Annotated in this window: 52 protein-coding genes and 1 tRNA gene (2 of these 53 cut by a window edge); 29 read left to right on the top strand and 24 right to left on the bottom strand. The window is 58.0% G+C overall.

Features of this window, described 5'->3' with window-relative positions; genetic code table 11:
- Positions 1–698, bottom strand: partial view of a tripartite tricarboxylate transporter substrate binding protein gene (locus LKR43_RS09520; RefSeq protein ID WP_227683884.1) — the 5' portion only. It extends 241 nt beyond the left edge of the window; 698 of the gene's 939 nt are visible here — the first part of the coding sequence; the start codon lies at positions 696–698; the stop codon falls past the left edge of the window.
- 176 nt (positions 699–874) lie between these two features.
- Between LKR43_RS09520 and LKR43_RS09525 the strand changes: the two genes are divergently transcribed.
- On the top strand, positions 875–1,618 hold the full coding sequence (locus LKR43_RS09525) for an IclR family transcriptional regulator (protein ID WP_227683818.1): 744 nt from the start codon (positions 875–877) through the stop codon (positions 1,616–1,618).
- 39 nt (positions 1,619–1,657) lie between these two features.
- On the opposite strand, the gene LKR43_RS09530 is transcribed toward LKR43_RS09525, so the two are convergent.
- The 3 genes from LKR43_RS09530 to LKR43_RS09540 form a co-directional block, all read right to left on the bottom strand.
- Complete coding sequence (locus LKR43_RS09530) at positions 1,658–2,515, bottom strand: mechanosensitive ion channel family protein (RefSeq protein WP_227683819.1); 858 nt, start codon at positions 2,513–2,515, stop codon at positions 1,658–1,660.
- A gap of 248 nt (positions 2,516–2,763) precedes the next feature.
- The gene (locus LKR43_RS09535) at positions 2,764–2,910 is read right to left on the bottom strand and encodes a lmo0937 family membrane protein (protein ID WP_227683820.1); all 147 of its coding nucleotides are present in this window, start codon (positions 2,908–2,910) and stop codon (positions 2,764–2,766) included.
- A gap of 45 nt (positions 2,911–2,955) precedes the next feature.
- Positions 2,956–3,171, bottom strand: a complete 216-nt coding sequence (locus tag LKR43_RS09540; RefSeq protein WP_227683821.1) for a glycine zipper 2TM domain-containing protein — start codon at positions 3,169–3,171, stop codon at positions 2,956–2,958.
- Positions 3,172–3,321: 150 nt separating this feature from the next.
- Between LKR43_RS09540 and LKR43_RS09545 the strand changes: the two genes are divergently transcribed.
- The 3 genes from LKR43_RS09545 (at position 3,322) to LKR43_RS09555 (ending at position 5,642) form a co-directional block, all read left to right on the top strand.
- Positions 3,322–3,822, top strand: a complete 501-nt coding sequence (locus LKR43_RS09545) for a PRC-barrel domain-containing protein (RefSeq protein ID WP_227683822.1) — start codon at positions 3,322–3,324, stop codon at positions 3,820–3,822.
- Positions 3,823–3,907: 85 nt separating this feature from the next.
- A complete protein-coding gene (locus LKR43_RS09550; RefSeq protein ID WP_227683823.1) occupies positions 3,908–4,900 on the top strand; it encodes an LLM class flavin-dependent oxidoreductase in 993 nt (330 codons plus the stop codon).
- Complete coding sequence (locus tag LKR43_RS09555; RefSeq protein WP_227683824.1) at positions 4,893–5,642, top strand: YggS family pyridoxal phosphate-dependent enzyme; 750 nt, start codon at positions 4,893–4,895, stop codon at positions 5,640–5,642. Before LKR43_RS09550 ends, LKR43_RS09555 begins: the two co-directional genes overlap by 8 nt.
- Here the strand turns inward: LKR43_RS09555 and nudC are convergent.
- The 3 genes from nudC to LKR43_RS09570 all read right to left on the bottom strand — a co-directional run bounded on the left by nudC (position 5,639) and on the right by LKR43_RS09570 (position 8,661).
- Positions 5,639–6,400 (bottom strand): NAD(+) diphosphatase, encoded by a 762-nt coding sequence (gene nudC, locus LKR43_RS09560; protein WP_227683825.1) that lies wholly within the window; start codon positions 6,398–6,400, stop codon positions 5,639–5,641. The genes LKR43_RS09555 and nudC overlap by 4 nt on opposite strands.
- 73 nt (positions 6,401–6,473) lie before the next feature.
- Positions 6,474–7,766 (bottom strand): glycosyltransferase, encoded by a 1,293-nt coding sequence (locus tag LKR43_RS09565; protein ID WP_227683826.1) that lies wholly within the window; start codon positions 7,764–7,766, stop codon positions 6,474–6,476.
- Between the two features lie 43 nt (positions 7,767–7,809).
- Entirely contained in the window at positions 7,810–8,661 is an 852-nt protein-coding gene (locus LKR43_RS09570; protein WP_227683827.1) for an alpha/beta fold hydrolase, read from the bottom strand.
- 256 nt (positions 8,662–8,917) lie between these two features.
- On the opposite strand from LKR43_RS09570, the gene LKR43_RS16305 reads away from it, so the two are divergent.
- The 5 genes from LKR43_RS16305 (at position 8,918) to cysG (ending at position 17,271) form a co-directional block, all read left to right on the top strand.
- Complete coding sequence (locus LKR43_RS16305) at positions 8,918–9,160, top strand: type II toxin-antitoxin system HigB family toxin (protein WP_227683828.1); 243 nt, start codon at positions 8,918–8,920, stop codon at positions 9,158–9,160.
- A gap of 412 nt (positions 9,161–9,572) precedes the next feature.
- A complete protein-coding gene (gene mutS / locus LKR43_RS09580; protein WP_255676020.1) occupies positions 9,573–12,161 on the top strand; it encodes a DNA mismatch repair protein MutS in 2,589 nt (862 codons plus the stop codon).
- A gap of 126 nt (positions 12,162–12,287) precedes the next feature.
- Complete coding sequence (locus LKR43_RS09585) at positions 12,288–14,087, top strand: assimilatory sulfite reductase (NADPH) flavoprotein subunit (protein WP_227683830.1); 1,800 nt, start codon at positions 12,288–12,290, stop codon at positions 14,085–14,087.
- An 11-nt stretch (positions 14,088–14,098) separates the two neighbouring features.
- Positions 14,099–15,799 (top strand): assimilatory sulfite reductase (NADPH) hemoprotein subunit, encoded by a 1,701-nt coding sequence (gene cysI / locus LKR43_RS09590; RefSeq protein ID WP_227683831.1) that lies wholly within the window; start codon positions 14,099–14,101, stop codon positions 15,797–15,799.
- Between the two features lie 74 nt (positions 15,800–15,873).
- Positions 15,874–17,271, top strand: a complete 1,398-nt coding sequence (gene cysG / locus LKR43_RS09595) for a siroheme synthase CysG (protein ID WP_227683832.1) — start codon at positions 15,874–15,876, stop codon at positions 17,269–17,271.
- Positions 17,272–17,278: 7 nt separating this feature from the next.
- On the opposite strand, the gene bamC is transcribed toward cysG, so the two are convergent.
- The 4 genes from bamC to LKR43_RS09615 all read right to left on the bottom strand — a co-directional run bounded on the left by bamC (position 17,279) and on the right by LKR43_RS09615 (position 20,759).
- A complete protein-coding gene (gene bamC / locus LKR43_RS09600) occupies positions 17,279–18,415 on the bottom strand; it encodes an outer membrane protein assembly factor BamC (RefSeq protein ID WP_227683833.1) in 1,137 nt (378 codons plus the stop codon).
- Between the two features lie 10 nt (positions 18,416–18,425).
- On the bottom strand, positions 18,426–19,331 hold the full coding sequence (dapA, locus tag LKR43_RS09605; RefSeq protein WP_227683834.1) for a 4-hydroxy-tetrahydrodipicolinate synthase: 906 nt from the start codon (positions 19,329–19,331) through the stop codon (positions 18,426–18,428).
- A 76-nt stretch (positions 19,332–19,407) separates the two neighbouring features.
- Positions 19,408–20,058: a site-2 protease family protein gene (locus LKR43_RS09610; RefSeq protein WP_227683835.1), complete on the bottom strand. Its 651-nt coding sequence runs from the start codon at positions 20,056–20,058 to the stop codon at positions 19,408–19,410.
- A 74-nt stretch (positions 20,059–20,132) separates the two neighbouring features.
- Positions 20,133–20,759: an L-threonylcarbamoyladenylate synthase gene (locus LKR43_RS09615; RefSeq protein ID WP_227683836.1), complete on the bottom strand. Its 627-nt coding sequence runs from the start codon at positions 20,757–20,759 to the stop codon at positions 20,133–20,135.
- A 130-nt stretch (positions 20,760–20,889) separates the two neighbouring features.
- Here LKR43_RS09615 and LKR43_RS09620 point away from each other — a divergent pair, with 130 nt between their 5' ends.
- From LKR43_RS09620 to cls, 4 genes are all read left to right on the top strand, one after another.
- Positions 20,890–21,741: a neutral zinc metallopeptidase gene (locus LKR43_RS09620; protein WP_227683837.1), complete on the top strand. Its 852-nt coding sequence runs from the start codon at positions 20,890–20,892 to the stop codon at positions 21,739–21,741.
- A 197-nt stretch (positions 21,742–21,938) separates the two neighbouring features.
- Positions 21,939–22,014 (top strand) — tRNA-His (locus LKR43_RS09625).
- 150 nt (positions 22,015–22,164) lie between these two features.
- A complete protein-coding gene (locus tag LKR43_RS09630; protein WP_227683838.1) occupies positions 22,165–22,401 on the top strand; it encodes a hypothetical protein in 237 nt (78 codons plus the stop codon).
- Between the two features lie 143 nt (positions 22,402–22,544).
- A complete protein-coding gene (cls, locus tag LKR43_RS09635; protein WP_227683839.1) occupies positions 22,545–24,002 on the top strand; it encodes a cardiolipin synthase in 1,458 nt (485 codons plus the stop codon).
- 9 nt (positions 24,003–24,011) lie between these two features.
- Here the strand turns inward: cls and LKR43_RS09640 are convergent, their stop codons facing one another.
- The 6 genes from LKR43_RS09640 to LKR43_RS09665 all read right to left on the bottom strand — a co-directional run bounded on the left by LKR43_RS09640 (position 24,012) and on the right by LKR43_RS09665 (position 30,601).
- Positions 24,012–25,328, bottom strand: coding sequence for a TRAP transporter large permease (locus LKR43_RS09640; protein ID WP_227683840.1), 1,317 nt, complete (start codon positions 25,326–25,328; stop codon positions 24,012–24,014).
- A complete protein-coding gene (locus tag LKR43_RS09645) occupies positions 25,325–25,813 on the bottom strand; it encodes a TRAP transporter small permease subunit (RefSeq protein WP_227683841.1) in 489 nt (162 codons plus the stop codon). Before LKR43_RS09645 ends, LKR43_RS09640 begins: the two co-directional genes overlap by 4 nt.
- A gap of 80 nt (positions 25,814–25,893) precedes the next feature.
- Positions 25,894–26,886, bottom strand: coding sequence for a TRAP transporter substrate-binding protein DctP (dctP, locus tag LKR43_RS09650; protein ID WP_227683842.1), 993 nt, complete (start codon positions 26,884–26,886; stop codon positions 25,894–25,896).
- A gap of 111 nt (positions 26,887–26,997) precedes the next feature.
- A complete protein-coding gene (locus tag LKR43_RS09655; RefSeq protein ID WP_227683843.1) occupies positions 26,998–28,530 on the bottom strand; it encodes a malonyl-CoA synthase in 1,533 nt (510 codons plus the stop codon).
- Positions 28,531–28,541: 11 nt separating this feature from the next.
- Positions 28,542–29,837, bottom strand: coding sequence for a malonyl-CoA decarboxylase domain-containing protein (locus tag LKR43_RS09660; protein ID WP_227683844.1), 1,296 nt, complete (start codon positions 29,835–29,837; stop codon positions 28,542–28,544).
- A 2-nt stretch (positions 29,838–29,839) separates the two neighbouring features.
- The gene (locus LKR43_RS09665; protein ID WP_370632087.1) at positions 29,840–30,601 is read right to left on the bottom strand and encodes a GntR family transcriptional regulator; all 762 of its coding nucleotides are present in this window, start codon (positions 30,599–30,601) and stop codon (positions 29,840–29,842) included.
- 148 nt (positions 30,602–30,749) lie between these two features.
- On the opposite strand from LKR43_RS09665, the gene LKR43_RS09670 reads away from it, so the two are divergent.
- Positions 30,750–31,964, top strand: coding sequence for a PLP-dependent aspartate aminotransferase family protein (locus LKR43_RS09670; protein WP_227683845.1), 1,215 nt, complete (start codon positions 30,750–30,752; stop codon positions 31,962–31,964).
- Here the strand turns inward: LKR43_RS09670 and LKR43_RS09675 are convergent.
- On the bottom strand, positions 31,949–32,989 hold the full coding sequence (locus tag LKR43_RS09675; protein ID WP_227683846.1) for an acyltransferase: 1,041 nt from the start codon (positions 32,987–32,989) through the stop codon (positions 31,949–31,951). The genes LKR43_RS09670 and LKR43_RS09675 overlap by 16 nt on opposite strands.
- Positions 32,990–33,199: 210 nt before the next feature.
- On the opposite strand from LKR43_RS09675, the gene LKR43_RS09680 reads away from it, so the two are divergent.
- The 12 genes from LKR43_RS09680 (at position 33,200) to LKR43_RS09735 (ending at position 46,526) form a co-directional block, all read left to right on the top strand.
- Complete coding sequence (locus tag LKR43_RS09680) at positions 33,200–33,718, top strand: histidine phosphatase family protein (RefSeq protein ID WP_227683847.1); 519 nt, start codon at positions 33,200–33,202, stop codon at positions 33,716–33,718.
- An 8-nt stretch (positions 33,719–33,726) separates the two neighbouring features.
- Positions 33,727–34,920: an ABC transporter substrate-binding protein gene (locus LKR43_RS09685; RefSeq protein ID WP_227683848.1), complete on the top strand. Its 1,194-nt coding sequence runs from the start codon at positions 33,727–33,729 to the stop codon at positions 34,918–34,920.
- Entirely contained in the window at positions 34,917–36,908 is a 1,992-nt protein-coding gene (locus LKR43_RS09690; protein ID WP_227683849.1) for an ATP-binding protein, read from the top strand. The genes LKR43_RS09685 and LKR43_RS09690 overlap by 4 nt, the downstream gene beginning before the upstream one ends.
- Entirely contained in the window at positions 36,901–38,223 is a 1,323-nt protein-coding gene (locus tag LKR43_RS09695; protein WP_227683850.1) for a sigma-54 dependent transcriptional regulator, read from the top strand. Before LKR43_RS09690 ends, LKR43_RS09695 begins: the two co-directional genes overlap by 8 nt.
- A 167-nt stretch (positions 38,224–38,390) precedes the next feature.
- Positions 38,391–39,716, top strand: a complete 1,326-nt coding sequence (locus tag LKR43_RS09700; protein WP_227683851.1) for an ABC transporter substrate-binding protein — start codon at positions 38,391–38,393, stop codon at positions 39,714–39,716.
- Positions 39,717–39,794: 78 nt separating this feature from the next.
- Positions 39,795–41,534: an ABC transporter permease gene (locus tag LKR43_RS09705; protein ID WP_370632088.1), complete on the top strand. Its 1,740-nt coding sequence runs from the start codon at positions 39,795–39,797 to the stop codon at positions 41,532–41,534.
- A gap of 16 nt (positions 41,535–41,550) precedes the next feature.
- Entirely contained in the window at positions 41,551–42,594 is a 1,044-nt protein-coding gene (locus LKR43_RS09710; RefSeq protein WP_227683852.1) for an ABC transporter ATP-binding protein, read from the top strand.
- 6 nt (positions 42,595–42,600) lie between these two features.
- Positions 42,601–43,134: a histidine phosphatase family protein gene (locus LKR43_RS09715; protein ID WP_227683853.1), complete on the top strand. Its 534-nt coding sequence runs from the start codon at positions 42,601–42,603 to the stop codon at positions 43,132–43,134.
- Positions 43,135–43,249: 115 nt separating this feature from the next.
- Entirely contained in the window at positions 43,250–43,729 is a 480-nt protein-coding gene (locus tag LKR43_RS09720; protein WP_227683854.1) for a carboxymuconolactone decarboxylase family protein, read from the top strand.
- A gap of 45 nt (positions 43,730–43,774) precedes the next feature.
- Entirely contained in the window at positions 43,775–44,767 is a 993-nt protein-coding gene (locus LKR43_RS09725) for a LysR family transcriptional regulator (protein WP_227683855.1), read from the top strand.
- A 174-nt stretch (positions 44,768–44,941) separates the two neighbouring features.
- Positions 44,942–45,367, top strand: a complete 426-nt coding sequence (locus LKR43_RS09730) for a DUF4148 domain-containing protein (protein WP_227683856.1) — start codon at positions 44,942–44,944, stop codon at positions 45,365–45,367.
- 142 nt (positions 45,368–45,509) lie between these two features.
- On the top strand, positions 45,510–46,526 hold the full coding sequence (locus LKR43_RS09735; RefSeq protein WP_227683857.1) for an MBL fold metallo-hydrolase: 1,017 nt from the start codon (positions 45,510–45,512) through the stop codon (positions 46,524–46,526).
- 38 nt (positions 46,527–46,564) lie between these two features.
- Here the strand turns inward: LKR43_RS09735 and LKR43_RS09740 are convergent, their stop codons facing one another.
- Genes LKR43_RS09740 through LKR43_RS09750 form a run of 3 tightly spaced genes read right to left on the bottom strand, consistent with a single transcriptional unit; the run spans position 46,565 to position 52,466 of the window.
- Positions 46,565–48,046, bottom strand: a complete 1,482-nt coding sequence (locus LKR43_RS09740) for an efflux transporter outer membrane subunit (protein WP_227683858.1) — start codon at positions 48,044–48,046, stop codon at positions 46,565–46,567.
- A gap of 4 nt (positions 48,047–48,050) precedes the next feature.
- Positions 48,051–51,230: an efflux RND transporter permease subunit gene (locus LKR43_RS09745; RefSeq protein WP_227683859.1), complete on the bottom strand. Its 3,180-nt coding sequence runs from the start codon at positions 51,228–51,230 to the stop codon at positions 48,051–48,053.
- A 12-nt stretch (positions 51,231–51,242) separates the two neighbouring features.
- Positions 51,243–52,466: an efflux RND transporter periplasmic adaptor subunit gene (locus LKR43_RS09750; protein ID WP_227683860.1), complete on the bottom strand. Its 1,224-nt coding sequence runs from the start codon at positions 52,464–52,466 to the stop codon at positions 51,243–51,245.
- 155 nt (positions 52,467–52,621) lie between these two features.
- Here LKR43_RS09750 and LKR43_RS09755 point away from each other — a divergent pair, with 155 nt between their 5' ends.
- Positions 52,622–53,644: a LysR family transcriptional regulator gene (locus tag LKR43_RS09755; RefSeq protein WP_227683861.1), complete on the top strand. Its 1,023-nt coding sequence runs from the start codon at positions 52,622–52,624 to the stop codon at positions 53,642–53,644.
- 37 nt (positions 53,645–53,681) lie between these two features.
- Here the strand turns inward: LKR43_RS09755 and LKR43_RS09760 are convergent, their stop codons facing one another.
- Genes LKR43_RS09760 through LKR43_RS09770 form a run of 3 tightly spaced genes read right to left on the bottom strand, consistent with a single transcriptional unit; the run spans position 53,682 to position 56,066 of the window.
- Positions 53,682–54,647, bottom strand: a complete 966-nt coding sequence (locus LKR43_RS09760; protein WP_227683862.1) for a tripartite tricarboxylate transporter substrate binding protein — start codon at positions 54,645–54,647, stop codon at positions 53,682–53,684.
- A 30-nt stretch (positions 54,648–54,677) separates the two neighbouring features.
- A complete protein-coding gene (locus LKR43_RS09765; protein WP_227683863.1) occupies positions 54,678–55,337 on the bottom strand; it encodes an RraA family protein in 660 nt (219 codons plus the stop codon).
- A 12-nt stretch (positions 55,338–55,349) separates the two neighbouring features.
- On the bottom strand, positions 55,350–56,066 hold the full coding sequence (locus tag LKR43_RS09770) for a PIG-L deacetylase family protein (protein WP_227683864.1): 717 nt from the start codon (positions 56,064–56,066) through the stop codon (positions 55,350–55,352).
- A gap of 119 nt (positions 56,067–56,185) precedes the next feature.
- Between LKR43_RS09770 and LKR43_RS09775 the strand changes: the two genes are divergently transcribed.
- Together LKR43_RS09775 and LKR43_RS09780 are read left to right on the top strand one after the other, a co-directional pair.
- Complete coding sequence (locus LKR43_RS09775; protein ID WP_227683865.1) at positions 56,186–56,896, top strand: IclR family transcriptional regulator; 711 nt, start codon at positions 56,186–56,188, stop codon at positions 56,894–56,896.
- Between the two features lie 60 nt (positions 56,897–56,956).
- Positions 56,957–57,340 carry the 5' portion of a rhodanese-like domain-containing protein gene (locus tag LKR43_RS09780; protein ID WP_227683866.1) on the top strand. The gene runs 18 nt beyond the window's last position, so 384 of the gene's 402 nt are visible here — the first part of the coding sequence; its start codon is at positions 56,957–56,959; its stop codon lies off the right edge, out of view.

A 57,340-nucleotide genomic window follows, 5' to 3' on the forward strand; every position in this document is an offset into this window, starting at 1 on the left:
GGGAAACCGGATTCCTGCATGGTGGGCAGGTCTGGCGCAGTCTTGGAGCGGTCGGCAGTGGTGACGGCCAGCGCACGCAGGCTGCCGGACTCGACATGAGGCCATGCGGACGGCATATTGTCGAACATGTAGTCTACCTGGCCGCCGATCAGGTCGGCCATGGCCGGCGCACTACCCTTGTAGGGAATATGAACCGCATCAATACCGGCCGACTGTTTGAACAGTTCCCCGGCCATGTGGATGGACGTACCACTACCGGAGGAAGCAAAATTCAGCTTGCCCGGGTTGGCCTTGGCGTAGTCGACCAGCTCCTTGACGCTCTTGACAGGTACCTTGGGATTCACGACCAGTACGTTTGGCACTCGGACTGCCAGTGCAACGGGTGTGAAGTCCTCAATAAGGTTGAAGCGAAGGTTCTTGTACAGGGTTTGATTGATGGCACTGGTGACGGCGACCATGTACAGGGTGTAGCCGTCGGGGTCGGAGCGCGCGACCAGCTCGGACGCAATATTGCTGCCCGCGCCTGGCCGATTGTCGACCACAACGGACTGGCCCAGGGCATCACTCATTTCCTTGGAAACAATTCGCGCCACGGTGTCGGTGGTTCCGCCGGCAGAGAAACCAACCACCATCTTGATGGGACGATCAGGGTAGGCCGCCGAAGCAGTCGCGGAATAACCCACTACGCCGGCCAGCATCAAGCTGCCGGCCAATACTTTTGCGCCTGTTTTTAGTTTGGATTGAATTGACACTGTGTCCTCCTGGTATCGTCCATTACGTGGACAGTTATATAATTGAGACTTCAATTTTCTGACAATATTTATTTTTTTCCAACCTGAATGTACATCTAGTGGACACATCAGTAAACGGAACCATGGCAACCGGCCCCCGCACACTACGGCGGGGCCTGCAGGTACTGCGAACCTTGCGTGATAACCCTGACAACGGTTTGAGCGTAAGCGAGCTCGCACGCCTGACCGGGTTACAACGCCCCACCATATACCGTTTGCTGGCTGCCCTGATCGAAGAAGGGTTCGTGCACAACCCGGGAAATTCCAAGCGATTTTCAGCCAATCAGTCAGCCGAAGCCACTATTCTTGGGCAAGATCCCCGCATCAAGCTCGCCCTGCCGGTCATGCAGAGTCTGGCGACACAAACGGGCGACGCTGTGTTTCTGGTTGTACGAGACGGCAATGAGTCACTCAGCCTCTGGCGGGAAATCGGCCCCTATCCGGTGCAAATACTCGCCACTTTCGCCGGCAAACGCCAGCCACTGGGGGTCGGTTCGGGCGGAATGGCCTTGCTGGCTAAATTGCCCGATGCCGAGATCGACGAAATTATCGCAAGCAACAGCACGCAGATAGAACAATATGGCGGCATGAGCCAACGCGAATTGCGACGCCTGGTAGAAAACACCCGCACACGTGGCTATTCGGTGGTTGGCAACTATGCAGTGCGAGGCGCACTGGGAGTCGGCTGCGCCCTGTGCGACAAAAAGCAAAACCCCTATCTGGCCATCAGTGTCACGGCCATCACCGACCGTATGCCGGCCACCCGCCAGCGCCAGATTGCAGGCCTGATACAAGACGGCCTGAATACGCTGGCTGGCAACGTTTGAATCTGGCAAGCCAGCCGGCTTGCCATACAGGTTCAGCCCTTACGGCTCGACAACACCACCATGCTCGAGCGCTTCCGTCATTGATTTGGCCTGAACCTCGCGCACCGGTATCGGCATGCTCAAGCCGGCTCTGCCCAATACCTGCAAGGCATTTCGATAAAGATCGAATCGCAGATCCCAATAGTTTTCGGTGGACGCCCACACCCGCATATTCACGGTAGTCGCGCTTTCGCTGTAGCCGATGACCATGACTTGTGGCGCCGGGTCAGACAGTACATGCTGATGATGTTGCACCAGACTGCTCAGCTCGCGCAGGGCCAGTTCAAGATCATCGCCGTAGCGGACAGACACCTCGACATCAAGGCGGCGGGTAGCATTGCGGCTGTAATTGATAATGGGATTGCCCCACACCAGGCTGTTGGGCAAGGTAAGGTGAATACCATCAATCTGGATGAGGCGTGTAAGGAACAGGCCCACTTCGGCCACGGTACCATCGCCTTTGCCCACTACTGATATGTATTCTCCGGCACGCAACGGACGCAGGGCCAGCAACATGATGCCGGCGGCGATATTTTGCAATGTGCCCTGCAAGGCCAGGCCAACCGCCAGGCCGGCGGCGCCCAGCACGGCAATGATGCTGGCGGTCTGCACGCCAAATCGCGCCAGCACCGCAACAATGACAAAAATCCGGATGGCCCAGACCGTAACGGTATAGACCATGGGAACGATGGTGGGATCAATCTTTGGCGATCGGGCTGCGAGCTTTTGCACACTGCGGCCTGCAAAAGAGGAGGCCGCCCAGCCCAGCACCAGAATAAGCAGCGTCAACCCAATGTTAAGCGCCAGATACCGGACGTCCGGCATCAGCACTATTAGCTCTTTTAACGATTCCATCATGCTATTTCCACTTGAAAGGATGAACAAAAGACGCATCCCTGCAGTAGAAATGCCCGCGGCTGGCGGGCATTAACTTATCCACGGAAATTGTGGATAAATCCAGGGACAACTATCTGACTAAATAAATTATACGGAGAATAACAACGACTTAGGCCGCCGGAGCTGAAAATGTCCACTCATCAGCCCTGGGCCGACAAGTGGACATTTCCTGTACGACGATTGTCGCAGTCAGTGATCAGAGACTGCCCTTATGGTGAACGACCGGAAATAACGCGCACCAGTATGAGCACGATCGCCACGACAATAAGAATGTGAATGAAGCCCCCTATGGTGTAGGACGAGACCAGGCCCAGGAGCCACAAAACCAACAGAATGACTGCAATGGTATATAGCATATAGGTGTACCCCCTTCTTTTAGTAAATATGCTGGTGTTCAGACATTACTTGCTTGCTTCGTGGCCAATCACGCCACCGACAGCAGCGCCGCCCAGAGTGCCCAGGGTGCTTCCTCCGGTCAGCACAGCACCGCCTACGGCACCAACGCCGGCCCCGATAGCTGTGTTTTGTCCTTGCTTGGACATCCCGCTACAAGCTCCCAGGCTAAGCAGGACACTCAGCACGATGGAAGCGCTCGCAATTCTTTTCGTCTTAGTCATCTCAGTACCTCTTTCAATGGTTCAACAAAATAAAGCCGATATTTCCTCGTTGCACTAGCAAGTACCGTACCCGGCCGGGGAAGCTTGGTTGGCGGGCACAGGACTTGCTCCATCTTAATCGACCTTTTTGTCAACAACCAGGAGAAACGTATGAGAAAGATTCTTGCAGTAGCAATTTGTTCGCTTCCCCTTTCCATGGCCTCCGTCGTTCATGCACAATCAACGGCACCCAGCACAGGCACGGCACCGGACACTACCGCACCTGCTCCTGCACCTAGTCCAGCGCCGGCGCCAGGCGCTGACACCATGGGCGGCGCTACCACATCCGGCGCTGGTGCAGCAGGTGGCGGCGCCATGGCACAGGAAGAAAAAGTCGAAACCATTACGGGCCTAAGCGTCAAGGACAAGATCATCGGTAATACCGTCGTTAACGAAGCCGATGAAAAGATCGGTAACATCAGTGACGTCGTCCTTGCAACAGACGGGAAGGTTGCTCACGTAATCGTTGGTGCCGGCGGCTTTCTGGGCCTGGGCGAACGTGACGTCGCCATTCCCTACGACGAAATTACACAGAATGGCGACAAGTGGGTACTGGCAGGCTACACCAAGGATCAACTGAAAGCCTTGCCCAAGGTTGAAGTAGCAGAATAATACCGGCTCATGGCGTAGCCATGAAATGTAGCGGTATATTGGGGCGGCACTTGATTTATCGGGTGCCGCCCCTTATATATAAGCAATGACTCCATTTTCCATACTCGACCTTTCCCCGATTACTGAAGGCAGCACTGCAGCAGAATCGTTCCGCAACACGCTTGACATTGCCCAGCACGGAGAAAAGTGGGGCTACAAGCGCTACTGGATGGCCGAGCATCACGGCATGCCCGGCATTGCCAGCGCGGCAACTTCCGTCCTGATCGGGCACGTGGCAGCCGGCACCTCGAGTATTCGGGTTGGTGCGGGCGGCATCATGCTGCCCAACCACTCCCCCCTGGTCATTGCCGAACAATTCGGCACCCTGGAATCCTTACACCCGGGACGCATAGATCTGGGCCTGGGCCGAGCGCCGGGGTCGGACCAGACCACCGCACGCGCCTTGCGCCGCAACCTGGCATCAGATGCCAACGAGTTTCCGCGCGACGTGCTCGAACTAATGGATTACTTGTCCGACGACCCCAGGCAACCCGTACAAGCCGTGCCAGGCCGGGGCCTGAATGTTCCCATCTGGATACTGGGGTCCAGTCTTTTTGGCGCCCAACTGGCCGCCGCCCTTGGCCTGCCCTATGCCTTTGCCTCGCATTTTGCCCCACAGCAAATGATGCAGGCCATCCAGCTGTACCGCAGCACGTTCAAACCATCGGTTCACCTGGACAAGCCCTATGTCATGCTGGGATTCAACGTTTTTGCCGCCGACACTGACGACGAGGCACGGCTTCTGGCAACATCGTGGCAGCAGTCTTTTGTAAATCTGCGCAGCGGCCGCCCGTCTCGTTTGCCCCCACCCGTGCCCAACTATATCGAACAGCTAGGACCGGCAGCACAAGATTTGCTGGACCATGTTCTTTCGTGCTCGGCCATTGGTGCACCAGATACCGTCGCCGGCCAGCTCAAGGCGTTCATCGACAAAACCGGCGCAGACGAGCTGATGATCACATCGAATATGTTTGACCACACGGCACGCCTGCGTTCTTACGAAATCACCGCCAACATTGCGAGCGCAAACCATGTCTGACCAGAGCATCATTGCCACAAACCTGGCAAACGTGCGGGAGCGTATCCGCAACGCTGCACTGAAGGCCGGGCGCCCGGCAGATGCTGTCACGCTGCTGCCCGTCAGCAAAACTTTCGGCGAAGACGCCATACGTGCTGCTGTCCAGGCCGGCCAGCGTCGCTTCGGGGAAAACAAGGCACAGGAAATCCGCAGCAAATATGAACCGCTGGCCGACTGCGGCATAGACTGGGTCATGATAGGCCACTTGCAAACCAACAAAGCCAAGGACGTGGCCCGCATGGCCTCCGAAATCCAGTCACTGGACCGCATGGACCTGGCAGTTGCATTAGATCGACGCCTGCAACAGGAAGGCCGTGCCATCGACGCGCTGGTGCAGATAAAGACCTCTACCGAACCCAGCAAATACGGATTGCCGCCGGAGGAACTACCGGGTTTCCTGCGTCAGGTGGCACGCGACATGCCGACCTTGCGCATACGCGGCCTGATGACTTTGGCCATCAATGTCGCCGATCAAGCCGCCGTGCGCGCCTGCTTTCGCACACTGCGCGAGTTACGCGACCAGATGCGCGAGGAAGCGATAGAGGGCATAGAAATGGACCGCCTGTCCATGGGCATGAGCGGTGACTTTGAAATTGCCATTGAAGAAGGCTCCTCCGAGGTACGGATAGGTACAGCCATCTTCGGTGGACGCATTTACGGCGACGACTACTACTGGCCCGAGCAGCCCGCCGCACGCTCTTAGAGTTCCGCCGATGGCAAGTTCGCGCGCACCAGTCGACCTGCGATGGATTCCAGCATGGGAATATCGGGTACTTCGTCGCCAGGGCCTACCCAGCGAGCCTCGGCGATTTCGTCTTCCTGTATGGTCAGCTCTCCACCGGCGTATTCGGCCGTGTAGGCAATCATCAGGGAATGCGGGAAAGGCCACGACTGACTGCCGAAATAACGCAAGTCTTTCACCTGCAGACCCACCTCTTCCAGCACCTCACGGTGTATCGCTTCTTCGATGTTTTCTCCGGCCTCGACAAATCCGGCCAGCGCGGTATAGCGTGCCGTTGCGTAGGTAGCATGGCGCGCCAGCAGAATCTGGTCGCCTCGCTTGATCAGCACCATCATGGCCGGTGAAATTCGCGGGTAGGCAGAAAAGCCACAAGCCGGACAATGAAAGCAAAGCTCTTTTTTGGACTTCTGCATGGGTGTCGCGCAAACGCCGCAATAGCGATGGGTACGCACCCACTCGGATACCTGGAACGCGCGACTCGCCAAAGCACCATGTTCACCCAGCTCGGCCAGCACAGCCCGCAACTTGCGAAAGGCAAAACCGGGAGGCGCCTGGATATCGTGGGCGATATGGCAGGTTCGGTGGTTTGCGACATCGGACACCCACAAGGGCTCCAGCACTTCGGCACCAGCCCCAACCAGGGCACATTCTTCACCCGAGGGGAAGTCAATACCAGATTCACGCAATAGGATTTCGTTGCCGCGAAAAATAAAATTCACAATGTCTCCGTGCTTTTGGACGCGCTGGCATCATACGCCAGATCCTGCTGATACACCTGCCAAGCAAGCCCGTTCAAGCACCTGGCCGCCTGCCTGGTGCTTCAAGCGGTTGCGGTTCGGCCATAACAGCCTCTCCGATGGCGCGTGCGACGTTACCCAGTATTTTCCCTTCCTGTTCGATGCGCCGCTTGGCTGTTTGCCAGATACTGTCATTGATGGACTTCACACCCGGCTGCTCCAGCGCTTGCATACAATAAAGATCCAGCATGCTGGCTGTCGCACGCTCCCGGCTGAACAAGGCTGCAGTCCGACTGGCCGCCAGCTGCAAGCGCCGCCTCCGGGCATCGTCAAGATCGTGCACCCACTGCAATGCCTCGGCAAACCGACGAGGTGGCGCATCAGTATCCAGCAGCCAGCCATTAAAACCACTGCGCACCATTTCCCGCGTCCCGAAGGCATCCAGCGCGACGACCGGGACCCCGGCCGCCATAGCCTCTGCAAGTACCAGGCCCTGCGTTTCCGAATGAGAGGAAAATGCGAAAGCATCCATCGCCGCATACATACCTGCAAGACTATCGCCTTTGACGGCACCTGGCAGATGCACGCGATGGGCAAGACCGTGTGCGGCAAAGGCGCGAGCAATTGATTCCTTCATTGGTCCGTCTCCGGCGACCAGAAAGTGCGCCCGCTTCTCGGACTGCAGGAAATCGATGATGGCATCGGTCAGGTAGTCCAGATTCTTCTCTATCGCCAACCGGCCTACATGACCGACCACGAAAGCATCGGCGGGAATACCAAGACTCGAGCGAAGGCCATTGCCGTCCCCCCCAGAAAATGACCGGGGATCAATTCCGGTAGGTATTGTCTTTACCGGCGCTGTTACACCATGCTCAGTCAGAAAGTCGGCCATGCTCTGGCTTGGAGCAACCACCGCATCGCACAGATCGCAATAGCCAAGCGCCAGGCTCAGCACAAGACGCTGCAGCAACGGCGCATCCTGGGCAACATAATGACCATACAGTTCATAGCGTGTATGGCAGGTATATACAATGGGCAGATCAAACCTGGCCGATACCCGCAAAGCCGTATCACCCAACAGGAAGGGATGATGGGAGTGCACGAGATCCGGCGAGAAGTCATCCAGGGTTTCGCTGAGAGAAACGGTCAACGGTATCGGAACGGAAAAGTCACTGCCCCGGAAATTCTGAACAGCAGGAATACGCAGCACACCGTCGTCGGGCCTGCAACCGGGAAATTCCGGCGCCACCACCAGCACGCGGTGGCCCGCGCCGCGCAGACTGTCGGTAAGCCATGCAACGCTATTGGCAACCCCGCCCACATGCGGCCGGTACGTATTGGTAAACATCACGATATTCATGACCGGCCTTGTGCCCTTTTTGCTTCGGGAATCAGTTGCTTAGAAAATGCTCCACGGCTTGTGCAAGAGCATCTGGCTGGTCAAGATGAACCATATGACCACAGCGATCAATCTTAAACCGCTTCAGGCACTTTAGCTTGCTCAGGCGGGCTTCCAGATCCTGCAGATCCCGGCCGTTCTTAGATAGATTTTGTGCCGCCTCATCACCCTCTATCAACAAGACCGGAGCCGCAATATTTTCCCAGGCAGCCTGAATCTCATCGCATCGGTACAGAACAGGGTTCACACGCTTGTGTGCGGCATCGGCAATAACATGCCAGCGGCCATCATCCTTGCGTTCCGTCCACTGCTGCGCCAGCCAGAAAGCGAAACCTTCTTCCATATGCGAACTACGCCTGATCAGCTTTTCGACCACCTCTTGCAGGCTTGCAAACGACCGCATTGACACCGGTTCCTTCAACTGCGCCAACCAGTGCGCCAGCCGGGCCGGTGCCTCGGACGGCTGCGTGCGTGCCAGCCCGAATCCTTCGACATTGATCAAACGACGTACGCGTTCCGGGCATGTGCCCGCATAAACCATCGCAATATTGCCGCCCATGCTGTGGCCTAGCAGGTCGATGGGAACATCGGGTGAAAGATAGTCGATCACGGCATCCAGATCGGCGTAATAGTCGTAAAACCAGTAACCATCGGTTTGATCCGCTGTGCTGCTTCTTCCGAAGCCCCGCCAATCCAGCGCGATGATATCCCGTTCCGCCGCCAGCCGATCGACGCAGCGCTGAAAAGACGCGCCCACGTCCATCCAGCCATGGAGGAGAAGGAGCGGCGGCGCACTGATGGCTGCGTGCTTTTGCGGACTCCAGCGCCGAAGGCTATACGACACGTTTCCCCTTATTTTTATTTGCTGTGTGGTGCTTGTTCTGTGGGGGGAATAGGAAGGGGTGTGGTTGGTCATGATGGCGTAAAAACCTATTCTTCAGGCTGGGGATGGGGTTAGCATACCAACAGAACGGAGGATCCAATGTATTAACTCACTAAAAGTTAAACAAAACGTTCAGGCAAATGCCAACACGAGGCCAAAGACGCAATAAGAATGTGCACGATCTGGCACAAGAGCAAGGAGAAGAATTTTCTCCCCCTTGAGCACGCCAGACCAAGACCCGAGGGACGACCGCCCGCGTGCATGCGATGGTTCATCCCCGCTAGCGCGGGGAACACGTGGTCTGCCGAGAAATCAGCACACCATCAGTAGAGTCGGCTATGCCATTTTCAGCGTAAGCGGCAATAAGTACCGTATCATTGCCGATGTAGTCTTTCGATCACAAACAGCTTTTATCAAGAATGTTTTCACTCATAAGGAGTACGGCTCATGGAAGCCGTAATCCCTGACCTCGACGAAGTGGCCCGCAGCCGTGCACGAGTACGAGGCCAACCACCATGCAGTCCCGGCGTCATCTCCGCGAGATGTGCTGCGGTTTCTGATGGACCAGCACGCACTGACGCAATCCGATTTACCTGAAGTGGGTGGTCAAAGCGTGGTTTCTGGAATCCTGGCCGGACATAGAGCGTTAAATATCCGCCAGATTGCTGCCTTGGTCGAACGCTTCCACGTCAGTGCCGATGCTTTTATAGCGCATCGAAACACAAAATAGTCGATACTGCGACGCTAGTTCCCGCCCGGTACAATGAGTCAATGCCGCTGCGCGAAAGCGGCAGCCCTCGCACAACTACACTCATCGTAATTACGCCGCTCTATCCTTGATGACGCAAGCCGATCTCTCCAAACACACCCCCATGATGCAACAATACCTGCGCCTTAAGGCCGAGGCCGGGTCGCATCTGTTGTTCTACCGCATGGGTGACTTCTATGAAATGTTCTACGAAGATGCCGTGCGCGGCGCGCGTCTGCTGAACCTCACACTGGCCAAACGGGGCACGTCCAACGGGGCGCCCATCCCCATGGCCGGCGTGCCGTTTCACGCCATGGAAGGCTATCTGGCCCGTCTGGTTGCCTTGGGCGAGTCCATTGCGATTTGCGAACAGGTGGGTGATCCGGCCACAAGCAAGGGGCCGGTGGAACGCAAGATCGTGCGCATCGTCACGCCTGGCACCCTGACTGACGAAGCCCTGCTGCCGGCCAAGGCCGATCGCATGATTGCGGCGGTGTACACGGCACGCGCCAATCGCTCGGAACGCAGCGGCTTGGCCTGGATGAATCTGGCCAGCGGCGAGTTTTGGGTGACCGAATGCACCCCTGATATGCTGGAAACCGAGCTGCATCGTATCGAGCCGGCAGAGCTGCTTTGCGCGGAGAACCTGCACCGTAATCCCGACAGTGGCATGGCACTGACTGCGCTGCCCGACTGGCACTTTGAAACGGATGGCGCGCGCGATGTGTTGCTGCGGCATTTTGCCGTGGATACGCTGGCCGGTTTCGGGCTGGCCGAGCTGCCGGTGGCCACTTGTGCGGCGGGCGCCTTGCTGCGCTATGTAAGTCGTACGCAGACGCAATCGCTGTCGCATATTCAGACCATACGTGCGGATCAGGCGGGCCAGTATGTTGTGCTGGATCCGGTCACACGCAAGAATCTGGAGCTGACGGAAACCATCAGCGGTGAAGCAAGCCCTACGCTGTTCTCGACCCTGGATCATTGCCAGACCCCCATGGGCAGCCGCTTGTTACGCCGCTGGTTGCACCATCCCTTGCGCGATAATGCACCGGTGCTGGCACGTCAGCAGGTGATCGCTGCCTTTCTGTCTGCGCCGACCGAGGGCGATACACTGGATACGCAAACGCCACTGGATACTTTGCGCCAGATGCTGGACCGCTATCCGGATCTGGAACGCATTGCCACGCGCATTGCCTTGCGTTCTGTACGCCCCCGCGAGCTGGCCAGCCTGCGTGAAGCGTTGGGCTTGCTGCCCGACATTGCCCGGCATCTGCAGCAGGCGTTTGCCCGGCAGCCTACGCTGGATGCCTATATTCATAACCTGAGTCTGGATCCTGGCATCAGCCAGTTGCTGCAGCAATCCATTGATCCGGAACCTGCTTTATTGATACGCGAAGGCGGTGTGATTGCCGCCGGCTACGACAGTGAGCTCGACGAGTTGCGTCGTCTGGCGAGCGACAGCGGCGAGTTCCTGGTTGAACTGGAAGCACGCGAACGCGAGCGCACCGGTATTCCTACCCTGCGGGTAGAGTTCAACCGGGTTCACGGCTTTTATATCGAGGTATCGCGCGGCCAGGTCGATAAGGTTCCGGCCGAGTATCGGCGCCGGCAAACGCTGAAGAATGCGGAGCGCTATATCACGCCTGAGCTGAAGACCTGGGAAGACAAGGTGTTGTCGGCCAAGGATCGCAGCCTTAGTCGCGAGAAGTGGCTGTTTGAAAACCTGCTGGAACAGCTGGCAGACTGTGCCGGCGCGCTGTCGCAGTGCGCGACTGCCCTGGCGGAAATCGATGCGCTGGCAGCCCTGGCCGAACATGCCCTGGCCAATGACTGGACGGCGCCGGAATTGGCTGAAGGCACCGAAATCACGATCGAAGCCGGGCGCCATCCCGTGGTTGAACATAGCATAGAGCGCTTCACCCCCAATGACTGCGAACTGGGCCCGCAGCGGCGCATGCTGCTTATCACCGGCCCCAATATGGGTGGTAAATCAACCTATATGCGGCAGATCGCACTGATTGCGCTGCTGGCCCGCGTCGGCAGTTTCGTGCCGGCACGCTCGGCGCGCATAGGGCTGATTGATCGCATATTCACTCGCATCGGTGCAGCCGATGACCTGGCTGGCGGGCGTTCGACCTTCATGATGGAAATGACCGAGGCCGCCTCGATCTTGTCGGCCAGCACACCGCAAAGCCTGGTTCTGATGGATGAAATAGGCCGCGGCACGTCTACTTATGATGGCCTGGCCCTTGCCTGGTCTATCGCCCATCGCTTGCTGACACATAATCAGGCGCTGACTTTATTTGCCACGCATTATTTCGAAATAACGCGTTTGCCGGCCGAAGTAGTGGGTGCCGCCAACGTGCACCTGGCAGCGGCCGAATCCTCGTCAGGCATTGTGTTCCTGCACGAGGTGCAGGCCGGTCCGGCCAGTCGCAGCTACGGTATTCAGGTGGCGCAGCGGGCAGGTATTCCTGCCGCGGTTATCCGGCACGCCAGTCGGGAACTGTCCCGTCTGGAGGCGCAAGGCAACCCCACACCGCAGCTGGATCTTTTCTCGGCAGCAGTCGATGCTGAAGCGCAATCATCTGCAACGGATAGCGACGAAGCCGCAAGTGCGCTGTATGCCGCACTGGAGCAGATAGATCCCGACCAGCTCACGCCGCGCGAAGCACTGGACCTGATATATCGCCTGCGTAATGAGCATCTTTAGCAATGGCAGCGTTATATATGCGCAGCGATATAAGTACATAAGCGATATAGAAATAATAATCTAGTCGTTCGTGCGGGTGCTCAAGCTACATAGAATGGTCATAAGTTTATTGATCAAGAGCACACTATGCTGGCACCTTCTTATCTGCCTGAGTCCAAACAACTGCTGGCCACCGAGCTGGTTGACGGGCTGGAATCCAATGCCTTGAGTTGGCTGTCGGGCTATTTTGCGGGCGTGGCCCAAGGCCGCCAATTGAGTGCACGGCCTGCTGTTGACAGCCCGCCCGCCCTCACCGCAGTTGCAGCCACCACGCAACAACTCACCATACTGTATGGCAGCCAGACCGGCAATGCCAAGCGTGTGGCAGAGTCGCTGGCTGAGCAGGCCCAAGGCCAGGGGCTGGCTGTGCGCCTGGTCCGGGCCGACCGCTACACCACACGCGAACTCAAGGATGAGCGTCTGCTGTATGTAGTGATCAGCACCCAGGGCGATGGCGACCCGCCTGACGATTCCCTGTCATTTGTGGAATTCCTGAAGGGGCGGCGTGCGCCCAAGCTGCCCGAATTGAAATATGCGGTGCTGGGGCTGGGTGACTCCAGCTATCCCATGTTCTGCGGAATAGCCCAGCGTATTGACGCTCGCCTGCAGGAACTGGGTGCAACGCGTGTACACGAAACCGGCATGGCTGACCTGGATATTGAAACCATTGCCCTACCCTGGCAGGAAGCGGCCGTACTCGAGGCCCGCAAGGCGCTCAAGCAAGCCGACACAGCCATTGCCAGCGTCACCACGCTGCATCCGAAAACCGCCATCGCCACGCGCGATAAGCCGGTGCTGGCAGAGCTGCTGCTGAATCAGCCGATCACCGGTCGTGGCAGTGATAAGGATATTCGCCATCTGGAGATTTCCCTGGAAGGCAGCGGGCTGAGCTATCAACCTGGTGACGCGCTTGGCGTATGGCCTGTCCAGTCGCCGGCGCTGGTCAATCAGGTACTGGACATCCTGAACCTGTCTCCGGACGAAACACTGACCATCGGCAGCGCCACACACAGCGTCCAGGAATGGCTGGGCCGCCATCGCGAGCTGACGCAGCTGACCAAACCATTCCTGGTTGCACATGCGGCACTGGCCAGGAATGACGAGCTGAACGCCTTGCTCGAGCCTGCCGCAGTGAACGAGCTTCGCACGTTAATGGACACACGGCAACTGGTCGACATTCTGAAAGCCTACCCCGCCAGCTGGACGGCGCAGGGCCTGATCGAAGCCTTGCGTCCGCTTACACCGCGCATGTATTCCATTGCCTCCAGCCAGGCTGTGGTGGAAGAGGAAGTTCATTTGACGCTGGCCAACGTGGCTTACGAATATGAAGGCGAAGCGCGCTGGGGAGTCGCCTCGCATTTCCTGGCATCGCTGACAGAAGGCGAACAGCTGCCGGTTTTCATTGAAGAGAATCAGCGCTTTCGCCTGCCTGCCGATGAGTCGCTCGATGTAATCATGATCGGACCAGGCACCGGTGTCGCCCCCTTCCGCGCCTTTGTGCAGGAACGTAGCACCCAGAATGCCGCCGGACGCAACTGGCTGTTCTTTGGCAATCCCCGTTTCTCGTCGGATTTCCTGTACCAGACAGAGTGGCAGCAAGCCCTTGCCGACGGCGACCTGCATCGTCTGGACCTGGCCTTCTCACGCGATCAGGAACACAAGATTTATGTACAGGACAGGTTGCGTGAACGGGCCGCTGATCTGTTCAAGTGGATTCAGGGTGGTGCCCACATCTATGTCTGCGGCGATGCCACGCGCATGGCCAAAGACGTACATCAGGCCTTGCTGGATATCGCACAGCAGGAAGGCGGTCTGGACGCTGCCCAAGCCAAGGAATGGCTGGACGAACTGTCTGCCCAGGGGCGCTACGCCCGCGACGTTTATTGATCAGGATAGTCATGAGCAACACCCTTTCACACCTTGAACAAATCAAAGCAGACAGCCGGCACTTGCGCGGCACCATAGAAGAAGGACTGAACGATCCGATTACCGGCGCCATCAGCGACGACGACAACAAGTTGCTGAAATTTCATGGCAGCTATCAGCAGGATGACCGCGACATTCGCGATGAGCGTCGCAAGCAAAAGCTTGAGCCCGCTTACTCCTTCATGATACGGGCACGCCTGCCCGGCGGCGTGGTAACGCCTGCCCAATGGCTGATATTTGACGACATTGCCAGCACGTATGCCGGGCGCGGCCTGCGTATCACCACAAGACAAACCTTCCAGTGGCACGGCGTGATCAAGCACGACCTGAAGCCCACGATGCAGGCCATCCACAACGCGATGGCGACCACCATTGCCGCCTGTGGCGACATCAACCGCCAGGTCGTCAGTTCGGTCAATCCGCAACTGTCGAGCCAGCATCAGCTGGTTCAAGAGTGGACACAAAAGCTGTCCGATCATTTCATTCCCCGCACCCGCGCCTATCATGAGATCTGGCTCGATGGCGAAAAGCTCACCGACGAGCCCGAGGTCGAGCCCATCTACGGCGACACCTATCTGCCGCGCAAGTTCAAGATCGGCATCGCCATTCCGCCCACCAACGACGTTGACGTATTCGCGCAAGACCTGGGGCTGATCGCCATTATTGAAAACGGCGAACTGCAGGGCTTCAACGTAGCCATAGGCGGTGGCATGGGCGCCACGCACGGTGATGACACCACCTACCCAAGACTGGGCAGCCTGATAGGCTTCGTAAAGCCCGAGCAGCTGATTGCCGTTGCTGAAGGCGTGGTGACCTTGCAGCGCGACCACGGCAATCGCAAGGAGCGTCAGCATGCACGCCTGAAGTACACCCTCGATCACCTTGGCCTGGAGTGGTTCAGGGAACAGCTCGAAGCCCGTTCGGGCGTCACCTTGCAGCCTGTGCGCAGCTATCATTTTGACCAGAATGGCGACCGCTACGGCTGGGAAGAAGGCGAAGACGGCCAGTGGCATCTGGGCCTGTATATTGAATCAGGGCGGCTGTGGGACGAGAATGGTCTGCAGCTGCAGACCGGGGTGCGCGAGATTGCCAAAATTCACAAAGGCGAGTTCCGCATGACCTGCAATCAGAACCTGGTGATTTCCAATGTGGATGCTGCAGACCGCGGCAAGATAAACGAGCTGGTCGCCCAATATGGGCTGGATGGTTATAAGAATCAAAGCGGGATACGCCGCCACAGCATCGCCTGTGTGGCCCTGCCCACTTGTGGCCTGGCCATGGCAGAAAGCGAACGCTATTTACCCGAACTGTTGCCCAAGCTGGAAACCTTGCTGGACCGGCACGGCCTGCTCAATGAACCCATACTGCTGCGACTTTCAGGTTGCCCGAATGGCTGTTCACGCCCGTACCTTGGCGAGATCGCGCTGGTGGGTCGTGCACCGGGCCGTTACGATCTGCGCCTGGGCGCCAACTACACCGGAGAAAGACTGAACGTCAGCTATCGCCAGAACGTCGACGAGGCAGAAATACTTGGTACGCTGGGTACGCTGTTCGCCGCCTATGCTCGCGGGCGTCAGCACGACGAAAAGTTTGGTGACTTCCTGGTGCGCAGCGAAGCGATTCCGGCGCCCTCACAAAAACTGATACCTATTGTGCTGGCAGCAGTGGTATAACTTTCCCCCGGCCGGCATTTTTCCGGCCGGGGCGCCTTCGATGGCAAATCAGGCACAAACATCCCTCGACCCCTATGAGATTATTTCCCCTTTTTGCCGACCTGCGTGGCCGGCGCGTTCTGGTTGTAGGCGGTGGCGCAGTCGCCGAGCGCAAAATAAAAAGCCTGCTGGCCTCGGGCGCCCTGGTCACGGTCGGCACGCCGGAAGTTACCGCCACACTGGAACAATTGCAGGCCCAGAACCGTATCCAGAGACTGAACGGACACTTCCATCCCGACTGGCTGGCCGATATCTGGCTGGTTGTTGCCGCTACCGACGACAGGGAGCTGAATCGACGCATTGCGGAACTGGCCGACACACAACGGCTCTTCATCAATGTGGTTGACGACCCTGAACTGTCTTCATTCCAGGTTCCGTCCATCGTCGACCGCTCGCCGCTGACCATAGCCATATCGTCGGCCGGCAGCGCACCGGTCCTGGCCCGCCGGGTTCGCGAGCGCATAGAAACCCTGTTCGACCACACGCTGGGATCTCTGGCGACATTGGCCGCCCGATACCGCCCCGCGATACGGCAGGCCCGCCCCGAGCTACGCCCGCGCCGTGAGTTTTACGACTGGCTGCTGGATGGCCCGGTAGCGGCTGCTTTACGCAGCCAGCAACCGGAACAGGCCGCACGGTTGCTGGAGCAAGCACTGGACCAACCACAAGCCGCCGTCAGCGGTAAAGTGCTGCTGGTCGGTGCGGGCCCTGGAGACCCTGGCCTGCTTGCATTGAAGGCACTGCGCGCCCTGAATGAAGCTGACGTCATTTTGCACGACCGCCTGGTCGACACCGCCATACTGGAACTGGCGCGCCGCGACGCCGAGCAGATTCCGGTGGGGAAAATTCCTGGCGAAGATCACAATGCCACACAAGCCAGAATACACGCGTTGATGCTGGAGCATGCACAACAGGGCCAACTGGTAGTGCGCCTGAAAGGCGGTGACGCATTTGTGTTTGGACGCGGTGGCGAAGAACTTGAATTCCTGCGCGCGCACCAGATACCTTACGAGGTAGTACCAGGCATTACCGCCGCACTGGCCTGCGCAGCTTATGCAGGCATTCCCCTGACCCACCGCGATCACGCTCAATCGGTTCGACTGATCACCGCGCATTGCCGTGAAGACACCATGATCGAAGACTGGCCTGCCCTGGCACAGCCGCACCAGACATTGGCTTTTTACATGGGGGTCAGTCAGCTTGATCGGGTGGCCGCACAGCTGATGGACCACGGCCGGTCAGGCGATACGCCCTTTGCCATTATCGAGAATGGCACACGGCCATCGCAGCGCGTGCTGCATGGCGTGTTGAAGGATATGGGTCAACTGGCCCGCGAGCACCAGATCAAGGCGCCGGCGTTACTGCTGATAGGTGAAGTGACGGCGCTGGGGCCGACACTGGAATGGTTTGGCGCGGGCATTCCTGCCCGCTGAAACCAGCCTATTGCATGTGCGATACCAGCACATTAATAATGCGTTTTGCTGTCTCGGTGTTTTGAACCTGACCGTTCTGGTCAAGTACCGTAACGAGCGAGCTGGAACCTTGGTCGGCTACGTGTATGCGATAAGGAACCGCTTCCGCAGTATTGCGTGTGCCGAACAATCGGCCCATGAAGTTCTGTTGCACGATTTTCTCGCCGGTGTCGCTGTCGAGGTAGCGAATGAAGTAGTCGCCCGACGAGCGGTTACGGTCTTCCAGTGAGAAGCCTGCCGAATCGATTGCAACACCAACGCGACGCCACGCCCGGTCAAACGACTCGGCCAGCGTCAGCGAGGCTTGCCCTTCGACCGACTGTATTACCTGGGGTTGCCCGGCCGTACGCTCGGCTTGGGCGACCATGGCACTTGCGTTGCGCACATCGGTGCCCAGGTAAACCATCAGGCGCGCAAGCATGGCGGCGTTCAGGCCTGGATCTTCCTCGCCCTTGGCCCACTTGAACGTAGAGGCCACATCGCCCGAGCCGGCCGAACCGACTGCCGTTTCAACCATGTGATCGTGACTGATGTAAATCTCGGTCGCGCCATTCACACGTTCCAGACGGGTGCGGAAGCGCTCACGCTCTCCGCTGTCGTACACGGATTCAATGATGGACCCCAGCGCGTTGCGTATCCAGCCTTCGGGAATCTTGGCACGATTCTCGGCCCAGTCGGTTTCCATCAGGCCCGCGCGAGGATCTTGCGAATGGATGGTGAAGCCTTGCTCGCCCCAGAACTCGACAATCTTGGGGTAGACCTCTTCTGCAGGCTGATCAACCACCAGCCAGCGAAGGTCGCCATCACGCTTGACCTGAATACCATCGGTCTGGGGCAGGATTCGTTCGCTGGCGCTGGTATTCTGTTCCTGCTGCTGATTCTGAGCGTACTGACTGAACGTTGTCGTACCTTCAGGGGCGCGATAACGGGCATCACGATTTGCCTGGGTCAGGTCAGGTGGAATGCTGAGCGGGTCTCCGGCAACCGTGCTTTTGTAATCAACGGCCTCTTCGGTGCCCAGTGCCTGGTTCAGGGTAGAGCAACCCGACAGCACCAGCATGCCCAGACCCAGCGTGATGCCGGCGCAACGTTTGTTCATACGCATATTAATCATTTCAGAGTAAGCCTGCTTCTTTCAGCGCAGCACGCACCAAGCCATGGTGCTGCTCGTGCAAGGCGGTTAACGGTAGGCGATAACCCAGCTGGGTAAGGCCCATTTCTGCAACGGCCCACTTGACCGGAATTGGATTGGACTCGATAAACAGCACTTTGTTCAATGTTGCCAGACGTGCATTGAGCTGACGCGCCAGTGCAGCATTACCCTGGATCGCAGCCATACACATTTCGTGCATAAGCCGGGGCGCCACGTTGGCGGTAACCGAGATATTTCCCTGCCCGCCCATAAGCATCAGGGCGATGGCGGTTGCGTCGTCGCCACTGAAGACCTGGAATCCGACGGGCACGTCACGCAGCAACAACGCGAGGCGACCGATATCGCCGGTGGCGTCTTTAATGCCGATGACGCCCGGCACCTGGGCCAGACGCAATATGGTGTCGTTGCTCATGTCGGCAACGGTACGGCCCGGGACGTTATACAGAATGGCCGGCAGATCAACAGCTTCTGCGATGGTCTTGAAGTGCTGATACAGCCCTTCCTGGGTCGGCTTGTTGTAATACGGCACCACCGACAAGCCAGCCTGCGCGCCCACATCTTTGGCATGCTGCGACAGCTCGATGGCTTCGGAAGTGGAATTGCCACCGATGCCCGCTATCACAGGCCGCCTTCCGGCGGAATGCTCGACGGCAATCCGGATGAGCTCGACGTGTTCCTCGACGCTTACGGTAGGGGATTCACCTGAGGTACCCACCACGACCAGCCCATCGGTTCCCTGCTCGATATGCCAGTCGATAAGCTTTCGATAGGCATCAAGGTCGAGGCTGCCATCAGGCAGCATAGGCGTGATTAGGGCTACCAGACTGCCCTGGAAAGTAGGAATCGCAGAATCCGTGCTTGTTGCCATGATGAGAATGATCTCCTAGAACTCACCGTAAACGGGAACTTATCAACCCACAAGTTTACCGGATTAGCGGACGTAATTATAAAAACCAGCCAACAATTAACTGACCAAAAGCCAATATGGGCCCCAGCACGATCCAGAGCACGCCTGTCAGCATTAAAACTATCAGTATCAGCAGACCGTAGGGTTCAATCTTTGAAAACTGCCAGGCCATGCGGCTGGGCAGCAGGCTGAACACAATCCGGCCACCATCCAGCGGCGGCAAAGGCACCAGGTTCAGCGCCATCAGAATCAGATTTACCTGTATGCCGGCTATGGTCATCTGTACCCAGAAATCACCCTGACTGGCGCCGGCCTCAGCCAGCAACCGCAGGCTTAATGCCCAGATGATGGCCATGACCAGATTCGATGCGGGGCCTGCCAGGGCCACCCACAGCATGTCGCGCTTGGGGCGGCGCAGCCTTCCCCAATCAACGGGTACCGGCTTGGCCCAACCAAACAGCAAGCCGCCGCCGCCCATCAGCTTGGTGCTGAACAGCAACACCAGCGGTACGACTATGGTGCCGATCGGGTCGATATGCCGGATGGGATTCAGGCTGATGCGGCCCGCCTGCCAGGCTGTCGGGTCGCCGAACATCCGGGCCACATAGCCATGTGCCGCTTCATGCAAGGTAATGCCAAAGAGTATCGGCAAGGCATAAACCGTTATCGTTTGTATCAACGCATCCATAAATATCCGGGAAGATTGGCCACCCCGGAATGCCGGACCAGCCTGAGAAAAGCGCGCCTGAAGATCAAAAGGTGTTAATCCAGGCCAAGTGCGGACAAATCGCCTTGCCCGCGGCGTATGACTTCCGGAGCCGGGCCCGTCAGGTCAATGACCGTGGTGGGCGCCAGCACACAGGCGCCGCCGTCGATGACTGCAGCAAGATCGTTGGCATATCTGTCGAAGATGGCCTGCCCGTCATTCATGGGCACGTCTTCGTCTTCCGGTATTAGCGTGGTAGACATCAGCGGCGTACCGGCAGCCTCGATGAGCGCCAGGGCCACCCGGTGATCGGGCACCCGTATGCCTATCGTTTTGCGTGAAGGATGAGAAACCCGCCGTGGCACTTCCCGGGTTGCCTCGAGAATGAACGTCCAGGGACCGGGCGTGGCCATTTTCAGGAATCGATACTGCCGGTTATCCACTTTGGCGAAATGACCTATTTCAGCCAGATCGCGGCAAAGCAGGGTCAGGTGGTGGCGTTCGTCCAGCCCGCGCAGTCGGCGCAATGCATCGGCTGCGGGCTTGTCGTCCAGACGTGCGACGACCGCGTAACTGGAATCGGTAGGCACAGCCACCAGGCCGCCCTTGGCCAGGAGCTCGCCGGCTTGCTTGAGCAGGCGAGCCTGAGGATTTTGTGGATGAACGACGAAATATTGGGCCATTTAACGTATCCTAACATTCTTGATGGGTGAGTTTAAGTTCACTTGGCTCCACAGGCAATAAAATCAACTTCTTCCTCATAATACTAAGGGTGCGCGGTTAACTGGAGCAGCCGCGACGCAAGGAGCCCACATGCGACTGAACAACTCTCGCAAAAGCCGCAATATCGAAGACCGCCGCGGCCAACGCATGAACATAGGCGGACGCGGCGGAAAAATTGGTTTGGGCACAATCGTCCTCGCACTTGTCGCCATGTACTTCGGTGTCGATCCCAGCATCGTATTGCAGAACGTCGGCGGCCCCGTGGTTACCGAGACCCGTACGCAGCCACCCGCCGCAACACCCGAAAGCGAATTCGTTTCGAAAGTACTGGCCGATACCGAAGATGCCTGGGCGGGCATTTTTCAGCAGAAGGGCTGGGGCGCCTACCAGGAACCCAGGCTGGTGCTGTTCAATGGCGCCACACCTACTGCTTGCGGTACCGGCCAATCCGCCATGGGGCCATTTTATTGCCCCGCCGACCGTAAGGTGTATCTGGATTTAGGCTTTTTCCAGCAAATGGCACAAGAACTCAACTCGCCCGGAGACTTTGCCCAGGCTTATGTAGTTGCCCACGAAGTGGCACACCATGTCCAGAATTTGCTGGGCGTGATGGAACAGGTAGATCAGTTGCGACGCGGCGCAAGCACTACGGCGGCCAATCAACTTTCGGTACGCGTAGAGTTGCAGGCCGACTGTTTCTCGGGCGTCTGGGCCAACCACTCAGACTCCCAGCGCAACACACTGGAGCCGGGTGATATCGAAGAAGGCCTGAACGCCGCCAGTGCCATTGGCGACGACGCGCTGCAAAAACGCAGCCAGGGCTATGTGGTGCCCGACTCCTTCACCCATGGTACTTCCGCCCAGCGTGTGCGCTGGTTCAAACGCGGTTTCGACAGTGGCGACCCTGCACAGTGCGACACCTTCGGAGCATCCAGCCTGTAGCAGGCTGGCGGCATTTTTCGGTGCCGGCGTGGCATGCCGGGTTGCAGAAATCGGCCTACGCCACCCGTTGCCACATTCGTGCTAGAATCCTGGTCTTCAGTAAGGGCCTGGCCCGCTGAAAACTGCTATACTTGCTGTCCAACATTGGCATGCAGGATTTAGTCAGTGTCATGCGCCGTTCAAATAGCGCATTAGTGGTGACCGTAGCTCAGTTGGTAGAGTCCCGGATTGTGATTCCGGTTGTCGTGGGTTCGAGCCCCATCGGTCACCCCAGAATTCTCTTGCACATCAAGCAAAAACGCCGCTGCCATCAGCGGCGTTTTTTGTATGCGTTCTGTCAGGCCGAAACGCCATAAGCTGGTTCGACCCTAGCGCCCCGGTTTGACCTATGTACATCAAACTTAATACTGGTAATCTCAAGCCATGACCAACACCCTCAACCTCCCTTCCTCACTTCCCGACTGGTCGCAAGCTCCGTCCGGCTGGAACTGGGCTGCCCAGGACGAAGACGGCCGCTGGTTCTGGTACGGGGTACAGCCTTCTCCGGGCATCGGCGGCGGCGTTTGGCGGGCGCCATCCCGGGCGCAAGTGTTCGCCTGGCAAGGCGAGCCTAATCCGCAATGGTACGACTCGCTGCAGCAACGCCCTTCAACCGACTGAATCACTTGCACATACTCTGCCGCTTCCAGCCGGGTGCGATCCTATATACTTGCACTGGCTCGAACGCCGCGCAAATCAGACGCCCTGTACAGCCCAAGGCTGGACATTGATCTCCCCTGTAAGGAATGGCTGGTTTTATGGACATGGCCTATTTGGAATATCTGGCTTCGGAATATTGGCCGCACCTGGCGCTGCTGCTAAGTATTGTGGTGGGGGGCACGGCAGCGGTTCACGCCGCCATGACCAAGAACGACGTGCGTGCCGCCATAGGCTGGGTCGGCATCATCATGATGTCGCCCTTGCTGGGCCCTTTCATTTATCTGATAGCGGGCATCAATCGCATACGCCACGATCACATTTCCGAACAACGCAACAAAAGCCTTAAGCACGACGCCAGCGAGAACGACCTTGCGCTGGCCAATCTCGGCGCCATTGCGCCGCCTCAATTTGAATCACTGCATGTGCTGGGCGATCGTGTCAGCCACTTTCCCTTATGCAACGGCAACAACATTCAGATGCTTCAGGGTGGCGACCAGACCTACCCGGCCATGATCGCGGCCATAGAACAGGCACAGGAATCCATTGCCCTGCAAAGCTATATCTTTGATAACGACAGTGTCGGACGACAGATAGCCGACGCACTGGCGCGAGCCCGCGAGCGTGGCGTCGAGGTGCGTGTACTGATCGATGCCATAGGCTCGAAGTATTCCCGCCCTCCCATTACCCGGCTTTTGCGCAAGAAAGGCATACCGGTTGCCTTGTTCATGACCAATCCCCTGGGCTTCATGCGCATGCCTTATGCAAATCTGCGCAGTCACCGCAAGGTCCTGGTAGTCGACGGCACCGTGGCATTTACAGGCGGCATGAACGTGCGCGAGGAGTTCCTGACATCCATCGCCGGCGCGGAAACCTGCGGTGACACTCATTTCAGGGTTCAAGGCCCTGTGGTCTTGCAGCTGCTGTCAGTATTTGTGCACGACTGGGAATTCACCACCAAAGAGAACCTGCCTTTCAAAAGCTGGTGTGGCAGCACACGGGGTGCACCCATGCCGCAAGTGCCGGCACGGGCCATACGATCCGGCCCCGATCGCTATATTGTCGGCACGCACAATATGCTGCTGGGCGCTTTTGCCGTAGCACAAAAGCACATACGCATACAGTCGCCCTATTTCCTGCCCGACCAGGTCCTGCTTGGCGCGATCAATACCGCTGCCAGGCGCGGCATAACCGTAGACATTGTTATTCCGGGACGCAATAATTTGCGCTTGGTGAACTACGCCATGACGGCACAGCTGGATCAGGTCATACGCAATAAGTGCCGGGTATGGCGCACACGCGGCACTTTCAACCACTCCAAGCTCATCACCATAGACGGCGCCTGGTCATACGTGGGTTCATCGAATATGGATCCGCGCAGTTTGCGTCTGAATTTTGAACTGGATATGGAGGTCTACAGCACCGGGCTCGCCCAGGAAATCGAGACGCTGATAGACAATCAGATTGAAGATGCCGACGCCGTGACACTGGAAGGGCTGGCCGCCATCCCGTTTCGCAAGCGTTTGCGTAACCGGGTCATATGGCTGGCCAGCCCTTACTTATAAGCTGCGGCGCTAGATTGCCGGCCCCATGATCAACTCGGGCAATACAGTCACGATTTCAGGGAACACGCACAGCAGCAGTATGCCCAGCATCATGACCAGCACGTAGGGCAAGGAACCCCATAGAATTTCCCGCGTTGGTACATCTGGCGCGATGGAATTGATCACAAACAGATTCAGGCCCACGGGCGGCGTAATCAGGCCGATTTCCATGTTGATCGTCAGTACGACGGCAAACCAGTACGGATCAAAGCCGGCCTGCGTGATGATGGGGAACAGCAAGGGTGCAGACATCACGATAATGGCCACCGGCGGCAGGAACATGCCCGACACCAGCAGGAAGACGTTGATCAGCCCCATCAATGCCCAGCGATTGATTTCAAGCGCGGCAATGGCGGTGGCCAGAGACTGGGTGATGTACAGCGAGGACAAGGCAAAGGCGAAAAGTTCGGCAGACGCCATGATCATCATGATCATGACACTTTCGCGCATGGCCGATCCAAAAATACCCACGAAAGGCTTGATCTTGAACAGGCGATACACAATGATCACGACCGCCAGGGTCAGAAAAGCGCCCGCACCGGCCGCTTCCGATGGCGTGGCCACCCCGCCGTAAAGCACAAACAGCATGCCGGCAATAATAAGCAACAAGGGCAGTACGCGCGGTAATGTGGCCAGCTTGTCTTTCAAGGTGTAGTGCAACGACGAAGACTGGAAGCGGAAGCCTTTTCTGCGGGCGTCGATCAGGGCCCATGCCATGAACATAAGCGTCAGCATAATGCCTGGCAAGACCCCGGCCAGGAACAAACGGCCGATCGACGTTTGCGTGGATATCCCGTACACGATCATGGTGACCGAGGGCGGTATCAATATGCCCAGGGTACCGCCCGCTGCAATCGAACCGGTGGCGACAGAACTGGGATAGCCACGGTTGAGCATCTCGGGAATACCCATTTTTCCTATGGCAGCGCAGGTCGCGGGGCTGGAGCCGGTCATGCCCGAAAAAATGGCACAAGCACCAATATTCGACAACACCAGGCCGCCCGGCACCTTGTGCAACCAGCGATCCAGCGCCTTGTACAGATCTCCTCCTGCAGGGGTGCCTGCAACGATGGCCCCCATCAGCACAAACATGGGAATCGCCACGTACGCCAGATTGCCAATTCCCGCAAACATGGTCTCGGCAATCACATAGATAACGTCTGGCCCCATGTCAAGAAGCAAGCCGGCAATCGCCGCCAGCCCCAATGCAAAGGCAATCGGCATGCCGGTGGCCAGCATCACACACAGCCCGATAACTAGCGCCAATCCCGCAATTGCTGGGGTCATGATGGCTCTCCGGATAATTTGATGATTTCTGCCAGATACTGCAGCGTAAGCAAGACAAACCCTATCACCATGGGTGTCAGAGGCATCCACAGCGGAACCGCCGCGACGCTGGGCGTTGTCCACCCTCCTTCAAGGGCTTCGAACAGGTGAATGCCCGTGGCAACGGACATGACCATGCAAAACATCATGCCGAGTATGGCACCGACCTTGTCCATGGCCCTGCGGGTACGTGGCTTGACTATCATTTGAATGAAGTCAACGCCTACGTGCCCCTTCGTCAGCAGCACGTAGGGAGCACCGAGAAAAATTGCGGCGGTGGCGCTGAAAACCACGGCCTCGGTCTGCCAGATGGTTGCCGCACGAAATACATAGCGCATCAGTATCATCTGGCAGACCACGACCATTGCGAAGCTGAGCAGAAGGGCAGACAGTACGCCGCAAGCACGCGATAGCGCCTGAACCAGGCTGATGAATCTTAGGGCCATAGAAATCCTTGTTATGAAGACTTGAACCGTCGGGCATGCCCGGGCAGGCTGCGACCTGCCCGGATGCCTTCAGCGGGAGGCTATTTGACAGCCAGCGCCTTGTTCAAGAGCTCGTCGCCACCCTTGACCTTCTCTGAAAAGTTCTTGTAGGACGAAGCCTTGGCCACTTCCATCCAGGCGTTGAAGTCTTCCGGACTCATGCTGACCACCTCGACACCGGCCTTGGTAAAGGTGTCTATCATCTTCTGTTCACCCTTACGCGACTCGGCCGTAAAGTATTCCTCGGCCTTCTTGGCTGCTGCCATGATGGCCTTCTGCTGCTCTGGCTTCAAGCCGTCGTAGACCTTCTTGGACATGATGACGGGCTCGTACATGAACCACAGTGCGTTTTCTCCCGGCGCGGTCAGGCATTTGACCTGCTCGTAGATCCGGTACGAAACAAAGCTGTCATTCGATGTATTGGTGGCATCGAGCACGCCGGTCTGCATGGCCGTATAGATTTCAGACGACGGCATGGAAGAGATTGAGGCACCGGCCGCAGCCAGCATTTGCTCAAATGCCGGACCGGCAGCGCGTATGACCTGGCCCTTTATGGTGTCGGGGCTGGTAATGCAGTGCTCCTTGGATGCAAAACCTCCGGCCAGCCACGCATCTGCAATGACAATGGCTCCCTTGTCCTCGGCGAGGGCCTTGATATCCTTCATGAAATCAGACTGATTGAGCCGCTGGGCGTGGTCATAGTTACGGACAAGCCCGGGCATGAGCGTGGCCGAGAACTGTGGAACGCGGCCCGAGGCGTAATCCAGGGGGAAGGCGGACATATCAAGCTGACCGCGAGTGACTGCACCCCATTGCTCGGTTGCCTTGTACAACGACGCACCGGGGAAGACCTGGATGGTCAGGCCTACATTAGCTGCTGCAACCTCACGCGCGATAATCTGCACCATTTCGTCGCGGGGATCGCCCTGGCCACCCGGAAACTGGTGCGACGCACGCAGTGTAGTTTGCGCGGATGCGGGTGCTGCGGCCGCCATTGCGGCGGCTACAGCTACGATACTGAATAGGCTTTTCATGCTTGTCTCCTGAATTATTGAAGGACTGCTTGCTATATGTGCGAGTTGCCTTGCTGCTTGTACTTCCTTTCCGGACGAAGTTATTAAAGACCTCCTGTTGTCGCCCTGTCGTTACAGCTCTTTGTATTGCTGACGCAATACGTTTTTTTGCACCTTGCCCATGGTGTTGCGTACCAGTTGATCAACAACATGCATACGCTTGGGTACCTTGAAATTGGCTAGTTGTGTTTTCAAGATATTGATCAATGCCTCCGGATCGAGGGTTTGCCCGGCGCGCGGCACCACCACCGCGACGACCGCCTCGCCAAAGTCGGGATGCGGAACGCCTATTACGGCAGACTCATCCACACCCGGCAAGGCATCTATGACCAGTTCGATTTCTTTTGGATATACGTTGTATCCACCAGTAATGATCAGGTCCTTGCTTCGACCCACAATGGTCAGATAATTTTCGGGTACGTTCTTGCCGCCAAAATGCCCGACATCACCAGTGCGAAACCATTTGTCGGCAGTGAACTCTTCGCGCGTCTTTTCAGGCATGCGCCAGTATCCCGAAAAAACGTTGGGGCCCTTTACCTGGACATTGCCGATTTCGCCCGCTGGAACGCTGCCATCGCTGTCGTCGACAACGCGTATCGAAACGCCTGGCAAGGGCTGACCTACTGTGCCACCCAGACGTTCGCCCAACGCGCTGTCGCAAGGGTTGGATGTAAGCATGATGGTCTCGCTCATGCCGTAGCGTTCAAGTATGGTGAAACCGGTACGGGCTTTGAAATCGTCAAATGTTTCTTTGAGCAACGGCGCCGACCCCGATATGAACAAACGCATATTGCGGCAGACTTCACTTGTGAACCGCGCATCGGCAAGCAAACGCACATAGTAGGTAGGCACGCCCATCATTACTGTGCTTTCGGGCAGGTACTTCAGCGCCTGGTCAATGTCGAGCCTGGGCAGCCAGATCATTTTTGCGCCGGCCAGCAAGGCGCCATGCGAAGCAACGAACAAGCCATGCACATGAAAAATCGGCAGCATGTGCAACAAGACGTCGTCGGGGCGCCAGCCCCAGAACTCTTTGAGGACCTGGGCATTGGAAGACAAGTTGCGATGCGACAGCATCGCCCCCTTGCTGCGCCCGGTAGTGCCTGAGGTATAAAGAATGGCTGCCAGGTCGTCGGGCTGGCTGGTTACGGTCTGGTACTGATCGCCTTGACTGGCGGCGGCGACTGCCAGGCTGCCATTGCCATCCTGATCCAGGGTATGAACATGCGCCGTACCCGTTTTTTCTGCCAGTTCGCTTACCCAATCCAGATTCTTGCTGTCACACACGATCATGGCCGGCTCGGCATCGGTCAGGAAATACTCGACCTCGGCAGCCTTGTACGCCGTGTTCAATGGCAGGTAAACCAGGCCGGCACGTATCGTTGCCAGATACAGCATCAGGGCCATGGGCGATTTTTCAACCTGCACCGCGACCCGGGCCCCGGCTGGCAGGTGCAAGGCATGCAGCAGTGAGGCCAGCCGCCCGCTCAGGGCTTCAATGTCGTTCCAGCTATAGGTTTGCTCCGGGGTTTCTATGGCCACCTGCTGGCGATCCTGCGGGAAGCCCGCAGCCAGCAACGCATACAAATTGGCGTTTCCTTCCACCTTCAATCTCCTTATCGCCATCTTAGATTCATGCCTAACCTGGGCTTGCCCGCAGCAAGCTGGGCCAGATTATCGTCAAGCTGATCGAGTTCATACAAATAATTGACCATTACACCGCAGGACTGCTCCATGCCTTTCGCAGAGCAGTCGGCCGCCCAGTTAAGCCGCTCTATGCGCGCCCCGTTCCCCAGATGAAACCGCGCGACGGGATCGAGTGGTTGTCCGTTCTTCATGGTTTTCAGATAATGCACTGCAAGCCGCAAGCCAGTGCGCTGTACCGCATCAGAAACCTGCCCGGCCGCCGCCGACCTGAGCTTGTCCACCCACTTGAGTCCGGCCTCGGGATCGTCCTGGGCCTGCAGCTTGTCGGCTTTGTCGCTTAACAGTTCCTGCATGGCTTTGCCATCTTGCTTGCCCAGCCACTCGGCAAAGCCCGGCATGGGTGACAGCGTTGCAAATGACTTCAGGCGCGGCAACTCGCGCAACAGCTCGTCTATGACTCTTTTAAGCAGGAAGTTGCCGAAACTGATACCGCGCAGGCCAGGCTGCGTATTGGAAATGGAATAAAAAATAGCCCAGCGTGCCTTGCTGGTATCGTCAGGTGGAGCCTGAGGATCAAGCAGTACCTGCACATTTCCCGCCATTTGCGCCGCAAATGCGACCTCGACGAATATCAGGGGCACCCCGCTCATGCGGGGATGGAAAAACGCGTAGCAGCGCCGGTCATCGGCAACCCGGTGTTTCAGTTCTTCCCAGGAACGTATTTCGTGCACAGCCTCGTACTGTATGAGTTTTTCAAGCAACGACGCAGGCGAATCCCAGGTAATGGGTTGCAGTTCCAGCATGCCCACATCGAACCAGCTGCACAGCAGCCCTTCAAGCTCGCGTTCGAGCACGCTCAGCCCGGCCACTTGTTTACGCCATCGCAACATATCGGCGCGCAGTTCTACCAGCAGATCAAGACTTTCGGCCTGCGCATAAAGGCGCCTGAACATGCGTAGCCCCTGATCTTCACGAGGCTCAAGGCCGTTACTGGTTTGTGCCAGGGCAGCGAGCATGGACCGACGCTCCTTGGGGTCCGCTGCCTGATAGCGAGCGCTCCATTGCTTGGCCAGCCGATTGGCAGAAACGTCGGTCATGCGCGCCGAGAACAAGGGCAGCACCTCAAGGGGAGCTGGCACGGCATCGCGATCGAGCCAGCGGCTAAGGCGTGCAATCAGGCCCTGGGCCGCCGTCTCTTCGTGATTGCCCTCGGTTTCCACCACACTGACTGCATTCTCTTGTTTGGGCGTATCGGTAACCTTCATGATCAAACTCCTGAGTCTTGTAGGGCAGATGAAGGCTGCGTACTACCCGTCAGGGCGGCAACATCCTGGGCTGACAACGCATGCAGCGCCTCGAGCTGGCGCATCAGATGTTTGCGTGTCAGCGCCTCGGCGCCGTCCGGGTCACGTGCCTTCAGGGCCGCGAAAATTGCCAGATGTTCTGCACAGGATTCCTGAATGCGGCCTGGATAAGCCAGGCTTTGATGTCGGGACAGACTGAGCAACTTGCGCAGATTATCGACCAGATCCGACAGCCATCGATTGTCGGCCAGCGCCTGTATGGCTTCGTGTATAAGCGCATTGGTCGCATAGTATTGGTCTATGTCGCCGGTCCTGGCACGCGCCTGAAGCTGTTGATGCAAAGGCTCGAGCCGTTCCAGGTCATCGTCAGTGACCTTGCGGGCTGCTTCATATGCACAGCGCCCCTCGAGCATGGCCATAAGTGGAAAGATATCGTCAAGGTCGCGAGGCGCGAGCTGATTGACGAAACAGCCCCGACGGGGCTCCAGGCGCAGCAGGCCTTCGGCCACCAGCACCTTCAGGGCTTCGCGCAGCGGTGTACGGGAAATGCCCAATTCCTGAGTCATGCGCACTTCATCTATCCAGGCACCCGCCTGGAGCTCGCGCGACTCGATCATGGCACGCAGCCGGTCGGCAACTTCCAGATAAAGCACTTGTTGAACAATGCGATTACCCAAGGCACGCCCCTTTGCAATGAGCACTTCAGACCAACTGCCGTTGCTCATAATTCATAATTATGGCGAAATCTGCCCATAAGGCAATAAGCAAATTCCTATTGATAACCCTAGGAAGGTCTAAACTGGTGTCCGGAATAAATCGCATGGGTGCGCGTTCACACGACCCATTTCTTTCACTTTGACAAGGATCCCCGCAATGAAGGACGCCGCAAGCCCGCCTACCCGACCAGCGCCACAAGACTGGCACGCTGAAACCGCCATATTGCATGGCGACGCCTGGCTATCGACCGACGGTGCGGTGTGTCCTCCCATTCATTACAGCGCCACATTCAAGGCTGAAAGCGCGCAAGAGTTTGCCGAAATGGCAACCACCGCGCGTCATCCCGGCTTCTACACGCGCTACGGGAATCCGGTGCACAAACGCGTGGAAGCTATCCTGGCTGAACTGGAAGGGACTGAAACCGCCCTGCTTACCGCGTCGGGCATGGGGGCCATCAGCACGACCATCCTGGCACTGGTCGCGCGCGGCGATCATGTGATCGCCCAGCGCCGCCACTACATGAGCACGTCCAGGCTGTTCGAAGAAATCCTGCCACGCTTCGGGGTGGAATCCACGTTTGTCGACCAGACTGATCTTGACGCCATGGCGGCCGCCATCAAGCCCAATACCCGTCTGATCATGCTGGAAACACCGGTCAACCCGACACTTGCACTGACCGATCTGCAGGCCGTGGCCAGCATGGCACAGCCCAAAGGCATCATTACCATTGCCGACAACACCTTTGCCTCGCCCATTAACCAAAAGCCCCATGACCTGGGCATAGATATTGTCCTGCACAGTGCAACCAAATACTTTGGAGGCCATCACGACGTCACCGCCGGAGCCATCTGCTGCAGCAATGCACACGCCGAAAAAATATGGGACATGCACACTACGCTGGGCTCGGTCTTGTCGCCCATGGACGCCTGGCTGCTGTTGCGCGGCCTGCGCACCCTTTCCTTGCGGATGGAACGTATCAACTCCAATGCCCTGGCCCTGGCACAGTGGCTCGAGCAACAGCCTCAGATAGAGCGCGTGTTTTATCCCGGGCTGGAAAGCCATCCGCAACACGATCTTGCCCTGAAGCAGATGCGCGGCTTTGGCGCCGTCATTGCATTCTCGGTCAAGGGTGGTTTTGATGCGACGAGCCGCTTCGTATCCGGGCTGAAGCTTGCCACGCATGCGGTCAGCCTGGGCGGCGTCGAAACGCTCGCCGTGCATACGGCTGCAATGTGGTCGGGCACCATGACTGAAGCGCAGATGCAAACGGCAGGCATAGAGCCCAACTTTGTGCGCATGTCGGTCGGCGTCGAGCACATAGACGACCTGAAGCAAGACTTGTCGCAGGCCTTGCCTCAGGTCACGAACTGAAAGGGCCTGATACGCCGCAGCACCATAATCATGGCAAGCGACACGGCAAAAACGCAAACAGCGGTAAACGGTATCGCCCACCATGACGATGCCGCCGCATTGGTCAGGCCGGTCGCATTGCCCATGATGCTCAAAACAAAGATATGGATGCAGTAAATGCCCAGGGTGCATGCAGCGACCTTGTTGACGGGCCCCGCGTACTCCCCCGCCTTCGTGCCCAAACCGTACAGAACATTGAAGGCACACACCGACGAAGCCAGCACGAATGGCGAAAGATAATCGTAGAACAAGGTCTGGGGCGTGCCTGTAGCCACCGAATAAGTGTAAGTGGCCGTCATGGTCAAAACACTGAACACCAGGAACAGCACCACGTTGCCAAACCAGTATCTGCGCTTGTCGGGATGTTCGGTATAGGCCTCGTGCACGTAGGCCCCCAGAAATAAATAGCCAACCAGCCCAAAGAAAGAATCGGCACCATAGACCTTCAGCAAATCAGCCTCTATGTGCAGCACCTCCCGCACGGTGGGCCAGGCACACACCACTGCCCAAAATATCAGATAAAGCCGCCTTTCGGACCGCAGCGTGGCATGCCATATTTTCCGCAAAAAGGGCACGAACAAATAGATGCCCACGATTGCGTACAGATACCACAAGTGAAACGTGACCGGCCCGTTCAGCAATTCCTTGATCCAGTCGTACCAGGCGCCATAGCGCTCGCCTTCCCAGGTATTCCAGATCATGTAGAACAGCGACCAGAACAGCAGCGGCGGCAAGATGCGCGCAAAGCGCTTCCTGAAGAAAACGGGCATGGACTCTTGCCTGCCGAGCAGCAGAACGCCGGTGATCATCAGAAAAATCGGCACGCAGCTGCGCGTAAGGGAGTCATAAAAATTGCTGGCCCACCACTGCTCATCAAAAACGGCGAAATTGACGGCCGCTGCGTGCAGCAGCACCACCATAAAGCACGCCCCTACCCTGGCCGTGTCCATGGCTGTGCTGAAGGTACTGTTTCCGGCCTGTGACATGCAGACTCCATGTATTGGAACAGTCCTAGAGTTAGCACGCCTCATCCCGGCGTATGCAATGAGCTTTCTCGACTCTTTGCCAAGTGTTAGCAGATATCGGGTTTTCCCCTGTCAGTTAACAACTCATTGCGCTTCACTACATCCGCGCATTCGTCAGGCAGTCCGTTAGAATGGCTTACCAAATAGAACTCGATGCAAGGAATTAACGATATGCGCCGACTCATGCTGCTGCGCCATGCCAAAGCCGACTGGCCCGATGGCGTAGCCGATCATGAACGCCCCCTGGCCAGACGCGGGCAACGCCAGGGCCCGGAAATGGCCAGATACATGGCATCTGAAGGGCTGATCCCCGACAGTGTCATCGTTTCTACGGCAAAACGTACCCAACAGACCTGGGAGCTGGTGGCAACTGCGCTTCCGTCCGGCATCAGGAAAAGCAACGACGCCCGTATCTACGAAGCCCCAAAAAACAATATATTGAACGTCATTCGCGAAGCGGACGACACTGCACAGGTATTGTTATTGATAGGCCATAACCCCGGCTTCACCGAAGTGGCATACAGCCTGATCAACACCGAATCGCAGTCTCCCGCCCTGGCGCGTCTTGATCGCGGCTACCCCACCTCAGGTCTGGCAGTCATAGATTTCCAGACAGAAAGCTGGGCAGACATCACTGAAGGCAGCGGCCGACTGGAACGATTCGAGACGCCTGCCTCGATCGGCGACTGATCCGCACCATGAGCAGTGTTTTCAGGCCTTTCAGGCTGGCCGCGCTGCTACTGGCGCTGGCTCTGCCCGGGCTGTCGGTGGCCACAGAAGAACTGCGCATCATCACCTCGTATCAGCCCAGCATGATCAACCCCATGCTTGAGGCATTCAAGCAGCACTACCCAGACATACATGTTCGGGTATTGAACAAGAATACCCACGCGGCGGTCGACGAGATGCTGGCCGGCAACGAACGGCGCTTCGACCTGTTCTGGGCCTCTGCTCCGGAAGCGTTTGTGGTGCTCGAACGCGCCGGCCTGCTGACGGATCTGGGCCATGGACCTCATGCCGATTTTGCCTGGTCGGCAGTTGGCTGGACATGGCGCAGCCCTCGTGGAACATCAGCCGGGTTTCCGGTGCCACAGGACTGGAACGACCTGCTGGACCCGGTCTTTGCCCGAAGCATCGCCATGTCGCACCCCATGCGATCGGGCACCATGCATTCACTGCTGGAAACCATACTGCAGGATCGCGGCTGGCTGGCCGGCTGGGCCTGGGTGCTGGAACTGACCGGACAACTGAATACCATTTCGGCGCGCAGCTTTGGCGTGCTGGAAGGCGTTGCCAGCGGTGACTTTGCTGTCGGCCTGACCATAGACTTCCTGGCACTCACGCGCAGCGCCGACGGACTGGTATTCCGTTACGGCCGCCCCGTGATCATGATTCCTGCGCGAATTGCCGCCCTGCGGGGTGGCAATCATCGCAAGGCCGCCCGTGCCTTCATGAATTTTGTGCTGTCCGACGAAGGTCAACGCACCTTGCTGCATCCCGATGTGCGGCGCATTCCTGTCAATCCCGATGTCCGCGCCGAACTGGCCGAATCCCTGAACCCCGAAGTCAGGGCGGCCCTGAGTTTCAGCTGGTCGCGCTACGACCCCGAGTTGGCCGCACGGCGCTACTGGGAGGTCAATCAGATTTTCGAAGCCTTCGTAGCACGCGACTTGCTGCTGCGCCGCGATCTATGGCGGCGGCTGCGGGCTCTGGATCAAGCGCCTGTAGCGGAACGCGCACGGATACGGAGGCTGCTGACCTGGATGCCGCTGACCGAGCATCAGGCCCGTTCCACCGACCAGAACCGTGAGACGCTGGTCGAATGGTCCGAGCGTTCGCACACCATGCTGCGCGATGCAGAGGCCATGATCCGCCGACTGGAGCAGCAATGAGACGCTGGCGAGGTTCGATAAGGGGACAGCTGCTGGCCGCGCTGGTATTGGTCGTGATCATCGCAACGGGTGTCCTGGCCATCGGTATGGGCGTTATGTTACGGGCCGAACACGACTTTCGCACCCTTGCCCAGGATCGCATTCCGGCCGTCGCCCTGGCCGGTGAACTGGCCGAGGCGACCGGCGATCTGGCCGCCCTCGCCATGCAGATGGTTGCTGATCCAGCCATGCCCGCCAAATCGATGCAGGAATCGATAGATAAAGCAGCAACAGGCGTCGAGGCGGTTCTGGCTTCGCCGGTGCTGCAGGCTGTGCCCGAACGCACCGCAACCCGTGCAGCAACCCGTGTCGCCGAGCGTGACCTGCGCCGGGCACTGACCGACTTCAGCCAGATCAGTGCCGAACTGGCCACGCACACCCGGGCCGAAGCCAGGGCGGGTATCGAGCTCCGCTGGATCCATGCCGATGTGCAGGATCAGGTCCAAGGCATACTCAGTGACCTTTCCTTCAATATGGACACGCAACTGGCCGCCCTGGTCAGCGCGACGGATCCGGTCGCGCGCAGCGCCGCCGAAAAGGCGTTGTCACGCGACTGGTTGCTACGCGACCGGATGCAGCAGATCGGATCCGAAGCCGCTACGCTGACAGCGCTGCTGCTGCAGGCACGCTCGACAGACAACGCCGACGCGCTGGAGCAAACGCTGGGCCTTGGCCGCGACACGCTGGACCGCCTGGCGCTAGCCCAGCTGAACCTGCCCTCACGCGTTGACATCAAGCTATTGTCCCAGACGCTGGACAGACTCAAGGCGTTGGCTACAGGCGACGGAAACATCTTTGCACAACAACAGCACAGGCTGGACCTGCACCGCGCAGCCGTCACTGAGTTACACGCAGCGCAGTCGGGCCTGGCCAGAATGCAGGCCGCACTCACTGATCTGGGCAGATCCGAACGTATCGGGGCACAGCGCAGTGCTGACGCCGCAGCCGCAGCAATCGGACGCGGCTCGGTCTGGCTCGCGCTGGTGACGTTGATCGGGGCCATCGCCACAGCGGCGATTCTGGCGATCTTTGTCCATCGCCGCATCTTGCTCAGAATCGAAGCCCTGTCGGCCGATCTGCGCCGCATTGCCAAAGGCGATCTGAGCGATAAGCCGCAGCAAAAGGAACCATCCCCATCACGCGCCGCAGCAGGCGACGAAATCGCCGACATGACTCATGCGGTCGGTGTGTTCCGCGCCTCTGTCCACGAACGTCAATTGGCCATCGAACGTCTGGAGCTGACACAGCGCGATCTTGTACAGGCGGGAAAAATGGCGGCCCTCGGACAGATGTCTGCCGCGATCAGCCATGAAATCAACCAGCCGCTGGCCGCCATTGGACACCGACTGCACAACCTGGGTGCAGCCCATCCTGACACTCGCCCCGCCATTGCCCGAATTGATGCGCTGCTTGAACGCATCAACCGCACGATAGGCCATCTGCGCCGCATTGCCCGGCGCTCGGCCCATCGCAATGGCTGTGTCACGCTGGCGGAACCCATGCAGGCGGCACTGGAGTTGTTGGACCACCGCTTGCGCACCGAAGGAGTGCGCATTGAATGCGACGATCTCACCCGGCTACAGGTTGCCGGCGACGAGATTCTTCTTGAACAAGTCCTGCTCAATATTCTTGGAAATGCGCTGGACGCTATTGCTGCACGCGAGGCACCGTCTGACCCCGGTCTGATATGCATAGAGCTTGGTCAAGGCGATCCGGTCACGCTCGCCATCCGCGATAATGGCGTGGGACTGGGCGGGCAAAGCGGACAGACGCTGACCGATCCTTTTGTCACAACCAAAGAGCCAGGCAAGGGGCTGGGACTCGGCCTTTCAATTGCGTTCAACGTCATGCAGGACATGGGCGGCCATCTGGCAATAGAGCAACAAGAGCAAGGCGGTGCTGTGGTACGACTGCAGCTGAATCGCTGGCAGGAAGATACATATGAGTGACATTGCACAAGTGATGCTGGTCGAAGATGACACCGACCTGCGGCTGGCCACCACAGAAACGCTGGAACTGGCTGGATTCCAGGTACGCAGTTTCGAAACTGCCACCGCTGCCCTGGGCATGCTGCACCCTGATTTTCCAGGTGTAATTTTGTCAGACTTGCGCATGCCTGGCCTGTCCGGTCTTGAATTTCTGGATCGTGCCCAGAAGCTGGCACCACATGTCCCCTTCGTCCTGATCACGGCTCACGGCGATGTTCCAGCTGCCATTCAGGCAATGCGCGCAGGTGCGCATGATTTCCTCGAGAAACCCTGCCCACCGGAGCTGATGCTCGATGTGCTGCGCCGTGCCCAGGCTATGCGCAACCTGCAAATTGAAAACAGCCGTCTGCGTGACCGCCTGGATCGTAACGTCGCCCCCGAAGATCAACTGGTCGGACGTTCACCTGCAATGCAGGATCTGCGCCGCCGCTTGAAAACCCTTGCTGGCCTGCAGGTAGATCTCTTGATCTCCGGCGAAACCGGCACCGGCAAAGAGCTGGTTGCGCAGGTTCTGCATGCCCTGTCTGCGCGGGCCGACCAACCCTTCGTCGCAATCAACTGCGGTGCCCTGAACGCATCCGAGGTAGATCGCGAGCTGTTCGGCACGGGAGACAGTCCGGGCCTGATCGCCCGCGCCGATGGTGGGACGCTGTATCTGGACGAGCTCGAATCCATGCCCGAAGGACTGCAGGTGCGCCTGCTTCGGGTGCTTGATGCACGCGAGATCACTCCGCTGGGCGCCGCGCCGCGCCCTGTTGACCTGCGGATCTTCGGCAGTGTGAAACGCCCACCCGATACACTGCTGGCCGACGGCTTGCTGCGGCCCGACCTGTTTCACCGTTTCCATGCCGTATTGCATTTGCCTCCTTTGCGCGAACGCGGCGATGACGCATCACTGCTGGTCACACACTTTGCCGCCCAGGCCGCTGCCCGCCACGAGCTGCCCAAGGTTCATATCGACGATGCACTGCGCCGCCGGCTTGCGTGGCATGACTGGCCCGGTAATGTGCGCGAAGCACGCAACCTGGCCGAACGCCTGGTCATCGGGATGGATGCGAGCCTGCCCGCCCATGGCGAGAGCACTGTGGCCACGGCCCGCCCCAGCTATGACGCAGCAATGGACGATTTCGAATCACGCCTGCTGCGCGCAGCACTGATGGAAACGGGGGGCCGCAAAGCCGAGGCGGCAAACCTGCTGGGCATTCCGCGCAAACGGCTTTATTTGCGACTGCGCCACCACAACCTTCTGGACAACCCGGAAACGGGTCGGAAATGACCCATTTCATGGGTCATGTTTAACCCATTTTTTCTTTTAAAAACAACAGCTTGAGTGTTTTTTATTATTCGTGCATAGTCTGCACCGTACAGGTGCATTCAGCGTCAGAACGGCTGCAATCCGCCTGACGCCGCATGGAAAGAAAAAATGAATCCCAGGAGGAACAAATGAAGAGAATCTTGACCCTCAGTGCCACTGCTGCCGCACTGGCACTGACGTCTGCCATGGCCTTTGCCGATACGGTAACGGTCGTCACCTCATTCCCGCGCGACTTGACCGATCCGTTCAAGACCGCCTTCGAAGCTGCACATCCCGGCACCACGCTGGAAGTGGTCAGCCGCAACACCAACGCTGCCGTGTCGCACCTGAAAGAAACCCAGAGCGCCAATAGTGTGGACCTGATGTGGGCATCGGCTCCCGACGCTTTCGAAGTACTGAAGGCCGGCGGATTGCTGGCCAAGGTCAATGTGAAATCCGACGGCATTCCTGATGCAATAGGCGGTTACCCCATCAATGATTCCGAAGGCTTCTATTACGGCTTTGCAGCCTCGGGCTACGGCATTATGTACAACACGCGTTACATCAAGGCCAACGACCTGCCCGTCGCCAAGGAATGGGACGATCTGAAGCGCGCCGAATATAACGGTCATGTCGCAATGTCGTCGCCGTCGCGCTCCGGCACCACTCACCTGACGGTGGAAACCCTGTTGCAGGGAGAAGGCTGGGATAAAGGCTGGGCCACCTGGAAATGGATTGCCGGCAACATGAACACCGTGACCGAACGCAGCTTCGGCGTACCCGATGCAGTGAACTCGGGCTCCACGGGCTTTGGTATCGTGATCGACTTCTTTGGTCTGGCATCCAAGGCTTCGGGCTTCCCGGTTGAACTGGTTTATCCAAGCGTGACCGCCATCGTTCCGGCGAATATCGGCGTCATCAAGAACGCACCCAACGAGGCAGGTGCCGTCAAGTTCGTCGAGTTCCTGCTGTCGCCCAAAGGCCAGCAAATATTGCTGAATCCGGCCATCATGCGCCTGCCGGTCAATCCGGCTGCATACGAGAATGCGCCTGAAGGTTTCCCTAACCCTTTCTCCAAGGATTTCGCACCCGGTGCGATCGAGTTCGACGTGGACGTCTCGGGCGCACGCTATAACCTCGTGAACTCCTTGTTCGACGTGCTGATCACCTACCGTCTGGACGATCTGCGCGAAGCCGTCTCGGCAATACAAAAAGCCGAAGCAGCACAAGCCAAAAGTGGCAATGAAAAGGCTGCCTCCCTTATCGCCGAGGCTCGCAAGCTGATCGAAGCCATGCCAATCACGCAAGAACAGGCAGCAGACCCCGCATTCGCACACGTGTTCACCACCTCACGCGCCAAAGCCGCGACCAAGGTCGTCGGTCGCCAGGCCGAGGTTGAACAAGGCTGGGACACCTTTGCCGTAGAAAACTACCGCAAGGCCCGCGATCTGGCCAAGCAAGCAGCAGCGCTGTAACAGGCCTGCTCAGGCCCGCCGGGATCCGCGCCCCTCAGGGGCGCCGGTCCTGGCCCGCCCATTCCTCCTAGGACGAGCATGACAGATACTATTTCCCGGGACGCCACAGCGCGTCGCTTTACGCTGTTTCCGCGCCTGTCGGGTGCTGCGGTAGCCGGCATACTGATCGCCATCTTTCTGATGGCGTTCCTGATATTGCCGGTAGCGCAGGTGATTTATGTTGCCTTTCTGGACGCTCGCACTGGCGTCTTCACGCTGCAGAATTTCCAGGATTTTTTCAACACGACGCTGTTTCGCGAAAGCTTCGTGAACTCGTTCTATGTCTCTGCAATGTCAGTGGTCGTTGCAACGGCAATCGCATTGCCATTGGCTTATATCACCACCCGCTTCAATTTTGCCGGCACTGCTGCAATTCAGGCGCTGGGAATCATTCCCCTGATCATGCCGCCCTTCGTGGGCGCAGTGGCGATGTCGCTGCTTTTCGGCCGCAACGGTTCCATCAACCTGCTGCTGAACGAATATTTGGGTTTTCGTATTCCATTCATGGAGGGTCTGTCGGGCGTCATCCTGGTGCAGTCCATCCACTACTTCCCATTCATTCTGATCAATCTGTCAGCAAGCCTGCGCAATATCGATCGCTCGATGGAGGAAGCTGCGCATAACCTGGGTTCACACGGAATGCGGATGTTCCGCCGCATTGTGTTCCCGCTTGCCATGCCGGGATATCTGGCCGGCGCGGCACTGGTGTTCATCAAGGTCTTTGACGACCTGGGCACCCCCCTGCTGCTGAACGTCAACAACATGCTGGCACCGCAGGCCTATTTGCGTGTCACCGGCGTCGGAATCAACGACCCCATGGGCTACGTGATTTCCTTCATCCTGGTCGCGTTTTCGGTATTCTCGCTGTGGGCTTCGTTCCTGTTCATGCGCGGCAAAGACTATGCAACCGTTCAGAAAGGCGGCGGCGGCCTGTCGCGTCGCGATCTGAAGCCACGCGAAAAATGGCTGGCATGGGGCGTGATCGGCGTGATACTTGCCATGGTGCTTTCGCCGCATATCGGACTGTTGCTGCTGGCATTCGGCACGATCTGGTCCTTTTCGCCTCTGCCCGACGCCTTTACCGTCCAGCATTTCGGCACCATATTTACCCAATCGTCGCAGTATGTATGGAATACGCTGATCTATGCCGGCTCGGCTGCCGTGATCGACGTCGTTCTGGGTACCGCCATCGCCTACATTGTGATCCGTACCAAGCTGGCCGGACGCAAATGGCTGGACTACATGTCAACGGCCGCGCTGGCAGTGCCTGGCGTTGTGCTGGGCATAGGCTATCTGCGCATGTTTCACAGTATCCAGCTCCCCTTTGGCCTGGGCCAGATGTCCAGCTTCTGGGGCATTATCATCGTGGCCTTGGCTGTGCGTCGCCTGCCGTACGCACTGCGTGCCTGCATGGCTGCCCTGCAGCAGATTTCGCTGTCGCTTGAAGAGGCAGCCGAAAGCCTGGGTGCATCGCGCACCAGCACCATACGCCGCATTGTGGTGCCCTTGATGACGGGCGGCATACTTGCCGGCTTCGTGACCAGTTTCGCCACAGCGGCCGTCGAGCTCTCGGCAACCATCATGCTGGTTGCGCGCTCATCCGACGCACCGCTTGCCTACGGTATTTATCTTTATATGCAATCTCCCGCAGGACGCGGGCCCGGTGCAGCCCTTGGGATCCTGGCCGTTGTGATTGTGGCCATTGGCACCTACCTTTCACAGCGCATCATCGAGCGCGAACGCGCACGACAAGCCATGGCCGGCGACGGGCAGCACTAAGTTTCGGAGACCAAACATGACAACAAGCAAAGCAGGAATCCGTATCGAGGATCTGCATCTGTCCTTCGGATCCACCAAGGTACTCGAAGGCATCCATATGGTGATCGAGCCAGGCGAATTCTTCGCATTCCTTGGCCCATCGGGCTCAGGGAAGTCCACGCTGCTGCGCGCCATCGCCGGCTTCGGCCCCACACCACGCGGCCGCATCCTGATCGGCGACCGCGATATTGCCAGCCTGCCTCCCTGGAAGCGCAATGTGGGCATGGTGTTCCAGTCGTACGCGCTGTGGCCGCATATGTCGGTGCGCAAGAACGTCGCCTTCGGCCTTGAAGAACGCAAGACACCGGCACACGAGATTGGCCCCAAGGTTGAGGCGGCGCTCGAAACCGTCAACCTGCTCGATCTGGCCGACCGCATGCCGGCACAGCTGTCCGGCGGGCAACAACAACGCGTAGCGCTGGCCCGCACCATCGCAATCGAACCGCAAGTGCTGCTGCTGGACGAACCCTTGTCCAACCTTGATGCAGCGCTGCGCGTGCAGATGCGACGCGAGCTGCTGGCCTTGCAACGCAAGCTGGGCCTGACTACCATTTTCGTGACGCACGACCAGGAAGAAGCCAACACCACCTCGGACCGGATGGCAGTACTGAACAAGGGCGTCATCCAGCAGATCGGCACGCCACAGGAACTATATGATCATCCGGCCAATACCTTTGTCGCAGGCTTTCTGGGTACCGCCAATATTTTGAAGGGAACAATGCAAGGCCAGGGCTTCTTGACCACCGGAGGACAGCGGCTGAACGTTGCCAACCCGGTTGAGAACGCCAGCCGCATTGTGCTGCGCCCACAGAATGTCCGGCTCACGGAAACTGGCGGAGATATCCCCGGGAAAGTTGCACACCGCGAGTTCCTGGGCAGCCAGATCCGCTACCTGGTTGAGACGGCTGACGGCCAGATCATCGTTGACACGCTGCACTCCACCGGCGCACCGCCGTACGACGCAGGCGCTCCGGTTTTCCTGACCATAGACAGCCACAGTGCTCCCCTGTTGACCGACTGAAGCAAAATGACGGAACTCTGGTTCATTCGACATTTCCGTACGCCATGGAATAGTCAGGGGCGTCTGCAGGGTCAACGCGACATCGCGCTGGACGATCCCATGGGCTTCCAGGATCTGGCCACGCTGGCTGCCAACCGGCAGGCACTGGCCAATCGGGATTTCGCGCTGGTTCTGACCTCACCGCTAAGCCGGGCACGCCAAACCGCCGAGCTGTATGGGTTCCCGGACGCCGTCGCCGACCCCGATCTGGCCGAGATCGCCTTTGGTACCTGGGAAGGTCGCACTTGGGACGAGCTGGAAACCGCCCACCCTGGCGCATGGCAAAATGCCCTGCACACCCTTCCACTTGGCGAAACCATGGACGAATTCAATGCCCGCATCGCACGCGTGCGTGATCGTGTGCGGGCAGTACGCGGGCCGGTACTGGCCTTTGGTCACGGTGCCTGGCTGGGCGGGCTGCAGATGCTGCTGGAAGGGCGTCGCGGTGGCATGTCGCGACAAACTCTCGCTAACGGAGCCTTGCATAAACTGAAGCTATAGTGCCGCCCAAGAAGTGATTGATGCCTGTCAGGCAACAGCGTGTATCCACCGCCGTGCCTAGCGCCGTCTTCCTGTTGCCAATACCATGAAGCCATACTTTTTCTTTGGAGGAATCATGGCCCAGCGTATTAATCATATTCAGCTGTCTGCGGATCTGTTCAACAAATATCAGGAATTCAGCAATCTTCTGAATAACAGCCCCGTAGAAACTGCCACTCGTCTTCTGGTGTCGATTCGTGCCTCGCAAATCAACGGCTGCGGCTTTTGCCTGGACATGCATATCAAGGAAGCCAAAATTCACGGCGAACGCGAGCTTCGCCTGCATCATGTCGCGATATGGCGCGAATCCTCGCTATTCTCACCGCGCGAGCGCGCCGCGCTTACCTGGACCGAGATCCTGTCCAAACTGCCAGAGCATGGCGTGTCCGATGAGATCTACGAGGAAGTGCTGACTCAATTCAGCAAGCAGGAGTTATCGGATCTGACCTACGCGGTCATGGCCATAAACGGATGGAATCGCCTGAATATCGCCTTCCGTACCCCACCCGGTTCCGCTGATAAAGCCTTCGGCCTGGACAAAGCCAACCTGACTTGAGCACCTGCATGTCACAAAGCCGGGTATCCATGCGTCATGTTCAATATGGATACCCACACACACTCCCTTATTTCTTCTGCCCGGCTGCGGCACGCCTCACATGGCGCAGTCGACGCACTGGCCAGCAGTTTTGCTGCCAGTTATGCGGGCGTTGTCGCCTTTCTTGCCGTTGCCGACGAAGGCAGCTTTGCGCGCGCAGGTGTTCGCCTGGGCATAGGCCGCTCGGCGGTGAGCCGCAGCGTGCAGAAACTCGAAACCCAGCTCGATGCCCGTCTGTTCCAGCGTACAACACGCAGCACATCGCTGACGCGGGAAGGTGAGCTCTTTTACGCAAATTGCCAGCCGGGGGTAGAACGCATCATGCATGCCATGGAAGATATGCACGAACTGCGCAGCGGCCCTCCCAAAGGGCATTTGCGCATACATTCGACCACAGGGTTCGGGCGCATGATCGTTGCGCGGCTGCTGCATGACTTTCACCTGCGCTACCCCGGCATCACACTCGAGCTTGTGCTGAACGACATGCCACCCGACTTCACGACAGACCGGATAGACGTTTCATTCCGGGATGGCCGCCTGGAAGACAGTGATGTCGTGGCACGCAAGCTGATGCCCATGCAGATGGTCTTGTGCGCTTCACCCGACTATGTGCAGGCTCACGGTATGCCGCTGGACGTTAACGATCTTGGCCGGCACTCCTGCATCAACTTTCGGTCATCATCCGGCCACATCAGACAATGGCAATTCAGGATTGGAGAAACGCTGCAAAAATTCCTTCCGCAAGCTCATTGCACCTTCAATGATATTGATCTGATTGTGCAGTCAGTGCTGAAAGGTCAGGGTATTGCCCAGCTTCCGTCTTACCTGGTGCAAAGCCTGCTTAAGGAACGCAAACTGTTGATGGGCCTTGAGCAATTCGCAGCCGACGACGAGGGCTGCCACCTTTGCTACCCCAGCCGAAAACAGCTTCCTGACAGAACTCGCGTATTCATCGAGTATGCCGTTGAACACGCATGCCTTATGGATCTGCCTGGTTGAAATGATTGTTTCAGTTATATGAATAGTCAATTTCAATTCAAACCATTTATCCATTAGCAAAGAACTATTAAAGTTACTACATCGACGAGCCAGACAGATTAACTGCTCGCTGAACGCTACCGGAAACCGTTCCGCTCTGGCTAGACCAAACTCTTGAATGAAAGGATATACATCATGACATACACCAAGCTTTCCGCTATTGCTTTTGCTTTCTCCACCCTGATCGCCGGCCAGGCCATGGCTGCCGGCACCGACGCACCGGTCACACGCGATCAGGTCCGTGCCGAACTGGCTGAAGCCGTGCGCACCGGCAACATCGTTACCGGTGAAAGCAGCGCCCGACTGAACGAACAGTATCCGCAGCTGTATCCTGCTCAGCAAGTGACCACCAGCGCAAGCCGCGCCGAAGTCCGCGCTGAACTGGCTGAAGCCGTGCATACCGGCAACATCATTACCGGCGAAAGCAGCGCCAAGGAAAACGAAAAATTTCCCCAGCTGTATGCGCACAATGAACAAGACAGCAAGAGCCGCGCCGAAGTTCGCGCCGAACTGGCTGAAGCCGTTGCCAACGGCCTGCTCTATCGCAACATAGAAGCTTAAGTTGCATCCGCCATTACAGCACCTTCGCAAGAAGGTGCTGTCTTGCACCAGCAGCCACTGCATGCGATAGTGAGCCTTGCTGATCGGCACATGCATGCCCTGTTCCCTTCAGCGGTTCCCAATCATATCCAGGGTAGCTGCCATGCAAACTTCCAACACCTCAGGGGCATCGCCATTGGCACGCCGCCTGCTTGCAATCAGTCTCTGCACACTTTCCATCTCCGGCGCTGCTTTGTCGCCCAAGACAACTTTCGCGCAAACGCCCGCTCCTTCTGCCCAGCAAGCTCCCGGCTACTACTTCATGCGGCTGGGCGACTTCCAGGTCACCGCCCTGTACGACGGTGCGGCATCTCTGCCGGTTGCGCTGCTGCACGGCATCAGCGCAGGTGATATCCAGACCCTGCTTGAAGACATGTTTGTACCCATCAACAAAGATGGCGTTCAAACCGCAGTCAATGGCTATCTGATCAATACAGGCAAAGAACTGATACTCGTCGATGCCGGCGCAGCGGCGTGTTTCGGTCCCGCAATGGGCGGTATACGCAAAAGCCTGAAAGCTGCAGGCTATGAGCCCGCACAGGTCAGCAAGATTTTGCTGACACATTTGCACGCTGATCACGCTTGCGGAATCACCGACAACGGCAAAATGGCTTTCCCCAATGCAATGGTCTATGTATCGCAGGATGAAGCTGCCCATTGGCTGAACAAGGAAACCGCAGCCCAGGCGCCCGAACAGGCCCAGGCCTTTTTCAAGTTTGCCCAAGACTCGGTAGCACCTTATGAATCTGCCAGAAAGCTCAAGCAGTTCGCTGCCGGAGCATCCTTGGCTGACGGCGTGGTCTCGGTGGCATTGCCTGGCCATACTCCCGGCCATGGCGGTTACATGATCACATCGGGTGACCAGCACCTGTTGGTCTGGGGAGACGTGATTCACAGCCACGCCGTACAGTTCCCGAACCCACAGGTAACCATAGATTTCGACAGCGACCCGAAACAGGCTGCCGCCACACGTGAAAAAGTCCTGGCACGCGCTGCCCAGGAAAAACTCTGGATCGCCGGGGCGCATCTTCCCTTTCCCGGCATCGGTCACGTGCGTAAGCAAGACGCTGGTTACCGCTGGATTGCAACCGAGTACTCCCCACTGCCCGCCGGCAAATAGCAAGTCGGGCACCAGCACTTTGCCGGTGCCCTTGCCACCTATAGCTCCGACCGGCTGGCAAGCTGTTGTTCCGCCTCCCAGCCGCCGCCTATTGCACGGATCAGCGCCACGGCTGTCTGTGCCCGCTCGCCGTCCAGCGCGACCGACGCCCGCTGCTGCACCAATACCTGACGATCGGCATCGATCACGTCCAGATAGCTGACCGACCCTTCTCGATACTGGATCTGCGACAACTCGGCCGCGCGTGAGGCTTGCAGAACCGCTTCATCCTGTACCTGTGTCTGGTCCTTGAGTATGCGCAAGCCGGACAAGCCGTCCTCGACTTCACGAAATGCCTGCAGCACGGTCTGGCGATAGGTGGCAACATCTTCTTCGTAGACTGCCTTCGCCTTTTCCAGACCCGCTTCGCGACGGCCACCATCAAAGATAGGCAACGTCAGCACCGTACCGACCAAGGGGCCAAGCAGGAATGTCCGGCTCGACCATTCAAGCAAATTGCCCAGCTCTGAAGACTCATAGCCAAAAGCGCCGGTCAATGTAAGTCGCGGGAAGAAGGCCGCTTTCGCCACCCCCACGCGGGCGTTGGCAGCTGCCATGGCCCTTTCGGCGGCAGCAATATCGGGGCGTCGCTCCAGCAAGGAAGACGGCAGCCCGGCCGGAATATCCACCGGCATACGCTCCAAAGGATTGGGCGCCAGGGAAAACTGCGCCGGGGTCTTGCCCAACAGGGTTGCCAGCGCATGCTCGGCCACGGCCCGTTCACGCTCTATGCCCAAAGCCTGTGAACTGGCAGATGACAAAGCCGCCTTTGCCCGCGCAAGATCCAGCTCACTGATTTCACCTTCGTCATAACGACCCTGGACCAGTTCCAGCGTTTTGCCGCGCAACTCGACCGTACGCCTGTACAGATCCTGCTCCGCATCAAGACGACGGATACGGAAGTACGCCTGTGCCACATCGGCTTGCAAGGCAAGTCGAACTGACTGAAACAGCGCAACACTTTGCTCGGCATCGGCTGTTGATGCATCCACGTTCGAAGCGATCCGGCCAAACAGGTCTGCCTCGTAGGAGATGCCGGCCTGCGCCCGCCACAATGTTTGCGGCGAATTAGCCGCATCATCAGGCAAGCCTTGGGCAGCGTTGGACTGGCGCTGACGCATGGGTCCGAATCCAGCATCCAGCGACGGAAAGAGGCCGGATTCGGCATTCCGGCGCAAAGCTCTGGATTGCTTCACGCGCGCTGCCGCGACCCTGAGATCCTGGTTGGCCAACATGGCCTGTGATTCCAGTTTATCCAGGACGGGGTCCTTGAAGATTGCCCACCAGTCGCCTCGCGCCAACGCCTCGGCAGGCTGCGCCAGTTTCCACTGTCTGGCGGCTTCGGGCGACAGCGATGCTTCTTTGTAGGTATCGGGCACATCGACCTCGGGCCGCTGATAATCTGGTCCCACTGCGCATCCAGCCAGGAACAGGGCCATGGCCAAACTGGTAAGGCTCAAACGTAATCGTTTCATAATCATTCCATTATTCTTGAGTCGCTATGACCGGCGCCTCGTGCGTGCCGGCCGCTTTCAGCGGTGCGCGCTGCAGGCTGCGCAGCACCACATAGAAAACCGGGGTCAGGAACAGCCCGAACAGCGTCACACCCAACATGCCGAAGAACACGGCCACACCCATGGCCTGGCGCATCTCGGAGCCGGCGCCGGTGGCGATAACCAAAGGCACCACGCCCATGATGAAAGCAATCGACGTCATCAGGATGGGACGCAGGCGCAAGCGGCTGGCTTCGGTGGCAGCCTTGATAATGCTCATACCCTGCAACTCCAGTTCACGGGCAAACTCCACGATAAGAATGGCGTTCTTGCACGCCAGGCCCACCAGCACCATCAGGCCGATCTGCGTAAAGATATTGTTGTCCCCGCCAGTCAGCCAGACACCTGTCAGGGCGGCCAGAATACTCATGGGAACGATCAGGATCACTGCCAGCGGCAGCGTCAGGCTTTCATATAGCGCGGCCAGCACCAGAAAAACCAGCAGCACACTGATGGGAAACACCCACACGCCCGCATTGCCGGCCAGAATCTGCTGGTAGGTCAGATCCGTCCATTCAAACTTCACGCCACGCGGCATGACTTCTTGCGCGATGCGTTCGGCGGCAGCCTGGGCCTGGTCAGATGAATACCCGGGCGCCGGTCCGCTGTTGATGTCGGCTGCCGTGTAGCCGTTGTAGCGCACAACCATTTCCGGGCCGAAACTGGGCGATACCGAGGCCACCGCCGACAAGGGCACCATGCGGCCATTACTGCTGCGCGTTTCAAGCTGAAGGATATCTTCCGGATGTGCACGGAACTGTGCATCGGCCTGCGCCCTTACCTGATATACGCGTCCGAAGCGGTTGAAGTCATTGACGTACAGCGAGCCCAGATATATCTGCATGGTGTCGAACACGTCGTCAACGGGAATACCCAGTTGCTTGGCCTTGACACGATCCAGCGCCACATCGAGCTGTGGCACGTTGATCTGATAGCTGGAAAAAGCAGGGCCCAGCTCAGGCGCTTCTGCCGCCTTGGCCAGAAATTGCTTGGTCACCGCATCCATCTGCTCGTAGCCCAGCGCTGCGCGATCTTCCAGCTGCAGCTTGAATCCACCGACAGTACCCAGGCCCATGATGGGCGGCGGCGGGAACACGGCAATGAACGAATCCTTGATTGCTCCATACTGCTTGCCAAGTGCAGCCGCAATATTGCTGGCTGACAGCATCTCGTCCTTCCTCTGCTCAAAGGGATCAAGCGTCACAAAGACGATGCCGGCACTTGAACTATTGGTAAAACCATTAATCGACAACCCTGGAAAAGCAATGGCGCTTTCCACGCCCGGCTGCTTCAACGCGATATCGGACATCTTGCGTATGACATCCTCGGTGCGATCGAGCGAGGCGCCGCTGGGCAACTGAGCAAAACTGATCAGATATTGCTTGTCCTGTGCAGGAACGAAGCCACCCGGCACAACATAGGAAATGCCTGCTGTCAGCGCCACCAGCAACACATACACACCCAGTGTCGAGGCCTTGCGCCCTATGGTGCCTGCAACGCCTGTGGCGTAGTGATCAGACGAGCGCTTGAAGAACCGGTTGAAGCGGTCGAAAAATCCGCCCAGGTAGCGGTTCATGACCCGGGTCAGCCAATCCGGCTTCTCGTCATGCCCTTTTAACAGCAGCGCAGCCAGTGCAGGTGACAGTGTCAGGGAGTTGATCGCAGAGATGACGGTCGAGATGGCAATCGTCATGGCAAACTGCTTGAAGAACTGACCGCTCAGTCCGGTCATGAACGCCAGGGGCACAAACACAGCCACCAGCGTCAGCGCAATCGCAATAATCGGGCCGCTGACTTCACGCATGGCCCGGTAAGTGGCATCGCGCGGCGACAAGCCGGCAGCGATATTGCGCTCTACGTTCTCGACCACGACAATGGCATCGTCGACCACAATACCTATGGCCAGCACCAGACCAAAGAGCGATAGCGCGTTGATCGTATAGCCGAACGCCAGCAACAGCGAGAAAGTCCCGATAATGGACACCGGCACGGCCAGCAAAGGAATTATGGACGCTCGCCAGGTCTGCAGAAAGACGATCACCACCAGCACCACCAGTGCTATGGCTTCCAGCAAGGTCATCACGACCGCCTTAATGCTGGATCGCACGAACTGCGTGGGATCATACATAATGCGGCTTTCCAATGATGCAGGAAAGTCGGCCGACAGCTCGTCCATGACCGCGCGCACCTGGTCCGAGATCTCCAGCGCATTCGAGCCGGGTGACTGCATGATGGCAATACCCACCGCCGGTTGATTATCCAGCAGCGCACGCAGGCCGTACTGCGCGGCGCCCAACTCGATGCGGGCGACGTCACCCAGCCGCGTGACCCCGCCATCGGCGGATGTCTTCAGAATAATATCGGCGAACTGGTCTTTGGTCTGCAATCGCCCTTGTGCATTGACCGACAACTGCAGGGCCACGTCGGAAGTCGTCGGCGAAGCACCGATCACCCCCGCCGCCACCTGTACGTTCTGCTCCCTGATGGCCGCAACCGCATCCGTTGCAGTCAGGTTGCGTTGCGCCATCTTGCCGGGATCCAGCCAGATCCGCATGGAATAATCCCCTGCACCCCAGACCTGCACTTCACCCACCCCCTGGATGCGCGCAAGCCTGTCCTTCACATTCAGAACCGCATAATTGCGCAGATAGGTCGTGTCGTAGCGCTGATCGGGTGAAATCAGATGCACCACCATGGTCAGCGTCGGGGATGATTTGGTGGTCGTTACGCCCAGCCGCTGCACTTCTTCAGGCAAACGCGGCAACGCCTGGGTCACCCGGTTCTGCACCAGTTGCTGGGCCTTGTCCGGGTCGACACCCAGATGGAAATTCACGGTAACGACCAGATTGCCGTCGCTATTGGCCTGCGACTGCATGTACATCATGTCTTCCACACCGTTGATGGACTCTTCAAGCGGAGCGGCAACCGTCTCGGCCAGCACCTTGGGGTTGGCGCCCGGGAATTGAGCCCGCACCACCACGGACGGCGGCACCACCTCGGGGTACTCCGATATGGGCAGCTGGAACATGGCCAGGCCACCGGCCAGCAAGATAAGGACGGAAAGTACGCCCGCAAAAATCGGGCGATCGATAAAGAATTTGGAAATATTCATGGTGGGTCCAGATCAGGAAGCCGCTTTGTTTTTGTCAGCAGGTGCCGCTACATCCGCGGGGCTGGCCGCAGCCAGTCGCTCTTCGCTTTGGGCCAGCCCCGTTTGCGGCGTTACGGCATCGCCAGGCCGTATTCTTTGCAAGCCGTTGACGACGATGCGCTCGCCCGGAGCAAGTCCGGCTTCGACCACACGCAAACCTTCCCGAAGCGCCCCCAGCCGGACTTCCCGATAGGCTGTGTTGTTCTGCTCATCGACAACCACCACGAACCGTTTGTCCTGATCCGTGCCGATGGCCGTTTCTTCGACCAGCACTGCGGGCCTCGGTGCGCCGCCATCCAGCCGGATGCGCGCGTATAGCCCGGGCACCAGGCTGCCATCTTCGTTATCGAACACTGCACGCACCCGTATTGTTCCCGATGAGATGTCCAGCCTGTTATCAACTGATGCGACCTTGCCATGCCGCGGAAAGCCTTGTTCATTGCTCAAACCCATGGATACCGATGCCTGCCCGTTTGGCCTGCTTTGAGCCGGATTCACGAATGACAGAAAGCTTTGTTCGTCCACCTCGAACGAGGCATACATTTTGTCGACCGACACCAGGGTCGTGAGGGGCGGTGCTGCAGTTCCGGCGGCAACGATATTGCCCTCCGTAACTTCGGCGCGTGACACCCGACCCGAAACCGGCGCCACAATTTGCGTGTGCTCCAGGTCGAGTTCGGCCGAAGCCAGCGCCGCCTGGGCCGCCAGGGCTTCAGCTGCTGCGACTTGCGATGCATTACGCTTCTGCTCGAAATCCCGCCTGGCAATCGCATTCTTTTCCAGCAAGCGCCTTGCACGCGCAAGGTCGGTACTCGCATAGGCCTTGCGTGCCTTGGCCGCAGCCAGCTCGGCGCGCGCCCGGTCTACCGTTGCCTGGTAAGGCCGGGGATCAACGGTGAAAAGCACATCGCCAGCCTGAACCAGGCTGCCATCCTGGAAGTGCACCTGTGTGATGGTGCCCGATACCAGGGGCCGTATCTGCACCCGCTCCACAGCCTCGAGACGGCCCGAATATTCACGCCAGTCGGTGATGTTGCGGCTGCTGACCTGTGCAACATCGACCGCCACCGCCGGGCTGGGCGGTGGTGTGAGTGCCGCAACGGCATCTCCGGTTTGCAGATGGAACCACGCGGCGCCCCCGCCCAGCACGACAACGGCGACCACCACCAGCGCGTATGGTTTGCGCAATAAAGACATGACGAAATCCTTTGACTGAAGAGATCGGGAAACTTTTGCAATTGATTGCTATCCGCGATCAAGAAGAGGATGTATTATTTATTTTTTGGAAAAACAGTTAAATACTTATTTTTCGCTATCACTATTCGTCTCAAACGAACAATCTGGAGTGCAGTATGGATAGATTCCAGGCCATGCAAGTCTTTACCCGCGTCGTCGACGCCAACAGTTTCACGCTGGCTGCCGACTCTCTGGGCTTACCCCGCTCAACCGTGACGACAACTATTCAGAGCCTGGAGCGAAGCCTGAAGCTACGGCTGCTGAACCGCACGACGCGCCGCCTTAGCCTGACCCCGGATGGCGCTGCCTATTACGAGCGTTGCGCACAAATATTGGCCGACATCGAAGATATGGACGCATCTTTCCGGGACGTAACCCGGGGCCCAAGCGGACGCCTGCGCATAGACACGCCACCGTCAATAGGCCGCCTGATCCTTGTTCCGGCTCTGTGCGATTTTCATACGCGCTATCCCGACATTGAATTGGCTATCGGCATGGGCGACAGAGCCGTCGATATGGTGCGCGATGCCGTCGACTGCGCGATACGCGTGGGCGAGCTGGAAGACTCCAGCATGGTTGCACGCCGTATCGGCACGTTCGAGGGCATCACCTGTGCATCCCCCGCGTATCTCGAGCGTTACGGTGAACCGCAGAACATTGAGGATCTGGCCAACCACCACGCCGTTCATTATTTTTCAGCTCGTACAGGGCGTGTCATAGACTGGTCTTTCATGGTCGATGGCAAGCCGCGCGAGATACAGGTCAACGGCAGCGTATCGGTCAACGATGCCGAGGCCTATGTGCAATGCGGCGTCAACGGCTTTGGCCTGATCCAGCCATCCCGCTATATGGTGGCGCCGCTGCTGGCGTCCGGCCAGTTGCGCGAGATCCTGACGGAATGGACGCCACCGCCCCAACCCATTTCAGTGGTCTATTTGCACAACCGGCATTTGTCACCCAAGGTACGGGTTTTCGTGGATTGGGTCAGTGAGCTGTTCCAGCAGTGCGCACTGATGGCCGGCTGCAAGTACAAGGACCTGATAGACCATGAATGCACTTTTGCCGGCAAGAAAAAGCCTCAGGCAACCATAGTGGATCACCTGAAGCTCGAAGAAACGCTGGAAGAAAGTGTTTTTTAGGAGTAAGGCCGGTGGCGTTCAAGCCACCTGTGCCTGTTTATTCGATCACGATCCCGGCTTCGGCAATGATTTTTTGCCACTTGGCGCTGTCCTTGCGTACCAGGGCGGCCAGTTCTTCGGGCGTGCTGGCCACGAACTCCACACCCTGAGGCTCGAACTTCTTGTTCAGCTCGGGGTTGGCAACGACTTTGGCGACAGCCTGGTTCAGCTTCTGGATGATATCCTGGGGCGTGCCTTTCTTGGCGAACACACCGTACCACGTCGTATATTCAAGATTGGGCAAACCGGCTTCGGAAATCACGGGCAGCCTGGATGTCTCGGAGCCTGAACTAGCCGCGCTCATGCCTATGGGCGTGACGGCGCCGCGGTCTATCATGGGCTTCAACGACGGCATGCTGCTGAACAGCGCATGAACCTGACCCGCACCAAGATCAATGACCGCTTTTGATGTTCCACGGTACGGTACGTGAACGACATCAACATCAGCCTGGTCCTTGAACATTTCCATGGCAAGGTGGGCCACACCGCCTACGCCTGCCGACCCAAAATTGACTTTGCCCGGGTTGGCCTTGGCGTAATCGATCAGCTCCTGAACCGACGTAACGGGGATGGACTTGCTGACCACCAGCACGTGCGGACTTTGCGTGACCTGGCTGACGGGATCGAGCAGATTGAGCACATCCTTGCCCTCCATTGCCTTGGACGGAATCGTCATATTGCCCGATGCCGGCATAAGCAAGGTATAGCCATCGGCAGGCGCCCCAAGCAACTGGTTCAGCGCCGGCACACCATGTCCGCCGCCAGCATTGGCCACAACAACCGTCTGACCCAGCTCCTGGCTCAGCAACTGCGCGACTTCACGCCCAACCATATCGGCCGGGCCGCCGGCGGCGAACGGAATGATCATGCGTATCGGCCGATCCGGGTAGCTTTCCTGGGCATGTGCGCCAAGCGTGGCAAACGACAAGGCTGCAGCAACGATTATCTTGTGTAGTTTCATCATAAAGTCTCCTAAACTCGGTTTGTTCAGCTGCTAAAAATCAGGACGCGAAGCCGTATCTATCGGGCTTTCGTCCAGTGCATCCCGTAGCCACGGGGGTGTCAACACACCGCTTGCTATGGCGGCAAGCCGCTTTTGTTCCGCCATGTACTTCTCATGGGCTGCCTCGATCAGGCTGCTGCGGTTACTGTGCGCGTAGGCCACAACACCGTCATCGTCCGCAAAGATCCAGTCACCCGGATTAATCGAAACACCACCGCAATCTATCGGGCGCAAGATGCTGCCTGGGCCGTTCTTGGTCGGGCCGGCAGGCACCGCGGCAATGGCGAATACCGGCAAGTCCATTGCCCGCAACTCGGCCACATCACGAACGGCGCCATCAATGACTATGCCGGCTATGCCGACTTTGGCTGCCTGGGTGCACATAATGCCTCCCATCAGTGCCCGCTCGGCATATGCCGCGCCGTCGATCACAAGGACATCCCCGGCCCTGGCCATGGCCAGAGCGGCATGAATGGCAAGGTTGTCGCCTTCAGGCACCGATATGGTCAAGGCACGTCCGTGCAGTCGGGCACCCGGACGCACCGGTTTGATCCGGCTGGCAAGCACCTGGGCACCACGGTCTGCAAGCAAGGTACTGGTCAGCCATTCGTCGGCCGCCCGACCGGAATCCTGGTTTATCAGCTCTGTCATGTCTGTCCTGATTCAGTTGGATATGAACGATGTATGCACCGAAGGAAATATGCTTTGATAGGCTTCGCCATACAGCTGACCGGTACTGGCACGGCGTCCGGCCTGTGCGCCACGCTGCAAGCCGACCCGTTCGTAATAGCCCCAAAGATTGCGTTGGGCCTGCATGGTTTCCATGGCTGCCTTCTTTTTATCCCATACGCTGGTGATGTCGAGCAGCATATTGGGCTTGAACCCGCACAGCTCTGACTGATGCGGCTCGAAACACAGTACCTGTGGCGGCTTGATGAAGTCATTTCCGTGCCCGGGAGCGATCGCCTTCATGCGAGCCAAAAGCACGGCTTCGAAGGTACGGCAATGATCCAGATTGGACGGATCTTTCTCGGGATGCGTAATGACCAGACTGGGCCGATATTGCCGGAACGCACGCGACAGACGATCAATCACTTCCGGAGTGATGGTCAGCGGGTAGTCACCCAGATCGTAGAACACGGAACTGCTTGCACCCAGCAGCCTGGCGGCCTCAAGAGCCTCTGCGCGTCTGGCTTCCTTGACCTTGTCGCGCGATGCACCCTCTTCCTTCCAGATCAGGTTTGATTCGCCATTTTCGCCAAAGCTCAGGCACACAAGATGTACGTCGTAGCCCTGTGCTGCATGCGTGGCCATGGCCCCACCACAACGCCATACAAAATCGCCGACATGCGCGGTGACTACAACGATAGATGATGACATGGTCTTGAGTCCTTTTCTGAACAATAAATTAATCAACCAGAGCATTGTAGTTTTGTACAATGACGTTGTATACAGTACAACCATAAAGATAAACAAGCATGGAATCAAGGGGTAAGAATATGAGTAATGACGGCGTTATCGCAGTTGAACGTGCACTTTCAGTGCTCGATTGTTTCAAGCCAGGTAGCGAAAAGCTGAGCCTGGCCGATTTTGCAGAGCGCCTGCCATTGCACAAGACGACTATTTTTCGTCTGCTGAACTCGCTGGTGCGTTGCGGCTACGCAGTCCGTGGAAACGACGGCCGCTATTCTCCTGGCCCTCGCCTGCTGTTTCTGGGCCGGGTCTATCAACGAAGCTTCGATTTATCCGGTGCGGTCATGCCGGTACTGGAACAGTTATCGGCGGACACCGGCGAAAGTACCGCCTACTACGTCGAGGGTGCTGAAACCGGAACGCGCTTGTGCCTTTTCCGCGCGCAGCCTCACGAAGGGTTGCATCCCAATGTTCTGGCCGGCAGTGTCATGACACCAGACGACTCTGCCACCGGCCGCGTCTTCAAGAAGTGGGCGCAGCTGCAAACCACCGACGATAGCCCGCTCCCTTATTTTTCTTGTGGCATCCGGGACCCATACACGTCATCATGGAGTCTGCCCATCATCGGAGTCGAGGATCGTTTTGCAGGAGCCCTTACACTGGCCGGCCCTTCGGAACGTTTACGTACCGTGAATGCCAAGCGCTTTGAGCGCCTGCTGCTGAAGGCCGCCAGCGAGCTTTCGGGCAGGCTTGGCGCTTCAAAACCCTTCCAGCAAATGATGTATGGCGGCAAATAAACGTTGTTGGCTTAGAATCAACATAGCAGCAACCTGGTACACCCAACAAAGGAAACGAAGATGCCGGTTACGAAAGGAATCAAAGATCTGATCGCCGAGGCGCGGGAGCGAATCAACACGTTGTCACTTGACGAGGCGAAAGCCAGGCTGGATAACCCTGATGCCGTTTTTGTGGATATTCGCGATGTGCGGGAACTTGAACGCGAAGGCATGATCCCCAATGCTTTTCATGCTCCGCGCGGCATGCTGGAGTTCTGGGTCGATCCCGACAGCCCCTACCACAAACCGACTTTTGCCGAAGATAAAGAATTCGTTCTTTATTGCGCGTCTGCCTGGCGCTCAAGCCTGGCCGCCGCCGCGCTGGTTGACATGGGCCTGACACGGGTAAGTCATATTGAAGGTGGTTTCACGGCCTGGAAGAAAGCCGGACTGCCGGTTGCGGAA

This window comes from Pusillimonas sp. MFBS29 (genome assembly GCF_020687695.1).
GTDB lineage: Bacteria > Pseudomonadota > Gammaproteobacteria > Burkholderiales > Burkholderiaceae_B > Pusillimonas_C.

What these genes read in the sequence shown, in the direction of transcription:
- LKR43_RS09525 (WP_227683818.1), top strand. Translation starts at nt 875, where the DNA reads ATGGCAACCGGCCCCCGCACACTACGGCGGGGCCTGCAGGTACTGCGA.
- LKR43_RS09530 (WP_227683819.1), bottom strand. Translation starts at nt 2,515, where the DNA reads ATGATGGAATCGTTAAAAGAGCTAATAGTGCTGATGCCGGACGTCCGG.
- LKR43_RS09535 (WP_227683820.1), bottom strand. Translation starts at nt 2,910, where the DNA reads ATGCTATATACCATTGCAGTCATTCTGTTGGTTTTGTGGCTCCTGGGC.
- LKR43_RS09540 (WP_227683821.1), bottom strand. Translation starts at nt 3,171, where the DNA reads ATGACTAAGACGAAAAGAATTGCGAGCGCTTCCATCGTGCTGAGTGTC.
- LKR43_RS09545 (WP_227683822.1), top strand. Translation starts at nt 3,322, where the DNA reads ATGAGAAAGATTCTTGCAGTAGCAATTTGTTCGCTTCCCCTTTCCATG.
- LKR43_RS09550 (WP_227683823.1), top strand. Translation starts at nt 3,908, where the DNA reads ATGACTCCATTTTCCATACTCGACCTTTCCCCGATTACTGAAGGCAGC.
- LKR43_RS09555 (WP_227683824.1), top strand. Translation starts at nt 4,893, where the DNA reads ATGTCTGACCAGAGCATCATTGCCACAAACCTGGCAAACGTGCGGGAG.
- LKR43_RS09565 (WP_227683826.1), bottom strand. Translation starts at nt 7,766, where the DNA reads ATGTTTACCAATACGTACCGGCCGCATGTGGGCGGGGTTGCCAATAGC.
- mutS (WP_255676020.1), top strand. Translation starts at nt 9,573, where the DNA reads ATGATGCAACAATACCTGCGCCTTAAGGCCGAGGCCGGGTCGCATCTG.
- LKR43_RS09585 (WP_227683830.1), top strand. Translation starts at nt 12,288, where the DNA reads ATGCTGGCACCTTCTTATCTGCCTGAGTCCAAACAACTGCTGGCCACC.
- cysI (WP_227683831.1), top strand. Translation starts at nt 14,099, where the DNA reads ATGAGCAACACCCTTTCACACCTTGAACAAATCAAAGCAGACAGCCGG.
- cysG (WP_227683832.1), top strand. Translation starts at nt 15,874, where the DNA reads ATGAGATTATTTCCCCTTTTTGCCGACCTGCGTGGCCGGCGCGTTCTG.
- bamC (WP_227683833.1), bottom strand. Translation starts at nt 18,415, where the DNA reads ATGCGTATGAACAAACGTTGCGCCGGCATCACGCTGGGTCTGGGCATG.
- dapA (WP_227683834.1), bottom strand. Translation starts at nt 19,331, where the DNA reads ATGGCAACAAGCACGGATTCTGCGATTCCTACTTTCCAGGGCAGTCTG.
- LKR43_RS09610 (WP_227683835.1), bottom strand. Translation starts at nt 20,058, where the DNA reads ATGGATGCGTTGATACAAACGATAACGGTTTATGCCTTGCCGATACTC.
- LKR43_RS09615 (WP_227683836.1), bottom strand. Translation starts at nt 20,759, where the DNA reads ATGGCCCAATATTTCGTCGTTCATCCACAAAATCCTCAGGCTCGCCTG.
- LKR43_RS09620 (WP_227683837.1), top strand. Translation starts at nt 20,890, where the DNA reads ATGCGACTGAACAACTCTCGCAAAAGCCGCAATATCGAAGACCGCCGC.
- LKR43_RS09630 (WP_227683838.1), top strand. Translation starts at nt 22,165, where the DNA reads ATGACCAACACCCTCAACCTCCCTTCCTCACTTCCCGACTGGTCGCAA.
- cls (WP_227683839.1), top strand. Translation starts at nt 22,545, where the DNA reads ATGGCCTATTTGGAATATCTGGCTTCGGAATATTGGCCGCACCTGGCG.
- LKR43_RS09640 (WP_227683840.1), bottom strand. Translation starts at nt 25,328, where the DNA reads ATGACCCCAGCAATTGCGGGATTGGCGCTAGTTATCGGGCTGTGTGTG.
- LKR43_RS09645 (WP_227683841.1), bottom strand. Translation starts at nt 25,813, where the DNA reads ATGGCCCTAAGATTCATCAGCCTGGTTCAGGCGCTATCGCGTGCTTGC.
- dctP (WP_227683842.1), bottom strand. Translation starts at nt 26,886, where the DNA reads ATGAAAAGCCTATTCAGTATCGTAGCTGTAGCCGCCGCAATGGCGGCC.
- LKR43_RS09660 (WP_227683844.1), bottom strand. Translation starts at nt 29,837, where the DNA reads ATGAAGGTTACCGATACGCCCAAACAAGAGAATGCAGTCAGTGTGGTG.
- LKR43_RS09665 (WP_370632087.1), bottom strand. Translation starts at nt 30,601, where the DNA reads ATGAGCAACGGCAGTTGGTCTGAAGTGCTCATTGCAAAGGGGCGTGCC.
- LKR43_RS09670 (WP_227683845.1), top strand. Translation starts at nt 30,750, where the DNA reads ATGAAGGACGCCGCAAGCCCGCCTACCCGACCAGCGCCACAAGACTGG.
- LKR43_RS09675 (WP_227683846.1), bottom strand. Translation starts at nt 32,989, where the DNA reads ATGTCACAGGCCGGAAACAGTACCTTCAGCACAGCCATGGACACGGCC.
- LKR43_RS09680 (WP_227683847.1), top strand. Translation starts at nt 33,200, where the DNA reads ATGCGCCGACTCATGCTGCTGCGCCATGCCAAAGCCGACTGGCCCGAT.
- LKR43_RS09685 (WP_227683848.1), top strand. Translation starts at nt 33,727, where the DNA reads ATGAGCAGTGTTTTCAGGCCTTTCAGGCTGGCCGCGCTGCTACTGGCG.
- LKR43_RS09690 (WP_227683849.1), top strand. Translation starts at nt 34,917, where the DNA reads ATGAGACGCTGGCGAGGTTCGATAAGGGGACAGCTGCTGGCCGCGCTG.
- LKR43_RS09695 (WP_227683850.1), top strand. Translation starts at nt 36,901, where the DNA reads ATGAGTGACATTGCACAAGTGATGCTGGTCGAAGATGACACCGACCTG.
- LKR43_RS09700 (WP_227683851.1), top strand. Translation starts at nt 38,391, where the DNA reads ATGAAGAGAATCTTGACCCTCAGTGCCACTGCTGCCGCACTGGCACTG.
- LKR43_RS09705 (WP_370632088.1), top strand. Translation starts at nt 39,795, where the DNA reads ATGACAGATACTATTTCCCGGGACGCCACAGCGCGTCGCTTTACGCTG.
- LKR43_RS09710 (WP_227683852.1), top strand. Translation starts at nt 41,551, where the DNA reads ATGACAACAAGCAAAGCAGGAATCCGTATCGAGGATCTGCATCTGTCC.
- LKR43_RS09715 (WP_227683853.1), top strand. Translation starts at nt 42,601, where the DNA reads ATGACGGAACTCTGGTTCATTCGACATTTCCGTACGCCATGGAATAGT.
- LKR43_RS09720 (WP_227683854.1), top strand. Translation starts at nt 43,250, where the DNA reads ATGGCCCAGCGTATTAATCATATTCAGCTGTCTGCGGATCTGTTCAAC.
- LKR43_RS09725 (WP_227683855.1), top strand. Translation starts at nt 43,775, where the DNA reads ATGGATACCCACACACACTCCCTTATTTCTTCTGCCCGGCTGCGGCAC.
- LKR43_RS09730 (WP_227683856.1), top strand. Translation starts at nt 44,942, where the DNA reads ATGACATACACCAAGCTTTCCGCTATTGCTTTTGCTTTCTCCACCCTG.
- LKR43_RS09735 (WP_227683857.1), top strand. Translation starts at nt 45,510, where the DNA reads ATGCAAACTTCCAACACCTCAGGGGCATCGCCATTGGCACGCCGCCTG.
- LKR43_RS09740 (WP_227683858.1), bottom strand. Translation starts at nt 48,046, where the DNA reads ATGATTATGAAACGATTACGTTTGAGCCTTACCAGTTTGGCCATGGCC.
- LKR43_RS09745 (WP_227683859.1), bottom strand. Translation starts at nt 51,230, where the DNA reads ATGAATATTTCCAAATTCTTTATCGATCGCCCGATTTTTGCGGGCGTA.
- LKR43_RS09750 (WP_227683860.1), bottom strand. Translation starts at nt 52,466, where the DNA reads ATGTCTTTATTGCGCAAACCATACGCGCTGGTGGTGGTCGCCGTTGTC.
- LKR43_RS09755 (WP_227683861.1), top strand. Translation starts at nt 52,622, where the DNA reads ATGGATAGATTCCAGGCCATGCAAGTCTTTACCCGCGTCGTCGACGCC.
- LKR43_RS09760 (WP_227683862.1), bottom strand. Translation starts at nt 54,647, where the DNA reads ATGATGAAACTACACAAGATAATCGTTGCTGCAGCCTTGTCGTTTGCC.
- LKR43_RS09765 (WP_227683863.1), bottom strand. Translation starts at nt 55,337, where the DNA reads ATGACAGAGCTGATAAACCAGGATTCCGGTCGGGCGGCCGACGAATGG.
- LKR43_RS09770 (WP_227683864.1), bottom strand. Translation starts at nt 56,066, where the DNA reads ATGTCATCATCTATCGTTGTAGTCACCGCGCATGTCGGCGATTTTGTA.
- LKR43_RS09775 (WP_227683865.1), top strand. Translation starts at nt 56,186, where the DNA reads ATGAGTAATGACGGCGTTATCGCAGTTGAACGTGCACTTTCAGTGCTC.